Raw genomic sequence first — 57,671 nt, 5'->3', positions numbered from 1 at the left:
CCAACTATCGCTGCGATGAACGGATATGCATTCGGCGGCGGCATGGAACTGGCTCTCTCCTGTGACTTCAGGATCGCAGTCGGGGGTACCACCATGGGGCTTACCGAAACGAGCCTGGCAATTATCCCAGGTGCAGGAGGAACACAGCGCCTCCCGCGTTTGATAGGAGAATCCAAAGCTATGGAACTGATCCTGACAGCCCAAAGGTTAAAATCAGAGGAAGCCTTGGAAATCGGCATGCTGACGAAAGTCGCATCTGCCGATACATTTATGGAAGAAGTCATTGGGTTTGCTGAAAAAATGCTGTCCAATGGGCCAGTCGCCCTCCAGCAGGCCAAATTTGCCATCAAAAACGGTATGAATACTGACCTGCAGACAGGTCTGCAAATAGAAAGAAAAGCCTATGAAATCACAATTCCCACCGAAGACCGTGTCGAAGCTCTGGCTGCCTTCAGTGAAAAGCGGAAGCCGCAGTTCAAGGGGAAATAACAGATAGACAGAAAGAAGCATACCTTTGTGGATATGCTTCTTTTAGTTTGGCTCTATTCGTATACTTTGTTGCTATTTGGAATGCGTAAGATAACACCGTAAATCGCCGGAAGTATGTAAGCAAGAAAGACAAGAACTGTTCCCCGTCAAGAGTGAAAGATCTTAGTATCCGGGGGAAAATTCGTCTCTTGGGATTTTTCCGGAAGCAACAATCTATGCGAGAAAAGCCTTTAGTCTTGAGTATCATAGGTGAAAATATTGGTATATCCACAAAGGTTGCAAAATAACCGGAATTTATAGATGTGCTCATTCACCTTTTCGACAAGGTCGACCTGCTGAGGTCCGGCTGTCAAATTGAAGATAGCAAATGACGGTGAATCAATAAATGGAGAAAGAGGGTACACCCATGGCAGTATACGCTGACAGCCCTCACACTTATATATGTTTTCAATCTCTTCCATAGAAGTTCACCATCCAATTTATGTAAAGATATGTATGCTGGCTTTATTTTACCATTCGCCAAGTGGGGTATCCACACATATTCCTATAGTTATATAATTTCAGAAATTGCAGAAGCAGACCCGATGAAGAAGAAAATGGTAAAATAAAGGTAATCTTTCTTCCTGTGAGGTAATGTATGAAACTTAAAACCTTTATATCTTTAATTGTTTCAGCAGCCATTCTGCTGATTATTTTCATTTTACTATTTGGAGTTACATTCGGAATTTTATTTATCATGGCCAACCTTTTATTTTCCGTTTTTCTATACTACATATCTCAAGGTTATAAAAACAACAGGTGGAGAATCGTCCATAGGGCAGCTCTCATTTTATACGCCTTATTTCTTATTTCCTTTGGGACCTTGCAAATCATGCTGGTAATGGAGGAGAGTAGGCCTTTACCGGATGATATTGATTATGCTGTCATTCTTGGTGCTGGTTTAAAAGGGGAAGAACTTTCACAAACATTGAAGTCAAGACTTGAAGCGGGAACTGAGTATCTCCATGACCATCCGGAGATTCCAGTCATTGTATCCGGCGGACAAGGGGAAGGAGAAGACATACCAGAGTCCACCGCAATGTTCAGGTACCTAGTGGAAAATGGCATTTCAGAAGACAGGATAACAGAGGAGAACCATTCCACCACTACATGGGAAAATCTACAGAACTCCCAATCGATTCTGGAGAGCAAAGGCAAGGCAGATGGACACATATTAATCATCACCAGCGATTACCATGTGTTCCGTGCTAAGCTTACCGGTGAGCAGCTTGGGCTGGACTGCAGCGGACTGGCAGGTGAGTCGGGGTTCTTCATCAAAGTCAATTATATGATCAGGGAATACTTTGCTGTCGTGAAGGCTGTCGTGGTAGGAGGAGAATGAATGGAAACAGCTCTTCGTTCAAAGCAAAGAGCTTACAGGTGCAGCATTGATTAAGATTGTTCCTCACCTGGGAGCGTTTAATATTCATGCACCGTGTTTCTATTTCATTCTAAATGATAATCTGCATAACTTTCACAATTATTCTTGTATACTAAAATCTTCCCCGCTATAATATAATGAAATTATTTATTTCGGCAATTGATATATTTATAAAAGGGGTGAGGACAAGAGTGGAAGCTTTGATCAACACAAGGAAGCCTGGTGAATTCCGACTGGGCCTCCAGGCAGGTATCAGTATTGCAGTCGGGTACTTTCCGGTTGCGCTGACGTTCGGTCTTCTGGCGCGTACAACCGGGTTGTCACTTTATGAAACAGTCCTGATGAGCCTGCTTGTGTTCGCGGGGGCTGCTCAGTACATTTCTTTAAGTTTAATAGCGATTGGCACGGGTGTTTTTGAAATCATTCTAACTACATTTATTGTGAATATCCGTCATTTCTTGATGTCGGCTTCCTTGAATGAAAAGCTCGAAAAAGAAAAGGGCTGGGTAAAGGCCATTTATTCTTTTGGGATCACAGATGAGACTTTTACCGTTATTTCCGTCAAGGATGGAAAGGTGAAAACAGCCTTTGCTTTTGGAGTGATCCTCATTTCTTATGCCAGCTGGGTAGTGAATTCGGGACTGGGATATATCATTGGACAGATACTTCCTCAATTCCTGCAGGTGAGTATGGGTGTGGCACTCTATGCCATGTTCGTGGGCTTGCTCGTCCCTTCCATGAAGAAAAGTGTGAAGGTAGTGTACCTTGCCGCAACGGCAGCTGCTTTGAACACAGTATTTCTGTTTACTACTTCTATATCAGAAGGATGGGCAATCATGATATCGACCATTTTGTCTGCTGTCCTTGTAGAGTTTGTGACAAGCCGGAATCTGAAAGGGGAGCCCTCCAATGAGTGAAACTATTTTAATCATGATCATAGGAATGGCGGCTGTCACGTATATTCCGCGGCTTGTACCACTCATCATGTTTCAAGGAAAAGAGCTTCCTCCATTCCTGCAGGGAGTTTTAAAAAATGTGCCGTTTGCCGTCCTGGGCGCCCTTATTTTCCCGAAGATCCTGTTGATCAGTGAGGGAGATATTTGGTTTGGCGTTGTTGGAGCCGCTGCAGCGTTCATCATTGCTTATCTAGGAGCAAATGTCATTGTGGTGGTGCTTGGAGCGATCGCGGTGCTTTCTGTATATTCGTTGTTATTTATGTAGGGAAGGGTCTTTGGATCCTTCTCTTTTTTTAGATCAGTTTTTGAGGAGGCTGTTCACTCGAGGTACACGGCTCCCGGGTTGTGAGTGCTCTTTTGAGAAACACAAGGCAGGTTATTTAATGGCTTGAAGTGTCTTATATAGCTCTGCAAAGGAAAACTTGGTTGGCTTATTTGGCTTGAAGTGATCATTAGAAGTCTGCTAAGAAACAGTTGGCTGGCTCATTTGGCTTGAAGTGTTCATTAAAAGTCTGCTAAGAGACACTTGGCTGGCTTATTTGGCTTGAAGTGATCATTAGAAGTCTGCTAAGAAACACCTGGCTGGCTTATTTTGCCTGAAGTGATCATTAGAAGTCTTCTAAGAGACACTAGGATGGCTTATTTGACTTGAAGTGATCATTAGAAGTCTTCTAAGAGACACTTGACTGGCTCATTTGACTTGAAGTGATCATTAGAAGTCTTCTAAGAGACACTTGGCTGGCTCATTTGACTTGAAGTGATCATTAGAAGTCTTCTAAGAGACACTTGGCTGGCTTATTTGACTTGAAGTGATCATTAGAAGTCTGCTAAGAGACACTTGACTGGCTCATTTGACTTGAAGTGATCATTAGAAGTCTTCTAAGAGACACTTGGCTGGCTTATTTGGCTTGAAGTGATCATTAGAAGTCTGCTAAGAAACACCTGGCTGGCTTGAAGTGTCAATAGAACCCTGCTAAGGAACACTTAGAGAGTTTTTGACTTAAGGTATCGTTGATAACCTTTAGAGAAACTTTGGGGATTGTGTCACTTGAAATGTGGTATTAGAAGTATGCTGCCAGCGTTTGCTCTCCCGGACATACCGTGAGCCTTCGCACTACACTAATGGCTTGTTAGACTCTAGGTTCCTTTATACCAAGTGTATCCCTGATCAGTCACTTCCATCTTTCGTGACATTAAATATGTTTTTCCATATGTGGCAAACTAAGAAGAGTTTGTTCAAACTGGTTGTTCTATTTAGTAGGACATGTCATTACATATATTATAGAGGAATGAAGGGAGGAACAAATAATGCGTAAATGGGCTTTCAGGGCTGTGTTGTTATATTTGCTGTTAGGGATCTTTTTTACGTTTATCTTTACTTTTTAGCTGATTCATCTTTGCCTGAAGTTTATAAGGGAAGCAGTGCAGATCCGGAAACGTTTATGAACGGCAGGGAACTGATGCTGAGTGAAGAATATTCGAAGATAAAGAACCTGTTGTTCTTTCTTTCCACACCATATGAATGGCTGTTTTATTTCCTGATTTTGATACTGGGGGTTTCCAAGGCATTTGAGCGCTGGTCCGAGTCGACATCGAAGTTCAGGATACTTCAGACGGGGATTTATCTGTTCTGGCTTTCGCTGCTCTCCAATGTTGTCATTTTTCCTTTTCAATATATTTCTTACAGGATTTCGAGAGATTATGATATTTCGACCCAGACCTTCTCTCAGTGGATGAAGGATGAATTGACGGATTTCTGGGTGAATTACCTGACGATGTTCATCATCGTTTCCGTTCTTTACTGGCTGATCAGGAAGTTTCCCAAGAGATGGTGGCTGGCTGCATGGGCTTTGTCGGTGCCATTCAGTATATTCATGATGTTCATCCAGCCTGTCCTGATTGATCCTTTGTATAATGACTTTACCCCTTTGAAGAATAAAGTTCTTGAAGAAAAAATTCTGGACATTGCTGATCGGGCAAATATTCCTGCTGATCATGTGTATGAAGTCGATATGTCCTCTAAGACAAACTCGCTCAATGCCTATGTGACAGGGGTTGGTTCAAATTCAAGAATCGTTCTATGGGATACGACGATTAACAAGCTCACCGAAAGGGAAATCCTTTTTGTCATGGCCCATGAAATGGCTCACTACGTCGAGAAGCATATTTATATCGGCATAGCCTTGTACCTGGCTTTTTCATTCTTTGGTCTGTGGATTGCAGCTAAACTAATGAAGTTCATTGTTAGCAGACATGGAGAAAAGGTGAAGGTGGAAAAGGTCTCCAGTCTGAGTTCACTTCCACTGTTCCTGGTGATCACCTCCATGCTTATGTTCACCATCAGTCCGTTCTCTAATTTTATATCCAGGTATCAGGAGACGCGCGCCGATCTGTATGCCATCGAAATGACAGGAGACAAGGAAGCTGCCATTTCCTCATTCCAGGAACTTTCAAGGGTGGGCTTGAGCCAGGTCAATCCGCCGCTCCTGGTAAAAATCTTCAGATACGGGCATCCAACAATGCTTGAAAGGCTGATCATGCTGCAGGAGTATGAAAAAGAATAGATGAAACTAAAATTCCTCCCATCCGTATGTAATAGTACAGACAATGGGAGGGATTTTTTATATGGAAGAAATTAATTCTCGGCTAGATAAGGTAAAAGAGGATCTAAAATTACATAGAAAATGGTCAGAGCGGCAAAACAGTCTGCAGGAAGAAATCAAAGAGGCAAGAACAAAGCTGACTCATCTTAAAGGTGAACTGCAAAAAGAAAACCAGGATGTGGAAAAGCTGGAAGGGTGGACGATAACAGGTTTGCTGCTGACAATGACAGGAAAGAAAGAAGACCGGCTTCAAAAGGAGAAGGAGGAGGCAGTCAAAGTAAAGCTTCAGGTTGATGAGTGGGAGCTGACCCTGCAGGAGCTCCTCCAGGAAGAGAGGGAAGTGTCCAGTAAACTCACGGAGTTGGGGTCTCCCCATACCCGTTATGAGCTGCTGCTTGAAACAAAAGAAAAAATGATACATGATTCTTCTTCGCCTTTAAGCCAGCTGTTATTCAACCTTGCCGAACAGTCTGCTGAATATAAAGCTCAGCTGAAAGAGGTGAAGGAAGCCGAAGATGCAGCCGCTTTGGCTCTTCTGAAATTAGACTCGGCATCTGATTCGCTGGAAAGTGCCGGAAACTGGGGAATGGTTGACATGGTCGGAGGAGGTCTTATCTCAAGTGCGGCTAAGCGATCAAGGATGGATGAAGCCCAAAGGTCGCTTCATGAAGCACAGAGATATTTAAAAAAGCTGGAAAAAGAACTAGCCGATTTGAACATGGAATCGACTCAAACTCTGCAGGTTTCCGGTTTTCTAAATATGACCGATTTATTTTTCGATAACTTTTTCTCCGATATGATGGTTCAGGATAAAATCAGCCGTACCGCTGCAGGAGTGACCGAAACAAGAAGCAAGCTTCGTGGTCTTTACGAGAAGCTGGGACAAGATGCGAAGAAACTCTCTAAAGAAATAGAAGAGGCGGAAGAGAAGAAGAAACAGCATTTGGAGAAAGCATGAAAATGAAAGGTGGACTGACTTTGGGGGTCAGTCCATATTTTATATACCGTATTCTTCGTTCAGGTTTTTTAACTGCAGCGACAATGCCATGAATTTCTTCTTATCTCGCTGATCAAGTGCGCAGTCCAATTCTTCTTTTAACATTCTTTTTTGATTGACCAAGTGCAATTCATTCAAGACCATATCAACGTAAATTTCATTCAAAGTCATCTCGGTGGCTGTTTTCCGGGACATTGCACAAGCCTTCATCATCTCTGAATAAGTTTTCTTTTTATCCATTTGGGCTCACCTCTAAAGTCTTTTTTAAAAACAGATTGCACAGAACCTGGTTATCACATGACAAATGCATAATAAGTCTTGAAAGGATACTGCTGTTTTAGCTCTCGATAAAGTGATCGGATGATGATTCCGGTGGATTAGGAAACAATAAAATCTACCACTGTGGACAACTTATAGCTATGTTATCCACGTCCAGCTTCAGTGCCCAGCCTGCTCAAGGTCAAACAACCTGAAGAGATTAAAAGGAAAGACCACTTTTTAATCTTTGGAACATTTGCCTGTCGGGACTGATCGAGGCGCTTCCGCTTTTGTTTGTTATATTATATGAGAAAAAAGATGAGAAAACAACGTAAATATTTTAATTTTCTGAAAATTATTTAGGAGGACAAATTATGGAAAACGAGTGTTATTTTTGGAATATTATGCTATTATATTAGAGAAAAATGTAGAGGAGGCGAAGAAATGGTCGAAAAATCTCGTATAATCGAAGAATATGAAATCAACCCTTATACGATGTTGATTATGCCAATAGAATATGGAACCCGTACTTATACGGAAATCCATGAAGGAAATGAAACCTTAATATCTCCATTTAAACCCTTTGAAATCATCAAGAAAAGCTGTGAGTTTTACGGGTCTTCTTATCAAGGAAGAAAGGACGGAACCAAGCGTTTAACAGGCATCACTCATAAAGCCCCCATCATTGTAGATCCTCATTCGTCTATTTATTTGTTCCCAACCACTTCACCAGCCAAATCAGAATGTATTTGGATATCCCATGATCACGTACTTTCCTACACTAAATTAAACAGCAAAGAGATAAGCGTTACATTCCGTAACCGCAGGAGTTTTACCCTGCCCATGTCATTTGCCAGTTTCGAGGCTCAGATGATGAGGACGGCGATGCTTCGGATCAACTTTCAGCATCGGATCTTGAATGCTGACAGAAAGTCTTCATCACAGAATTTTGGAGTCTTTCCCGGAAGGGCTTCCGAGCATGTGCCGGTGTATGCCTGGGGACAGAAAACCTCGGGGGAGGATGTATAACAGTTGGCTGAAGCCGCCTTCCTGTTGTGAAGGCGGAGGTTTGGCCAACAGCTTAAAGCGTGAGGAGCCTCACGCTTTTTTGCTTTCCTGGGAGGTGGTGTTCAGGAACCGCTGATACAAGTAATGCCTCAACAGATCCTCGACCCTGTTGCGCAGCCGGGGATTGAAGTAGTTGTGATGCTCTTCGTATCCTTTGTAGAGAAATAAATACATGGTGAAAGCATCGTCCGATTTGATTCTTTCCACTTTCATTCCGTTGTGTTTCATGTGCTTCTTCACGCTTGCAAGCTCGCTTTGGATGATCTTCATTGTTTCCTCGATCAGTTCCAGGTAGGGCCTTTTCAGTTTGAAGGGACTCTTTTCCACAACCGTGAAATCCCTGTCCAGCACAGTCAAGACCATCGGCAGGTAAATCGCCTGCTCTAAGATGTTTCGATCTTCCTCAGATATCCTGGTCATAATTATGCTCCTTCTTATAAGGAATTAAAGAACGTGTGTTCGTATTTTTATTGTACGTACTTTTTACTGATTTATCAATATCCAAAATTGAAGAATAAGGTCGAAACGGAATCTTTTTTCTAGTATGGATGTTTATCCGGAAATCTAAACACAAGATAAAAGCACAAAAATCGGTTATAGAAAAGTCTCTCCGAACCAAAAAATTTCGCAGACAAAGGATTTGAGCATGGCCTGTCGAACTTTTTAAAATAAGGTATACATTTAGATTGAAAGGGAGTTGGCATTTTGATAAACAGAAGAGGAATCACTGCAGAAGATTTATTTGCTTTGAAGTCGGTTTCCGACCCGAAGCTTTCACCTCAGGGAAATGAAGCCGTATATGTGTTAACCGAAATGGACAAGGAGAAGAACGACTACATATCGAATCTTTACCATCTTTCTATTAATACAGGAATTAGCAGCCAATGGACGTTTGGGGAAAATCGCAATACTTCTCCAAGATGGTCACCGGATGGGAAAGAGGTTGTTTTTGTATCAGACCGTTCTGGCAAAAATCAGTTGTATTTACTGTCAGTGAACGGAGGAGAAGCGCAGCAGCTTACCCGCTGCCCTAATGGCGCATCACAGCCGCTGTGGTCTCCCTGCGGTACGAAAATTGCATTCTCGACAGCTTTAAAAGAAGGAGAGACCCTGACAGAAGGGGAGGCAGAAGAAAAGCTGCCCCAGCCTCTTGAAGTGAAGAAGATGAAGTACAAATCGGATGACAGCGGTTTTTTCAGTGGAAAAAGAAGCCATGTAGCAGTCATCGAGTTGGAAACATTGGAGATGAAGGAAATCACTGAAGGGGAAGTCGATTACTCCCTGCAATCCTGGTCGCCTGATGGCAGGTATATAGCCTATGGCGCTGACAAAAGCGCCGACCTCGATACCTCTTTTCAGACCGATTTATTTTTATATGATGTAGAGGAAGGTACCGAGAAAAAGGTAACGGGCGGAACGGGGTATTTCGGGAATGCCGCCTGGTCGCCCGACAGCCGCTCCATCGCTCTTCTTGGTCACGAGAAAGAGTATCAAAACGCTACGCTTACGAAGGTATGGCTGTATGAAATGGAAGCAGAATCGTTAAGCTGCCTGACAAGTGAACTGGACAGCCCAGTCGGCGACTTCATGGTCATTGATTTTCAGCAAGGCGTGTCAAACCCGGGAATCCAGTGGGCGTCGGATAATCAAAGCTTTTATTTTCTGACCTCAGACAATGGAAATACTGTGTTGTATTACGGAAATCGTGATGGGTCCCTGTATCCGGCACTATTGGATGATCAGCATATTTACGGATTTGATTTGGATGCGGACAATCAAAAAGCCATTGCTGCCATCAGTAACCCGGAACTCCCAGGCGACCTGTTCATGCTTGATATTCCTTCAGGGAGTTTGAATCAGCTCACATCCGTCAATGAAGAATTTCTCTCAGGAGTGGAGCTTTCGAAAACAGAAGCTCTTACTTTTAAAAGCAGCGATGATTTGGAAGTGAACGGCTGGCTGATGAAGCCTGCAAGCCTTAAAGAAGGAGCGAAATGCGGCTTGATCGTTGAAATCCATGGCGGTCCTCATATGATGTATGGGAATACCTATTATCAAGAGTTCCAGATGCTTGCAGCTGAAGGATACGCTGTTCTCTTCATCAATCCGCGCGGCAGCCATGGATATGGACAGACCTTTGTAGATGCGGTCCGTGGCGACTACGGCGGCGGAGACTACGAGGATGTAATGGCAGCCGTGAATCATGCTGTCGAAAAATATGACTTTATTGATAAGGAGAGACTGGGTGTCACAGGAGGAAGCTACGGCGGCTTTATGACCAACTGGATTGTCGGCCATACCGATTTATTCAAGGCAGCTGTCACGCAGCGATCGATTTCAAACTGGGTGAGTTTCTACGGAGTCAGTGACATCGGGTACTATTTTTCCGAGTGGCAGATTGACGCAGATTTGAATGATATTGAAAAGTTGTGGAAGCACTCGCCTCTTGCTTATGCAGAAAATATTGATACACCGCTTCTGATCCTTCACAGCGAGAAAGATTACCGCTGCCCGATAGAACAGGCGGAGCAGTTGTACATCGCTGTCAAAAGGCAGGGGAAGGAAACGGAGATGGTGCGGTTCCCTGAATCGAATCACAACCTGTCCAGGAACGGCAAGCCTAATCTAAGGGTGGCCAGACTGAATTATATTAAGAATTGGTTCAGAAAGTATATTTGATGTCCTGACGAGATACCCGGTAAAAGTGGTAAGTGCTTTTGCCGGGTATTTTTGTGAGGAAGTACCGTGTAAATGATATTTCATTTTGGTGACAATATTAAGAAATGGAAGACCTTGTGATATACTTTTTAAAGGGCTTTTTTCTGAAAAATTGGCTCTTTTCTAAAACCTTGTTGCTTTTGAATGTTATTTTATTCTCCTTTTAGTTAGAAGGATTGGAGCGGAAGGCGTGCGACCTCCTGAGGGAATAGCGGGACAGGTGAGGAGCCGCAGGCGAAGCCGAGGAGGCTCAACGCCTGCCCCGCGGAGTCGTGCGCCTGGAGCGGAAATCCATTAAAAGCATGCACCTATATATATAGCAAGGCTGACAAGATAAGAGCTGCTCTCTTTGGAAAGAGGAGCCTTTGATTTAAGGGAATAATACGGATATGGGGATTTTTCCAAAACAGCTTTTTATAATACTTGGAATATACGTGATTCAGGTATTTTATTGAATATAAACCAGGCTATTGTATTCTCTAATAATGAGTAATGAGAGAGTCAGGACGAAGAAAAATTTAAAAACTGGTTTTGTTCTATGAATGTTTAGGGGAAAGATATAGTATGGATATTGAGATGATAAAAGCATGGTTCACACTTGAAAATATAATGAATTTAATAGAGGAATATCGTTCTTTTGGTCCATTGGCCGGCATTCTGCTGCCGATGGTGGAAGCATTCCTGCCCTTTCTGCCGCTGGTTGTTTTTGTTCTGGCTAATGTGAATGCATTCGGTTTATGGTTTGGATTTTTATTTTCGTGGATTGGTGCCTCCCTGGGAGCTTTGATTGTGTTTTTGCTGATAAGAAAATATGGCCAAGCCCGTATCTTCCGTTTCTTGAAAAAAACAAGCAGGTGCATCGATTGACAGTATGGGTGGACCGCCATGGATTTGGGCCGCTTTTCCTGCTGCTGTGCTTTCCTTTTACACCATCAGCACTGGTCAATATCGTGGCGGGCCTGTCGGGAATCAGTATTTTGCAATACATGCTCGCTGTTGCAGCCGGAAAATTTGTAATGATTTTCACCATTAGCTTTATTGGGCACGATATTGTATCATTATTTCAACAACCATTGCGTACTGCATTGGTACTGGCTGGCATCTTTGTTCTTTGGATAGCAGGTAAACGGGTGGAAGCCCGTATCAATAAAAAAGTAGAAAAAGATCACTCCCGCGGGTAATCTGGGTAGGAGGAATTAGATTGAGAGACAGCATTAAAAGAGAGAGCCTTGAATGGGTGAAAGCTTTAGGAATCGGTTTGATTATCTTCGTCGTCATCAGGACTTTCCTGTTTTCAAATTATGTTGTGGAAGGCGAATCCATGATGCCCACCCTTGAGGACGGCAATAAGCTTGTCGTCAATAAGATAGGCTATCAGGTAGGGGAACTCCACCGTAATGATGTAGTTGTATTTCACGCAAGCGAAAATGAAGATTATGTTAAACGAATCATAGGGCTGCCAGGGGATACCGTGGAATATAAAGATGATAAATTGTATGTGAACGGTGAAGCACAGCCGGAGCCTTACTTGGAAAAATTCAAGGAGGAAATGGTCGGAACCAAACTGACAGGTGACTTCACCCTGGAGGAAATCACAGGTGAACAAACTGTTCCAGAGGGGAAAGTATTCGTGCTGGGCGATAACAGGCGCAGCAGTATGGACAGCCGATACTTTGGATTTGTCGATCAGGAGCAGATTGTCGGAAAAGTGAACATGCGCTATTGGCCGTTGAATGAATTCGATGTCCAGTTTGGTGATTGAAGGATAGACGCTTGATTCTTATGAATCAGGCGTTTTTTAGTTGTCCAGGAAATATAAAATCAATCTCTGTTGATGACTGTGAATGATGTTGTTCCCGTTATCTACGCCCAGCACAGCACCGGAGAGTCTGTATTCACTGAAACGGCCCCGGGGTCAAATAACCTGAATGGCAGGTTGTCGGGGAAGAAGCAATATCTGTCTAAAATAGATAGATATTAGCTGGATGAATGCGAAACGTACCAATACAAAGAGATTGGTAGAAGATAACGGTACGATTAGAAGGAAAACGTACCATCAACGAGGGACCTGAAGGAGATAATGGCACGATTAGCGGGGAAACGTACCAACAAAGAGAGAGCCCGAAGGAGATAATGGCACGATTAGCAGGGAAACGTACCATCAACGAGGGACCTGAAGGAGATAATGGCACGATTAGCAGGGAAACGTACCATCAACGAGGGACCTGAAGGAGATAACGGCACGATTAGCAGGGAAACGTACCATCAACGAGGGACCTGAAGGAGATAACGGCACGATTAGCAGGAAAACATACCAACAAAAAGAGTTTAAAAGAAGATAATGGTACGATTCACGAGAAAGCATACCATCACAGAGAAGCACAGTAAAAGATAACGGTAAGTTTATGCCAAGGCATCCAATTACAAAAGGATATTAAGTCCAGTCCAGGAGGTCCGCCAATATGCAGCAGTTAAAGACAAACCTGATTCCAAAAATAAACACATCATTCAACTTGCGGAAGGCAAGTTGATTGGTGTGTTTATTAAAGAACCAGCAGGCACGGAGTATTCTCAATGGAACGCCGCACTGAAACTGGTTTTACTCCTCATCGTTCACTTCGCCATCGCCCACTTCGTCTTCTCCCGGAGCATCACCGCATGCAGTCATCGTTGTGGCAAGCATGGCAGCAAGAAGCATATAAAGCAGCTTCCTCTTCATATTATCCCTCCATTCATTAAGGTCTAATTTTCAAAATCTACTCATAGAGTGCACTAAAACAGCAGGAATATCCCCTTAGGTGTTATCCTGAAATATTTCACAGCCATTTTAAAAGGAAAAATGGGAGTTATTGTCGAAATATTCAACTATAAAGAAGTTGTGGGGAGGATACATAAATGAGGTTGAAGGATAAAACGGCAGTTATCACCGGCAGTGCGAATGGAATTGGACTCGCGGCTGCTAAAAAGTTTGCTGAGGAAGGCTGCACAGTTCTCATGGCGGACTTTGATGAAAGCAAGGGAGCATGGGAGGCTGAAGCAATAAGGGAAGCAGGAGGAAATGCGTTTTACTACCAGGTTGATATCGCCAATCGCGAAAGCGTTAACAGTTTTGCCGGGAAGGTGATCGAGCAATATGGCAGTATCGATATTTTAGTTAATAATGCAGGGATCACGAGGGATGGAATGATGTCGAAGTTGACAGAGGAAGATTTTCAAAAGGTTCTCGATGTCAATCTTACCGGTGTTTTTCATTGTACTCAGGCGTTTCTGCCGGCACTGATGAAAAGCGGCAAGGGAAAAATTATCAATACAGCGTCTGCCAGCGGACTTTTCGGCAACGTGGGCCAGACCAATTATGCAGCATCCAAGGCAGCTGTAATCGGGATGACCAAGACATGGGCGAAGGAATTTGGACCGAAGGGGATCAATGTCAATGCTGTCGCACCCGGAGTGATTGAAACGGAAATGACCGCAAAGATTCCGGAAAAGGTAAAAGCACAAATGAATGCTTTGATCCCATTGGGAAGATTCGGGAAGGCGGAAGATGCGGCAAACGCCTATCTATTCTTAGCTTCTGATGAATCCGACTATGTGAATGGAATTGTTCTTCAGGTTGATGGCGGAATAATGATGTAGTGAGGAGATGGAAAAGATGAAAAATGTAGTGATAACGTCTGCGCTCAGAACTCCTGTAGGAGCTTTTGGCGGGGCATTCAAAGACTTGCTGCCGACCGATTTAATCGTGCCGGTAATGAAAAGGGCTGCGGAGGAAAGCAAACTGGGAGCGGGAGATATCGATGAAGTCATACTGGGACATTGCATCCAGCGGACTGACCAGCCGAATACAGCAAGAACGGCAGCGCTTTTGGCCGGATTCGATGATACTACAACCGGTTATACCATTCAGAGACAATGTGCCAGCGGGATGCAGGCAATCATTTCTGCAGTCATGCAAATCCAAACAGGCATGTCCGATATAGTGCTTGCCGGCGGAGTGGAGGCCATGAGCTCCAGTCCTTACATAATGAAGGGCCATCGGTGGGGGCAGAGGCTTCAGCATGGGGAGATCCGCGATTCTGTATGGGAAGCTTTGGAGGATCCGATTCATGGAATCATGATGGGGGAGACAGCAGAGAACCTTGCAGAAATCCACAATATAACTAAAGAGGAACAGGATGAACTCGCGCAGTTGAGTCATCAAAGAGCTGTCAAAGCTGCTGAAGAGGGATACTTTGATGCTCAGATTGTTCCTATCACAGTCAAGTCCAGAAAGGAAACCAAAACGGTCACAAAGGATGAAGGTCCGCGGGCTGGCCTGACGATGGAGAAGCTTTCTTCTCTCAAGCCTGCTTTCCGCCAGGGAGGAACCGTGACGGCGGGCAATTCTTCAAGTCTCAACGACGGTGGTGCAGCCTTGATCCTGATGTCGGAGGAAGAAGCAGAAAAGCGCGGTCTCAAACCACTTGCGAGAATCGCAGGATGCTCAGTGGCTGGAGTCGATCCGAAGCTGATGGGCAGGGGACCGGTACCCGCAGTGGAGAAAGGTCTCTCCAATACGGGCTGGTCTCTTGAAGAAGCAGATCTTATCGAAGTGAATGAGGCTTTTGCTGCACAATATATTGCTGTAGAAAAAGAACTCGGCCTTGACCGGAATAAGACTAATGTAAATGGAAGCGGGATAAGCATCGGCCATCCTGTAGGCTGTACAGGTGCCAGGATTGTGGTTTCCCTTGTCCATGAATTGAACAGACGGGAACTGAAAAAAGGGATTGCGTCTCTATGTGTAGGCGGAGGCATGGGAGCAACTGTTTTTGTAGAAACATTATAAAACAGAAATAGAGAGCCTGGGAACGTCCTGGCTCTCTATTTTGATTATTTACTTTACCGAATGCGATCTGCGCATTTTATTTTTCGTGCTGCTCCAGCATATTGTTATTCACCCTCATAAAAACTCCGAGAAGCGCCTGAATGCCAAAAGCGCCTATCAGCAAGAGCAGTGCCTGCTTATAAGAGAGCACCATGATGGCTAAAGGAGCAAAACTGGCACCGGTCAGAAGAAAAAAAGAGTATAAGCTCAAAGCCTTTCCTCTATGGCCGCCTGCCCAATTGCCAATGAAAGTGATAATGGTGGGGATCAGCAAGGAAATTGCAGATACAAACGTTATGGATGATAGAAGGTTGATGATGAGACCCGAGAAGAAGAAGAGCGGAAGAACGCTCATGCTTCCCAGCAGAAGTCCCAGGAACAAGGTTTTCATTTCGCCCAGCTGTTTTATCAAATGGCTGGTAAGTAAAGATAATCCTGCACCCAGCAAACCGGCTGAACGGATGGCGAGCAATTCACTGGAACTTCCCGGATAGTAGCGGGATAAGGTGTCATAGTATCCGACAAAGGTGAAAAGGAGAAGAAGGACAATTCCATAGCATATGAAAAGAGAAGGGTTCTTTAAAATAGAAAAGTACGCAGCAAGGGAAAAATCTTTCTTATCCGTATTGACAGTAACCGGAAGTTCACTGTGGCCGAAAAGGAATAAGAAGCCATACACGGCCGCAAAAAAATAAAAACGGTCTGCCAGCCAAACCAGCCTGACAGGGAGCTGCTGATGATCTGTCCGAGGATGCCGGCAGCCAGAAACCCGGAGTTGATTAACGCGAGAAGAAGAGTGCGCTTCTTCGATTCAAACAGTTCATAACAATAGGCAAAAGCAACAGGTGCAAAGCTTCCCAGGAAAAAGCCCTGCAGCCCCCGGGTTAAGTACAAGCTCCATTCGTCTCCTGAAAGTGCCACAGCTCCTGTAGCGAGAGCTGAAATCCCTATGCCGAATACAATCACCGTTTTTCGGCCGACTACATCGGAAATCCCTCCAAAAAGAAACAGGCCTCCAGCATAGCAAAATGTGAAAATACTTCCCGCAAGGACAACTTGTTCAGCCCTGATGGAAATCGAGACCGCCACAGCTTCGTACATCGGAATCAAGGTGTATATGTTACAGGCCACAAAAATACCCATGGTGACCAAAAGAGTCTCTACACGCAAAGAAGAGTATTTCATATTTCATCACTCCCTTCACACTAAAATATGTAAGGAAGCCTGTCGGATTTACACTCAATACTACTCTCCAAAAAATTCCCATGAATAACGGAACTGCAATCCCCGACAGAATCAACTCAGTGTATTATAATAAACTTAGACAATTTTTTGCGCAGCTATGGATGAAATGGCTGGAGCGATGGAATTCTTTATAAACAGCCGGATGCCGGGGTGGAGTTAAAAAATGAAAAACGAGACAGTGACTGATTGGTTGAAGAAAAACGAGATCAATAATGAAGATATCAACTTTATTGAAACAGTATTGACCTTTTCCTCTTCGTTAAAAACACTTCCCAATAAACATGATGTTATAAATAGAAGTCTACAATCATCGTTTCCTAGTAAAAAGGTTATGATGATATCTTATTTAACCTACCAACAGTTCACACAGATTTTAGAGGATAACGACATTGAAATTGATCCAGTGCAATTACTCAACCATTATCGTTCACAAGGTGTTTGTGTAGAGATTTGTGATGAACTGTTAATACAAGTAAAATAGTACCGTTTTTTATAGATTGCAATTCCTATGCAGCATCTCAAGTCGCAAAGACTGTGGCTGTTGAAAAATAAGACTTGAGAATAGAGCGATTCAAAATAAACTTAAAGTCATTATAAATAATAGAAAAAATAATGAACACAGGGAGTGGGAACATGTCGGTCAGATTTATTTTGGGACGTGCCGGAACGGGCAAAACCAATATGATTCTAAATGAAATCAAAGAAAAACTGAGACAGGAACCAAACGGCAGTCCTGTCATTTACCTTGTTCCGGACCAGATGACTTTCCTTTCTGAATATAATCTGGTCAATGAAGAAGGAATTAACGGAATGATTCGTGCGCAGGTATACAGTTTTACGCGCCTTGCCTGGAGAATCCTCCAGGAGACCGGGGGATTAAACAGATACCATCTCTCCAGTGTCGGTCTGAATATGCTGATCCGGAAGATCATTGATGATAAAAAGGACCAGCTGAAATTATTTTCACGCGCATCGGATAAGGCCGGTTTTATTGAACATGTGGAAATGATGCTGACTGAATTCAAGCGGTATTGCGTTTCTCCTGAAGAATTATCAGACAACCGGGAGAGCTACGCGGAAGGCGGGCAGCAGTCAAAAGCATTAGCAGACAAGCTTCATGACCTGCAATTAATTTATAATAGCTTTGACGAAAATTTATCGGGTAAGTATATCGATTCAGAAGATTATTTTACTTTACTGGAAGAGTCGGTAGAGAATTCAGCCTTTCTTAAGGAAGCAGAGATTTTTATAGACGGATTCCATAGCTTCACACCCCAGGAATATTCGGTGATTGGGAAGTTGATGGACTATTGTCCAAGGGTCACGGTTTCGCTGACTGCGGAACCTCATTCACACCAGAATGAACAGAACGATTTATTCAGGATGACTTCTGAAACCTACGATGCACTATCCGAGCTGGCACAAGTATCCAGAGGCGGGATGGAAGAGGAAATAGTTCTGGAAAAAACAAGCCGATTTCAAGACAGAGGGCTTCAGCATATAGAGCAGAATTTTGAGAAGCGGCCGGTAGTGCCCTTTGAGGAAGGGGCAGGATTGAACATACTTGAAGCCTCTAACCGCAGAGCGGAAATTGAAGGTGTGGCCCGGGAAATCAGAAGGCTCGCCAGAAGCGAAAATTACCGCTATAAAGATATGGCAGTCCTTGTACGTAACGGCCAGGAGTATCAGGATGTCATTGAGACGGTGTTTTATGATCATGAAATTCCCTACTTTATTGACCAGAAACGGAAGATGCTGAATCATCCGCTGATCGAGCTGATACGCTCCACATTGGAAATCATGAACAGCAACTGGCGGTACGAGCCTGTATTCAGGGCAGTCAAAACGGACTTGCTGTTCCCTTATGACCGGGATCCCAAGCTTCTCAGGGAGCAGATGGACAGGCTGGAGAATTATGTTCTCGCTTATGGAATCCAGGGAGATAAATGGACGAGAAAGGACAGATGGATCTATCGCAGGTTCCGCGGACTTGAACAGGCTGATATGCCTCAAACAGATAAGGAACGTGAAAGGGAGCAGGAAATCAATGAACTCCGTTTGTTTATTTCTGCACCGATTCTGCGGCTCGGACGCCGCCTGAAAAAGGGCAGGACTGGCCAGGATTTATGCGAGATCTTATACCTCTACCTGGAAGAGCTTGATATCCCTGCCAAGCTGGAACGGCTTCGACTGGAGGCGGAAAACAGAGGAGATATCATCTCAGCCAGGGAGCATGACCAGGCTTGGAATGCTGTCATGGATCTGCTTGATCAATTTGTGGAAATTCTGGGAGATGAAGAAGTAACCGTCAAAAAGTTTGCTTCCATCATGGATGCCGGAATCGACTCTATGAGATTTTCGCTGGTGCCCCCTGCAGTTGACCAAGTCATGATCGCCAATCTTGAGCAATCGCGGCTTGCTGATTTGCGGGCGGCATTTGTCATAGGGGTGAATGACGGTGTCCTTCCTGCCAAAATCACAGAAGACGGGATTTTTTCTGATGAAGACAGGGAGAAATTGACCTCTTCAGGGCTGAACATTGCTCCGGGAAGCAAGACCAGGCTGCTCGATGAGGAGTTCATTGCTTACAAAGCCTTCACAACCCCATCGGAAAGGCTTTATGTGTCATATCCGATTGCGAATGAAGAGGGAAAGGCGCTGCTGCCGTCAGCCTATATTAAAAGACTGTCAGAACTGTGCCCTCATACCCAGATAAGCCTGCTGATCAATGACCCGTCCGAGCTGCCAAGAAATGAACAGCTCTCTTATGTCAGTCATCCGAATGTGACCATTGCGCATCTTACAGCCGGCCTTCAAGCAAAGAAGAGAGGCTATCACCTTCAGGATTTCTGGTGGGATGTTTATAACTACTATCTTGCCGATCCTGTTTGGAAAGGACGGGCCAGTCATATTCTTTCCAGCTTGTTTTATCAAAATAAAGGGAAGAGGCTGGGAGATGATACGAGCCAGGCGCTTTATGGTGATGAAATATTGGCGAGTGTTTCAAGGATGGAGATGTTCCACGGATGTCCATTCTCCCATTTCGCCAATCATGGCTTAAAGCTCAGGGAGCGGGATATCTATCGTCTGGAAGCACCGGACATTGGGGATATGTTCCATGCAGCGCTCAAATGGATTTCGGAGGAAATCGACCGGCATGGACTAACATGGAAACAGCTTACGAAAACGCAGTGTCTTGAATTGGCCAGAGAAGCGGTTCTGTCACTTGCCCCCAAGCTGCAGCATCAGATCCTGCTCAGTTCCAATCGGCACCACTATATCAAGAAGAAGCTTCAGGATGTAATCGGCCGGGCGTCCTTGATTTTGAGCGAGCATGCAAAAGCGAGCGGGTTCTCACCCGTTGGCCTTGAATTAGGATTCGGTCCGAAAGCGGAACTTCCGCCATTCTCTTTCACTTTGAAAAACGGGACCAAGATGGCCCTGCAAGGCAGGATCGACAGGGTTGATAAAGCGGAAAGTGACGAAGGAGTCTATTTGCGGATCATCGATTATAAATCGAGTGCCAGGGACCTGGACCTTACGGAAGTATACTATGGTCTATCACTGCAGATGCTGACCTACCTGGATATCGTCCTGACTCATTCGCGGAAATTGATTGGGGCAGATGCAAATCCGGCGGGAGTATTCTATTTCCATGTTCATAACCCAATGGTGAACAGCAAAAAAATCCTTACCCTTGAAGAGATTGAAGAAGAAATCTTCAAAAGCTTCAAGATGAAGGGGCTGGTACTTGGAGAAACCGATGTTGTCCGCATGATGGACCAATCATTGGAATCGGGAACGTCCAATATCATCTCGGCAGGATTGAAAAAAGACGGAACCTTATCATCGCGTACGAAAGCGGCAGACAGGGAAGAGTTTGATGTGATGAGAGCACATGTGAGGAGCCTGTACAAAAAATCAGGTGACGATATCATGTCTGGAAGAACGGATATCACTCCATACAAATTAAGGGACCGGACGCCATGCCAATTCTGTTCATTCAAACCCGTCTGCCAGTTCGATTCATCTCTTGAAGAAAATGAGTATCGCATTTTTACCGAAGGAAAACCGGCAGATCTGCTGCAAAAGATGAAAGGAGAAGAAGGTGCCCATGAATAATATTCCAATGAAACCCGAAGATGCCACATGGACAGATGATCAATGGAAAGCAATCTGGGCAAAAGGCAGGGATATCCTTGTTGCAGCTGCAGCCGGTTCTGGTAAAACGGCTGTCCTGGTTGAGAGGATCATTCAAAAGATGCTGGATAAAGAAGATGGAATCAACGTGGACGAGCTGCTTGTTGTGACGTTCACCAATGCTTCTGCGGCAGAAATGAGACATAGAATAGGAACGGCATTGGAGAAGGCGATTACGGCCGACCCCGGTTCCTACCATCTTAGAAGACAGCTGAGCTTGCTGAACCGCGCATCCATTTCCACTCTCCACTCATTCTGTCTGGAGGTCATACGTAAATACTATTACCTTATTGATATTGATCCTGGTTTCAGAATCCTGGATGATACAGAAGGGGAATTATTAAGGGATGAGGTCCTTGATGAGTTGTTTGAGGAGGAATATGGCAAAGAGGATAACGACTCATTTTACAAACTGGTGGACACCTTTACAAATGACCGAAGTGATGCCGCTCTCCAGGATATGATCCGCAAGCTGTATGATTTTTCAAGGTCGCATCCTGATCCCGATGCGTGGCTGGGGAATCTTGTGGATATGTATGATGTGGAAGAAGAGGGAAGCATTGATGACCTTCCTTTTATAGAAGCCCTGACATTTGATGTTCTGCTGAGCTTGAAGGGCGCACAAGCCTTGTTCCAACAGGCGTATGATTTAACAAAAGAGCCCGGCGGCCCTGCGCCAAGAGCCGAGAATTTTTTGGATGACCTGGCCCTGACTGAACGAATCAGTTCTTCTTTTCAACAGTCATGGAGCGAGGGGTATGCGGTGTTTCAATCTATTAAATTCTCAAGATTGAAACCATGTAAAGGGGATGAGTATGATCCCTCCCTCGTGGAAGAAGCAAAGGCAATGAGAGATAAAGGCAAGAAAATGGTTGAGAAGATAACGGAAGATTTCTTTTCCCGAAAACCTGAAACCTACCTGAGGGATATGAAGAAAATGAGGGAGGTCGTTCAATCCCTTGTCGAAGCTGTAAGAGGCTTCAGTCAAAAGTTCAATTCATTGAAAAATGAAAAAGGAGTCGTGGATTTCGCGGACCTTGAACACTTCTGTTTGGAAATCCTGACGGAAAAAGAGGGAACTGAAGAACTTAAGCCATCCTTTGCAGCTGCGCAATACAGGAAACAGTTTAAAGAAGTGCTCGTGGATGAGTATCAGGATACCAACCTGGTTCAGGAGTCCATCCTGGGTCTCGTAACGGCAGACGAGGAATCAAAAGGAAACCTATTTATGGTAGGGGATGTTAAACAATCAATCTACCGATTCCGCCTGGCAGAGCCGAACCTGTTTTTAGGAAAGTATAACCGCTTTACCTCTGAAGGTGCCGAAACGGGAATGAAGATAGACTTATCAAGGAATTTCCGAAGCAGGATGGAAGTTCTTGATGGAACCAATTTTTTGTTCAAACAGATTATGGGTGTGAATGTCGGGGATATTGAGTATGATCATGAGGCACTGCTTGTCAAAGGAGCGGCCTATCCGGAAGATGAGAAATATCCGATTGAAGTGGCTGTCATAGACCAGTCTGATGGAGGGGCTGCCCAGACAGTTGACACTCCTGACATGGAAGGCTTGGTTTATGACGAAGCGGACTTGGAAAAGTCAGTGGTTGAGGCAAGGTATATGGCTTTGAAGATCAAAGAAATGATAAGCGAAGGAAAAGAGGTATACGATCCAAAGGCAGGCCGTCACCGGAAGCTGCAGTACAGGGATATTGTCATCCTTCTCCGTTCGATGCCATGGGCTCCTGAAATCATGGAAGAGTTCAAGAAACATGGTATTCCGATCTATGCTAATCTTTCTTCAGGCTACTTCGAAGCAACAGAGGTTGCCATTATGCTGTCGCTGCTGAAAGTGATCGATAACCCTTACCAGGATATCCCGCTTGTATCAGTGTTGAGGTCCCCGATTGTCGGAATCGATGAAGAGGGACTTGCCGAGGTGAGGATTCATTCAAAGTCAGGAACTTTTTATGATGCGCTCCAGAAATATATCAGTAAAAAACCAGGTCATTTCAATGAGGAATTACATGAAAAGTTAACCGTGTTTCTCTCCAATTTGACTGTGTGGAGAACCAAAGCGCGTCAGGGAGCTCTTGCAGAATTAGTCTGGCAGCTGTACAGGGATACAAGATTTTATGATTTTGCCGGCGGGATGCCTGGCGGAAAACAGAGACAGGCCAATTTAAGAGCCCTTTATGACCGGGCACGCCAATACGAAGAAACTTCTTTTCGCGGTTTATTCCGCTTTCTGAGATTCATTGACAGGATGAGGGAGCGCGGAGATGACTTAGGAGCGGCAAGAGCCCTGAGCGAACAGGAAGATGTCGTGAGAATGATGACCATCCACTCCAGCAAAGGGCTTGAATTCCCAATCGTTTTTGTGGCCGGACTTTCAAGGCAGTTCAACTTGATGGATCTGAATCAGTCTTATTTACTCGATAAGGAATATGGTTTTGCGTCAAAGTACCTTGATCCGGAAAAGAGGATCAGTTATCCTTCATTGCCTCAGCTGGCTTTTAAAAGAAAGAAGAGGCTTGAGACAATAGCAGAAGAAATGAGGGTCCTCTATGTCGCCCTTACCCGCGCGAAAGAAAAACTATATCTCGTAGGTACTGTAAAAGATGCGGAGAAGTCCATCAAACAATGGAACGCGGCTGCCCGCCATCAGGAATGGCTGCTTCCGGATTTTGAAAGAGCCAAAGCCTTGAGTTTCATGGATTGGGTAGGACCTGCTCTGATCAGACACAGAGATTGTTCTGTTTTAAATGAAGGGGACTCTGCATCTCGTCCGCTGCATCCTGAACTTGGTGAACACCCGTCTTGCTGGAAGCTGGACGTCATCCCAAAATCTCATTTTCTCATACTCGAAGGAGAAGAAGGTGATGGGGAAACGGAGTGGCTGGAAAGGATCAAAGCCGGACTTCCAATTGAAACGGAATCCTCTGATAAAAAGGAAATCGCTGATACATTATCGTGGCGTTATCCATTTCCAGAAGCGGCTGTACTGCCTTCAAAGCAATCCGTTTCGGAAATCAAAAGGATGTTTGAGATATCTGACGAAGCGAGCAGTGACAGGCTCGTGAGGAAGATTCAGAAGCCGGTCTTCAGGCGCCCTAAATTCCTTCAAGAAAAAGAGCTGACTCCCGCTGAAATCGGAACTGCCATGCATATGGTGATGCAGCACATTTCTTTCTCTGAAATGCCCGGCGAGCAGTCGCTGAGGTTGCTTCTCGAGAACCTGAAGAGGAAAGAGCTGCTGACAGAGGAGCAGGCAGCAGCTATCGATCAACAGAACATCCTAGGATTCTTCAAAAGTGAAATAGGGCAGAGAGTACTGAGAGCCAAGGAAGTTCACCGTGAGGTACCTTTCAGTATGGCTGTGCCTGTACAGGAAATTGATGCCCGGGCTTCTGCCAAGGATTCAGAAACCGTCCTGGTCCAGGGGATCATCGACCTTATCTTCAGGGACGAAAATGGTCTTGTGCTCATGGATTACAAAACTGACGGCATAGAAGACCGTTACAAAGGCGGCTTTGAGGAAGCAAGACCGATTCTGCTTGACCGTTATCGTGTTCAAGTAGGATTGTACACTAAAGCCGTTGAAAGGATCTGGAAGGAACATATAAATGAACGATACCTTTATTTCTTTGACGGCAGCCATGTGTTGAACGTGGAAAATGAATAGTATTGAAAGCTCCGGGGGGTCCGGAGCTTTTTTTCATGGTCCTATAGAAAATCTCCCTTCATGAGGGGATAAGCAGATTTCTCTGACACTTCTTACCATTCAAGCAGGCGGTTTAACTGTGAAGGACATGAATAATCTAAAATAAGCGGAATTTTTCCGGCTAAGCTGCAAAATTGCATTCGATAAGGGGTATATAAGCGGAATTTCTCCGCTTAATCTAGCTATTTCTGTTTCTCTTTTTAAAATAAGCGGAATTTTTCCCCTTATTTCTTAAATTTTTTCATTGAGGATAAATTGCTATTTTGAAATCAATCAGTGATCCTTTCATGCAGAGGACGGTAAGAGAGGCTTCAAGCCGCAGAGCAAACCACCAGTACTCACTGGGTGCTTTGATTTGTTTGGAAACGCCATGTTGTGGAGACAGGGGAACTCAATGTATTTTTAAACCTTTGGAAGGGTAAATATAAGTTGATTACTTGAAAAGGCACCGTATTGCTTTAGAGCAAGGCGCAACAGAGGAGGAATCCTTTGTAAAAAGCAAGGGTTACCGGCACTCAAAGCCTGCCATGCCAATCAAAAATAAAAACGATCATTTCCTGCACCTGTCAGTCTCCGGCCGGCTGCCCAGGCTGCTATCCGCCGGTTTCTGCATTGTGCCTCCAGAAGCTCCCTTGAAACACCTTCATGTCTATTCTAATTAGCATGACAGGTCACATTAATAAAAGGCCCAAGATAATTGATGGTGCCGGTCTGGCATAATACTCTGCGGAAAATCATCCGCAAATAGGCAGCAGGAGGCGGAAAGCGTGGCCAGGAATTCAATTGGCACTTGTGATTTATGTATGAGAGAAGAAGTTGAGACAACCAGGCATCACCTTACCCCTAAGGAAGAGGGTGGGACTTTCCTGCCGACTGCTCAACTCTGCAGGGCCTGCCATAAACAGATTCATTCGCTTTATACGAATGAAGAACTGGCTGCAAGGCTTACGACTATTGAAAGTCTCAGGAAAGATGAAAAAATCAGCAGGTTTTTGAAATGGATCAGAAAACAGCCAGCCACCAAACTGGTTAAAGCGAGGAAATCGAATGAAAGAAGACGAAAGGGAAGGCGATGATTAAACCATCGGCCTTCCCTTAATTATTTCCGGTAATCGGCTGGTCGATTACATTGCAATCGAATGTCGTATTGGCGCTGAAGACATTATAGGTAAGCTGGAAAGGACCAGTGTTGAAACCGCCGGAGCCCCCTGTTGTTTTTTGGCTGGATTTTGGAGAAATAATTCCGGCATCCCCGAATTGGACATTTCCTCCGCCTACACTCAGAATCTGGACAGGTCCTATAATAGCCGGCATATGAATACATCCTTTATCGTCAAATTGGCTTATAATTTTACTTTATGAAAAAAACAGGATAAATGTTCATTTCAACTCACGCGCTTTGAGCTGCCTGATGTTCTTAACTCTGGATTCCATAAACACATTTCCTGTTTGGCCGATATGGAGAACAGATGAAAAGGAGGAACCCACGATGTCGATTTTGTTTACTGTTATAGGGCACTCGTCTATTTTTGTGAAAGCAACTGGAGAAGGGGGTGGAGTGAAAGGAATAGGTTCGCTGTAAATGGGATATAGGCTGAAATCACCTTCGCTGGAAAAGAATAACTGCCTTTCCCTCTGAACCGCGAATGCTTTTTGCTGCGACATAATTTCCTTGGAATCTCCAATCTGAAGGACCGAGCTGAAGGAGAGAGTCCTGATTTTAAATTCTTTTACAATGGAATATCTATTGCTCAACAACATTCACCCTTTCGGAGTCAGCGGCACAAACGGTCCAATAATGAGTGACTCTGCTGGCGTGTCGAAGGTGGAGGCGAGCTGGATGGTACTCGCGTCTCCAATCAGAAGCAGGGACGAACTCGATACTGCCTCCACATTGAGTGTGTTGACACATAACTCACGGTTGATCACTTGAAGATTCATGGTTTGCTCCTCCTTTTAAATTATCCGGAAGATTCGACATAAAGGAATGAATGGCATTCGTGATATCACTTTTCAACTTGACGAAAATTTTATCCTCCCAGGCTGTCTCTCCAGGTTGTCTTACTTGATGCACCGGCATGGATTGGAGGTAGAATTGGATTCTCTGAGGCATTTGCTTCTTTATATCTTCTTTGATCAAATCATAATAGGATTCATCCAATGAGGTACCCAGCTGAAGTTCGGTATCACTGATGATTCCCGGTACCTCTTTTACAATATAATCATTTACCCTTGGCATGAGGGATTTCTGCATGTCTTCCATGTCAACCTGCTTGACGGGGGGAACGGGAGAAGAGGTCTGTCCTTCGACGGCAAAATCTTCAATTTTCTCCAGGTCGCTTGGATTCAGGCCGATATTGAGTGTACCTTCAAGGGTTTCCACCTTAAGCTGATCAAACCGGTACTCAATACTTTCGACATTGATTGATGGCTTTTCTTTGAGAGCAGAGACTTCTTGCTGCAGTTCCTGAATGAGTGTCTCTAGGTTGTTTATACGTTTGGCTTGCTCAGCGATATATTGATAGAGCTGCTGGTAAGTATAATACTGCTGCAATGTCAGTCACCACTTTCTTTGGCTTTATTTTAAGGTCCCGGTGCAGCAAGAGGAACCAATAAATCGTCTCCCACAGGAGGAGTCGGGCCGTCTTTCTCGGGTTCCGGAGCTGGTTCGGCAAAGCCTCCTGTATTATACAAATAAGATGTCGGGAGGATCTGACCGGATGTGCCTATTTGAAATACGGAGGAGTTGGTCATTCCTCCGATTTTAATCATGTGTATATGAATGGACTGTTGGACATAGAGCTTCATCTTAATCACACTCACAATGTAAAATTAATTCCCTGGTCAAGCGTATCATCATCAATCGTGTAGGTGACAGAGTTTTCGTTATATACAGAAATTCCGTCCCCGGTAATAAATGAACCCGCACCGGCAAAAGTTTTTGCGGAGGAAACCGGACTGATCTGAAACACGTCACCGATATGAAAGACTCCGGACGATCCCACACTGATAACTTGAACAGCTCCTACAAAAGCCGGCATACTGTTCACACCTTTTCTGCTGAATTAGTTAGTTTATCTTATGACAGCGGGCAGGGGATGTGATAATCGCCTAAAAGTCCGAAACAAGTTACAATAGGGGATATAATAATTTAAGAAGGAGACAGAAATATGCAGGTACTTCAACCGGTCAATAAAAAGGAAAGGCTGCTTTCACTTGATGTGATCAGAGGTTTTTCATTATTGGGTATATTTATCATTAATATGATTTCATTTCATTCACCGTTTTTATATGTTGATCACTATTCCTGGTGGAGTTCTCCGGCTGACCAGCAGCTGTTCCCATGGATAGATATCCTCGTTCAATCCAGCTTTTATCCGCTGTTTGCTATGCTGTTTGGTTATGGATTGGCGATTCAGCAGGAAAGATCTTTGGAAAAAGGGATAAACTTTTACCCGCTTGCTGTAAGACGCCTTCTCGTGCTCTTGCTTATAGGGTGTGTCCATGCCTTTATAATATGGTCCGGGGATATCCTAATCAACTATGCTTTATTCGGTCTGATATTGCTGGGATTTATGAAGCTGTCAGGAAAAGCATTGCTTTGGACTGGAGCTTTATTATTTTTGCTTCCTCAGCTGTTTTTCAGTATCCTGATGCTGCTCATCAGTTTTACAGATCCGGCAGGTACGGCATTTTACTCTGATTTAACTAATATCACAAATTCCCTGGAAGTCTATAGCAGTGGAAGCATCAAGGAAATTTTTCTTCAGAGATTTGAAGATTGGTATAATGTCAATGGACCTGGGAATATTGTATTCTTAATGCTTTCAATTCTTCCAATGCTGATGATTGGAGCGGGTGCAGGGAAACTGAAGATACTTGAACGGATTCCCCAAAATAAAAAGTTCTGGACTGTGATGCTGGCCATTTTCTCTTCAATTGGATTGGTCCTGAAATCATTGCCATTCACAGTGGATGCCAACATAGCTTCCGCCTATATTCAAGATATGCTTGGTGCTCCATTCTTATCAGTATCATATGCGATACTATTGGCTTTATTATTGATTAACCGAAAATTTTCAACTGTTCTTAAGCCTTTGGCCGCAGCAGGAAGAATGTCCTTGACTAACTATCTGGCCCAGTCAATCATAGGAACACTGATATTCTATAATTATGGCTTAGGGTTATACGGGGAAGTTACACTGGTAACAGGCACATGGCTGGCAGCAGCAATATTCCTGATCGGTGTAATTGGTTCCGAGTTGTGGCTGTCAAAGTTTTCTCAAGGACCAATGGAAAAGGTGTGGAGAGTCCTTACTTATAAAAAAGCCCGAACTCAATCTTCTGAATAACAGGCTGTTTTCGCATACATTGTTGCTCTCGGAAAAATCCCAAGAGCCGGATTTTTCCCCGGGTACCAAAGGTTTTCACTATCGGAGGGATCAGCTCTTTTGTTTTCAAGTCAGCTAGGCTATTCCGGTGAATTAAAGGTAGTTTTTCTAGGGAATTAGTATTAAATAGCCGCAAAGTTTATAAAAAGAGCCATATAAAAGAGAAAGGGCAGGGTGAATCATGAAACTGGTCTCATTTAACGCAAAAATGGAAGAGAGTTACGGTGTTGTAAAAGAGGCTGGAGAATCGATTTGGAATCTGGCTGGATTGGAAAGGAGTTTTGATGGGGAGGAAGTGCTGCCTACCTCGCTGCTGCACCTCATTCAAGAGGAACAGAAGTATTCGAAACGCTTGAAGGAGTTAGTAAGATTCGGGGAGTCACTTGAGGATCAGACTTCTTGTATTTATTTATGGAAAGATGTCACCTTGCTTCCTCCGATACCGAAACCGGCCAAAAATATCATGTGTGTGGGCAAGAATTATCGTGAACACGCTATTGAAATGGGCAGCGAGGCAGATATTCCGGAGCATATCATGATATTTACAAAGGCTCCAACATCCGTGACTGGCAGTATGACTGCAATTCAATCTCATGAATCTCTTACATCGCAGCTTGATTATGAAGGGGAACTAGCCGTCATTATCGGCAAAAAAGGGATAAATATTTCGGAAGAAGAAGCCCCTGAACATATTTTTGGTTATACGATACTCAATGACATCACGGCCAGGGACCTTCAGAAAAAGCATAAGCAGTTTTTCCTTGGAAAGAGCCTGGATACGACTTGCCCGATTGGTCCTTTTATCGTAACGGCAGATGAAATTAAAGATCCTGAAACTCTTACAATTAAAACAGTAGTGAACGGGGAAGTGCGTCAAGAGGCACCCATCAGCGATATGATTTTTCCAATAGCGAAGATCATATCAGAGTTATCAGCCGGCATGACCCTCGAACCGGGAGATATCATTGCAACAGGCACTCCTTCAGGGGTTGGAAAAGGCTTTAAGCCTCCCAGGTTCTTAAAATCCGGCGACAGAATTGAAATTTCCATAGACAGAATTGGAACGCTCGCAAATACGATTCAATAGAAGTTACAATTTTTTGTCTGAACCAGCTATTATTCGTGCAGATGAAGACAGGTATGGTAAGATAATGGGGATATTAGTAATGTTCAAGGAGGATTTGTACATGTTTGATAATACTCATGCCCATATTGCAACGTGGGTGATAGGGATTATTTTGTTCTTCGCAGCACTGTACCTACATAACAGCGGCAAAAAGAAAGCGATGAAAATTGTTCATATGACATTGAGACTGTTTTATTTATTGATCATCCTGACAGGAGTTCTTCTGTTCTGGAAGCATCAAGGGGTCTTCCCGATGCAGTATGGACTGAAGTTATTGGGAGGACTATGGGTCATTGCCATGTTTGAAATGATTCTGGTCAGGACCAACAAAGGCAAAAAGACAGGAATCTTCTGGGCGCAGCTCATCATCGCCCTGGTGGTTACAATTTATCTTGGTGTTTGGCTGCCATTGGGCCTTTGGTCACTGGCATAAATACGGTAAAGGCTGCTCTGGACAGAGCAGCCTTTTTTCATGGTCTTGAAAACCCCTGGCTATGCCCGGGGTTCCAGCGAGCTTATAGCGAGGAAGGGGAAATTTCCCTTCCATTAGAGGATAAGCAGGTTCCTTAACACTTCTTACCATGCAAGCAGGCGGTTTACCAGTGAAGGACATGAAAAAAATAAGCGGAATTTTTCCGGCTAAGCTGCGAATTGCCTTTGATCTGTGGTATATAAGCGGAATTTTTCCGCTTAAGCACAGCTAAATGGATCATTTTCGCATCTTTTTAGCTAATAAGCGGAATTTCTCCGCTTATTTCTTGAAATTTTTTATTGTAATAGATTACTGATGAAATCATTCAGTGGACCTTTTAGGCAGAGGGCGGTAAGAGAGGCTTCAAGCCGCAGAGCAAACCACCAGTTCTCACGGAGGTTTTGAATCTATTGTTATAAACAACCTCTGTTGATACCTTTTAACTATAATATCCGGTCGATGATGTGACAGGCAGCGACAATAGTGATGTCACCTGGGGAATTCAGCGCAAGCTATCCAGCCCGCTTAATGTTAAAGCAGCAGCCGCAAATAATAACGAAAAAGAGCAAAATTCCTCATCTTTCCACAAAATTAACTAAAATTTATACATTATATCTGAAAATTATGGTATTTTTTATATAAGTGAAATAAGTAGATACGATAACGCACGGTTACTTATCCAAAGACGAATTGTTTACATAGATTGTTACCAAGAGCGGTGGTGTGTCAATGGCTAAATCATTTAATCATATTTATTCTTCTCAGGAAAAACTGGCTGAGTACATCAGCGGCAATAATTTAGATTTTTATCCGACGGTTTTTATACAGATATTCCTGGGACAAGTGCCATTAGATCAGGCGAAACAGATTAGAGCACAAATCATTTCATATCTGCCTAAGGCTGTCATCATTGGGTGCAGCACAGATGGTCAGATTACCGATGGGAAGATTGTAAATGACTCACCTGTCTTGTCTTTTACGGTACTAGAGAAAACAGAAGCCGTTTCGAAGCTGATAAAAATCGATGAACACCATAAAGCCCATGAGACGGGCCGGCACCTGGCTGAAAAGCTTGTCGGTTTGGAAACGAAAGCGGTCATCCTATTTGCAAGCCGTCTTGAGGTGAATCTGCATGAGATACTGCAAGGATTTCATGCGGTATCGCCCAAGGTTCCTGTCAGCGGCGGCGTTTCAATGGATGTGCCAGGAAGGCATCAGTCAATTGTATTGACGGAAAATGAAGAATCTGAAAAGGGCATTGCAGCGGTTGCCCTGAATAGTTCCAGCTTGATTGTACAGTCATTTATCAATGAGCAGTGGAAAGAAGTTGGAAGGCCGTTGACAGTTACGAAGTCAAAAGGATCGGTCATCGAAAAGATCGATCATATGAAGCCACTGAAGGTGTTGGAACACTATCTTGGGGAGCGTTTTGTTTCCCGTCTGCCGGAATCAGGTGTCGAATTCCCTTTCCTTGTGAAACGTAGTGAAGGGGTTTCCACTCTCTTTCCATTAAGAATCAATGGAAATGGTTCAATCGAAATGAGTAAAGAAGTGAAGCAGGGAGACAGCCTGACTTTTGCTTTTGCTGATCTTGAGTCGATTGTCGACTGTTCTTTAAGAGAATTAAACCGATTAAGGAGGAAGCCGGTCGAATCTCTCTTTATCTTTAACTGTGCAGCGCGGAGGCAGTTCATAAAAGACTTTACGAAGGCTGAAATGGAAATGATGGCCGAGATAGCCAGCACAGCCGGTTTTTTCTCGCATGGGGAAATTTTAATGGACGGCAGCAAGGCGCCTGAGTTGTATTCACACTCGCTGACCTTTCTCGCTATCTCTGAAGATGATCAGCTGCTTCCCATAAATAGGGAGAGGTTCCAGTACGCACTTACTCCAGAAGGGAATACAAGGGTTTCTCTCACACAGCTGATCAATGCATCTTCAAGCGACATTCAGAAGTTGAATGAAAATATCCAAATCTCTGAAGAATACTATCGGTCCCTGTTTGAAAACAATACAGATTTCGTCTATTCCACTGACTTAAAAGGAAGGTTTAATTCTGTCAATCCTACCTTCCTTAAGACATTTGGTTACTCTGAATCTGAGTTGATCGGCAAGCTGTCCATATCCTTTATATTTGAAGAGGATGTTCCCAGGATCAAGAGGCACTTCTTCAGGACTCTGTCAGGGAAGGAGCAATTCTATGAACTCTGGATACCATCCAAATCCGGGGAGGTTCAATTATTTCATATAAAAAATATACCGATTACCATAGATGGAAAATGTGTTGGGTTATTCGGAATTGGCAGGAATATTACTGAACAGAAGAAGACAGAAGAAAAATAACGCAATTGGCTTATTTTGATGCGGAAACCGGACTCCCGAACAGAGTGAAATTCCGGGAATTGTCTGAAGAGTTCATAGAACGCGCTTATAAGAAAAAGCGCCGTCTCGGCATCCTTTTTCTTGATATAGACCGGTTTAAACTGGTGAATGATACACTTGGGCATTCTGCAGGTGACCGGATTTTAATCCAGCTGGCTGAGAGGATTAAAAGTGTACTTCCAAAAGGGGCTTATCTTGGGCGGTTTGGCAGCGATAAATTCACGATACTGATCAGCAAAAATGTAACGGACGATAAAATCAGGCAGGTTGCCGCTATGATTGCAGAACATATCCAGAAGCCGATCCTCCAGGGCAACCAAGAATTTTATATAAAAGCAAGTATAGGAATCGCAGTCTATCCCGATCACGGAACCAACCTCTCGGATCTCCTGAGAAATGCTGATACATCCTTGAATTGGGCGAAATCCAATGGCGGCGACCAGATTGTTTTCTTTACAAATGAGATGAATATACATACCCTCGAAAAGGTGAAAATGGAAAGTTATCTGCGAAAAGCGCTCGAAAGAAAAGAATTCAGCATCTATTACCAGCCTATTGTAGAGCTGAGCGGGAGAAAGGTTATTGGAGCCGAAGCCCTTATCCGCTGGAATCATCCCTATTTGGGGCTCGTCTCCCCAATGGATTTCATCCCGCTCGCGGAGGAAACCGGATTGATAGGTTCAATAGGTAACTGGGTGCTTCAAGAGGCTTGTAAACAGGCGAAGGAGTGGCAGGCAAAAGGACTTCCTGATTTTTATATATCTGTGAATGTTTCTGCTAATCAGTTTCAGCAGCCTTCCTTCACCAATGAAATAAACCAGGCACTGCATGTATCGGGTTTGTCTCCAGAGTATCTGTGTCTGGAATTGACCGAGAGTGTGATGATTCAGCATTCCGGACATACAATTGACAGAATGGAAGAGTTGTCGGCACTTGGAGTGAAAATTGCAATCGACGATTTTGGTACTGGATATTCGTCCTTAAGTTATCTTAAACATCTCCCTCTGCATATTTTAAAAATCGATAAATCATTTGTTCAGAATATCGAGGAAAGCAGTTCTGATTACGCAATCGTCCAGGCGGTTTCGATGATGGGAAAAGGGCTTGGGATGCAGGTAATCGTCGAGGGGATTGAAACGAGTGACCAACTGCTCCTTCTTGACGACCTCAATTGTGACCTGGGACAGGGATACTTCATTTCAAGGCCGATTCCCCCAAAGGAAATGGAGAAATGGATTAGGGATTCACGGGTTTACCTTTTAAGTGAAAGGTGACTGAACTTTGAGTTGCGTTCGTGAAAATGAAGGTTATCTTTATATCTTTTGCAGTTTTTAAAGAAGGCCTGCCTGCAGTTCAAACACGTTTTTTTACCATCAGGAACTTGGATACCATTAAACTAATAAGATAAAGAAAAGCTGTGAGTTCCCCCTGGGCTTCAGCTTTTCTTTATTGAAGCTCACAGGGCCCTGAAAAGGAATTTAATAAGGAATAACCTATTAAGTTGTTCTATGGTTTTAAAAACGACCTAGCTATCTTCGAAAAGAGCAAAAAAAGAAACTGTAAGCCAGCAGTTTCTTTTTACATTGTCTTATTCCAGCTTTTCAATAACGATTCTCTTTCCGGTACTCAAGGTGAACTCAAATCGGTCGCGTTGTTTTTTATAATAAGTAAAGTGATGCTGTACCGAACACACTGTATCCCCATTATCAAACGTCAAAAAGTTCACCCCTTCTCTTATTTTCCTGTCTTCGAGAAAACAGAGGTGATTATGGCAGAATATACAATCATACAACGAGAATTCAAGTGAGTTCAAGCTGGTCAGGAACTGGAAAAAAGAATCATCATTTAACTCCTCGATCAGCATTTCGAGTGAATAGATCAGTGCTTTTTTTATCCGGATCGTTTCTGTATCCTGGAGATTCATTTGATCATAGGCGGTTTTTACAATGCCTTGAGACTCTAAAATTCCTCTTTCCCATCCCTGGTCACGAAAAACTTCAACTTCCTGCTGTGTGTAAAATTCCAAGTCCGTCGCTTCATCCAACTCATCATCAAAAAACACCCATTGATTATGAATGAATTCTACAGTTCCTAGTGTGTAGGAGCGGTTTTGCCGCTGAAGGAGCTTCTTTCTGTACAGGTTATTCACCTATTTCCCCCCTTACCTGAAAATGTTATATCAACATTATCTACATTTTGGGCCTATTTTAGCATATTCATTTAAAGTAAAAGTGAAATAAGACAATTAACCATTTTCAGAAGATTGCATATGATAATCCATATTGCATCTAGCCCAATTTTGCCTGAGAAAGAAAGGATGTCTGATATGTGCGGAATAACAGGATGGATCAACTTTAGAAAAGATTTGAGAAACTCCAGGGATATCTTGGAGACTATGACTGAGACACTTTCCAAAAGGGGACCGGATGATTCCAATGTATGGCTGGATACTCATGCTGCTTTTGGCCATAAAAGACTGACAGTTGTGGATCCTGCAGGCGGAAAACAGCCAATGGCAAAAGAGGCGGCTGGGCACAGGTTCGTTATATGTTATAACGGAGAGCTCTATAACACGGAAGATATAAGAAAAGTCCTTCTTTCCAAGGGCTATACATTTAATGGACATTCAGATACTGAGGTGCTCTTGACTTCCTACATCGAGTGGAGGGAAGAATGTGTTCATCATCTGAACGGAATCTTCGCATTTGCTGTATGGGACAGTGAGAAACAGCACGTATTTATCGGAAGAGACCGCCTTGGTGTCAAACCATTCTTCTTTACTGAAAAAGATAATGGTCTTTTGTTCGGATCGGAGTTAAAGGCATTGCTTGCACATCCATCTGTACCAGCAGAAGTAGACAGAGAAGGGTTATCGGAAATACTTGGACTTGGTCCGTCACGTTCTCCGGGGTCGGGAGTTTTCAAGGGTGTAAAAGAGCTGAGACCGGGCCATGCCATGGTATTTTCAAAAAATGGTTTAAAGGTCTGGAGATATTGGAACGTGAAAAGCGGACAGCACACGGACAGCTTTGAGGACACAGTTGATAAAGTGGGTTTTTTGGTGAAAGACAGCATAAACAGACAGTTGGTATCGGACGTTCCTCTGTGTACCTTCTTATCTGGAGGACTGGACTCCAGTGCTATTACAGCCATTGCGGCAGAGGCTTATCAAAAGGAAGGGAAAGGAAGGCTTCACACTTACTCTATCGATTACGAAGGCAACGATCAGCATTTTAAATCGAATAAATTTCAACCCAACTCTGACAGCAAATGGATCAATTTAATGTCTGACACGTTTGATACCGTTCATCACAACTGTATCATTACACAAGAAGAATTAAAGAATCACCTGACTGAGGCTGTGCATGTAAGAGATTTGCCTGGGATGGCAGATGTAGATTCATCGCTGTTGTGGTTCTGCAGAGAAATCAAAAACGAATTCACAGTCGGATTATCAGGAGAGTGTGCGGACGAAATCTTCGGCGGGTATCCATGGTTCCATAATGAAGAAGATTTTAATCGTAAAGGTTTTCCGTGGATGAGATCTGTAGAGGAGAGGCAGTCCCTGTTAAAACCGGATTTACGTAAAAAGCTGAATCTCGAAGAATACGTACTCTCGAAATACAGTGAAACAGTGGCAGAAACCCCTGTCCTGGAAGGTGAAACGCCAATAGAGGCTAAAAGAAGGGAACTTTTCTATCTGAATATCATCTGGTTCATGACGACGCTGCTTGACCGAAAAGACCGGATGAGTATGGGAGCGAGCCTCGAGGTGCGTGTCCCATTTGCCGATCACCGGCTGGTTGAATATGTTTGGAATATCCCTTGGAGATGGAAGATGCACGAGGACAGGGAAAAAGGGATCTTGAGAAAAGCTCTGGAAGGAACATTGCCTGATGAGGTGCTTTATCGAAAGAAAAGTCCTTATCCGAAAACCCACCATCCTGTTTATACTTCCTTGGTTAAAAACTGGCTTGAGGAAATATTGCAAGATAAATCCAGCGCACTGTATGAGTTATTTGATCATAGGCAGCTTAAATCACTTGTAGAAACGAACGGAGAAGCCTTTAAAACACCTTGGTTTGGACAGTTGATGACAGGACCGCAGCTCCTCGCTCATCTTGCGCAGATTCATGTGTGGTTCAAAGATTACAATATTAATATTGTGGATCGATGATTACTCGAAGCTCATGCCGTAAAACGGTGTGAGTTTTTATGAGTTTAGGGGGTTGTTTCATTGTCGCTTCAAGTTTACTATCAGCAATTCTCCATGGAATTCAGAGCCGGGGTAAGAAAACTTTTGATTATTATGCAAGAGGAAGGGCGTTTTTATGGCATGAGACCGTGAAAAATGAAATCAACGTAGTCAGCAGGCGCCGAAGACGGCACCGAATCTCCGAAAAACGAAATCGATGCGGTTAGAAAGCCTCGCAGACAGTATAGAATCTCGTAAAAACGAAATCGGTGTATCCAGGGGGCCCCGCAGACGACATCGATTCTCGCAAAAACGAAATCGATGTATCCAGTAAGCCCCGCAGACGACATCGATTCTCTCAAAAACGAAATTGATGTATCCAGAAAGCCCGACAGACAGCACCGAATCTCAAAAAAGTGAAATCAATGCCGTCAGAAGACCCCCCAGACAGCATCGAATCCCTAAAATTCTGAATTACACAGCCAAAATCCCGCAAAGACATCATCGGCCGCACTTCAATAAAACTCAGCTGCTAGACCACAAGTGAAAACCCCTTCCGCTACATGGAAGGGGTTAAAAATCATTCATTCTCAATGATATTGTTTTTTCGAAGCAGGAACACTCAATCCATCAAGCTTTCTCACTAATTCTTTTCCAAAAGCAGCATTAGGCTGGTTGGAGTGGGATGTCAAAACGGTTTCACTCAATTCATAAGCGGTTGCCCCGTGTTCAGAGAAATCAAGGCCAGCCAATTCATCCTCACTGGATACACGAATTCTGTCTGCCTTGTTCACAAGATAGATGACAGCACCGGAAGAAGCAGCGACCCATAGTATGACGGCTCCCACGCCAATTGCCTGTGTCCCTAAAAGGGAAAGGCCTCCTCCATAGAAAAGTCCATTTGAGACATCAAAGAATCCGATTGCAAGGGTTCCCCAGATTCCGCAAAGGCCGTGAACAGCAATTGCTCCGACAGGATCATCCACCTTTAGTTTCACTTCGATGAAGCGGACGCCTTCGACTAAGAGAATTCCTGCTGCTAATCCAATCACAATCGATCCGCCGATGGAAACATTGGCGCATCCTGCTGTGATTCCGACCAATCCTCCTAACGCACCGTTTAATGTCAGGGATGGATCGATTCGATTAAAGCGGAATGCTGTGTAAAAGGCAGATGATAGAACGGCTGCTGAAGCAGAAAGCAGGGTGGCGGTGATGACACGCGGTACCAAATCAGGATCAGCTGTCAATGTGCTTCCTCCGTTGAAACCAAACCAGCCGAACCACAGGATGAAAACACCAAGGGCGCCTATCGGTATGTTGTGGCCGGGAATGACATTCACTTTAGAGTTGGTATATTTTCCAATCCGCGGTCCAAGGAAGAGTACAGCTATGAAAGCAGCTACCGCACCGCTTAAATGAACGACAGTTGAGCCGGCAAAATCAACAAAGCCCAGTTCTGAGAGCCAGCCTCCGCCCCAAACCCAGTGTCCGACAACAGGGTAAATGAGTCCAGTAATGACGACGGTGATGAGCATATAGCTTCTCAGTTTCATTCGTTCAGCAACGGCCCCTGATATTATTGTTGCACAAGTTGCCGCGAACACCGCTTGGAATACAAAGAATCCAATATCTTCACGTCCAGCCAGCAGGAATCCGTCCGTACCGGTTAGACCGTTGGCCGTGCTGCCAAACATCAATCCAAATCCAACGAGGAAATAGAGGATGGAGGCGATTGAAATAGTAAGGAAGTTTTTCATCAGGATATTCAGCGTGTTCTTAGAACGGGTGAAGCCCGATTCTACCATCGCAAATCCTGCATGCATGAAAAACACCAATAAAGCTGCAGTCATGACCCACATTCCATCAACAGAACCCTGGACACTTTGGGCAGTGGGAGTCTGGGCAAAAGCGGGAGTGGCAGCCAGCAAAAGAAAAGCAGATAAGCACGAAACTTTTTTTAGCATGATATTTGTTCCTCCTGATTATTTAGATTGTGTTGAAGCAAAAGCAAAAGAATAGGAGAGTCCTGCAGTAAGTCTTGATGGAAAATTTGAGTTTAATGATGAGTCAAATTTCTTTTGGCAAAATTAAATAAATGCCTGTTTACCACGTTCTTTCGATCGAATCCGGACAACTTCCTGGATATCAGATATGAAAATTTTTCCGTCCCCGACATTACCGGTTGAGCAGTATTCGCAAATCAAGTCGATAATTTCCTCCGTTTCAGTATCCTCTACAATCATTTCAACCCTGACTCGGGGTGAGAGAGCAACTTCGAAGGTTGTGCCTCGAAACAGTCCTTGTTTACCTTTTTGTTTGCCGCAGCCAGCAGCTTCAGATACAGTCAAACCATTGAAACCACTTGCAGCCAGGCCTTCTCTTAGTGCTTGAAATACTTCAGGGCGGATAACGGCCACGATTTTTTTCAAATCATTCAGCTCCTTTATTAATGTTAGAAAAAATAACATAAGTAAGTTATGTTTTATATCATATTCTGAATACTTGAAAAAATCAACTAATAAAAACTTATGTAAGCGTTTTAATGTAAAAAACTTAACAAACCTTATCTTATTTTTATATGAATCAAGATAAAAACTGAAAAATGGGCTGTCTAATTTGAGGATCAAGTGAATAAATCATCAGTGCAGGGACACAAATAGGGTGGGAGTTCTACCAAAGAAAAAATCCCCCCGCTAAACAAGCAGGAGGATAAAACTATTTTGCTTGGGCTTTGCCTATAAAGCTTTTATTCATCCAAACTCTTGATCTCCAGCGGCGGAGCATGATCACTCCCCGCAGCCATTCATCTGCGATAAAGGAAATCCACACGCCGATCAAGCCAAGCCCAAATACAATTCCTAATAGGTAGGACAGGAACACACTTACTCCCCACATGGAGAGAATGCCGACGTATACAGGGAATTTGACATCCCCTGCTGCTCGGAGTGAGCTGATTACAACGAGATTGAAGCTTCTCCCTGGTTCGAGAATAATGGTCAGCCAAATTAAAATGCTCCCAAGGTAAATGATTTCTTCATTGCTTGTGAAGATTCGTAAAAGTGGTTCTGAAAACAATGCAAAAATGACTGCCATACCCAAGGATATGAAAATTGATACCTTCAAGCTTTTGATGCATCTTTCGTATGCCGACTTGAAATCTTTGCGCCCAACCATATGACCAATCATAATCTGGGTTCCCTGGCTGATTGCGAGTGCGAATAAAAAGATGAACATCATGAGATTCTGGGCATATACCTTTGTGGTCAATGCTTCTGTTCCAAGAATGGCGATAAAATAAGTGATAGCCATCTGGGAACCATTGTATGAAAGGTGTTCTCCAGCTGATGGTATGCCGATTCTCAGCAGGTCTTTAATATGCTGTACCGGAATAAGGCGCTTGATGGAGAATATTCCAGGAATTCGTTTCACCAAAACAAAGGTTATGGCAATAAGGCCGATGGTCCGGCTGACCACAGTTGAAATGGAAACACCTTCAACTCCCAGAACCGGGATACCGAACGGTCCAAAAATGAATAAATAATTTCCGATTACATTGAGGATGTTCATACCGATCGTGATATACATAGCATCTTTAGTAAATTCATAGCTTCGCAGTGTAGCGCCCGCTGTCATGATTAAAGCCTGGATAAAAGAGAATCCGCCAACAATGGTTAAATAGGTGGATGCTTCACTACGTAATTCTTGGGGAATATCCATCACGCTGAGAATCTGTTCGTTGAATATAAATATGAGTAAGCTTAATAAAAATCCAAATATAAGGTTGGCTATTAATGAAACGACGGCCACTTCACGTGCGGTGCCGATTTTATCGGCTCCTAAATTCTGCGAAACAAGTATGGAAGTTCCGGTTGCGACAAATCCAAACATGACAATGATCAAGGACAGCACCTGATTTGAAACCCCGACAGCTGCCACTGATTCATCTGAATACTGGCTAAGCATCAATGTATCGGCATTCCCCATCAGCATATGCAGGAATATTTCTACGAAAATCGGCCAGGTAAGTGCGTATAGACTTAGTTTTTTCTTATCTAGACTCATGATGCAGTCATCTCATTTCTTACAAAATATAATACTCAATTATACTGAAAATATCAGTAAGAGGGGTAATGGAAAAATATCCATTACATAACTCGCTAAAGAAACAAAAGACTCCCGGCAGTTCGGTCTTTTGCCGGGAGGGAGTGAATTAAAATTGCAGTATGCTGAAGCCGAGCGGGTTTAGTTCCACCCCTATATCATCCGAATCGGCAGCGAACTCTTGATCCTGCCAAATATCTGTGATTTTCTTGCCTTTCAGGTTGAATGGAAGAGGGTAAACGACATTCTTATCAGCCGCATTCAAAATGATGACTATTGTTTTCTCACCGTCTGATTTAGTGTAAGCTATGCAATCTTCGTTAATCTCAGCAGGCATGAAGGTGAACGTTCCATCATTTGCGAGAAGCTTATGTTCCTTTCGAAGAGAAATCAATCTTTGGACATGCTCGAAGGTCCCTCTATCCTGCTTTGCATGATCCCACTCCATGCATTTTCTGCAGCCTGGATCTGCTCCTCCCGTCATCCCGATTTCATCTCCATAATAAAGACATGGAGAGCCAATGAAAGTCAGAAGCAAGGTGAAAATTTGTTTTATTTTTCCTTATCCTCCATGCATTCTGTAAGGATTCTTGGAGTGTCATGGCTTCCGACTAGGTTAAAGGCGGTTTCCATTACATTCTTTGGATACATATGCACTACATGTGTCATGCTTTCTATGAATTGCCTCGGATTAATGGTGCCTTTGGCAAACAAATTCAGTATATTGGTGGTGAAAGGGTAATTCATGACCGCGTCAAACTGATCTCCTCTGAGCCAAGGCATTGAATCATGCCAGATTTCGCCAAGGATATATAAATCAGGTTTGATGGCTTTTGTCTCTCTGCGGAAATCCCTCCAGAAAGAGTGATCCACTTCATTCGCAACATCCAATCTCCAGCCGTCGATATCAAATTCTTTAATCCAGTATCGGCCGACTTCCAAGAGATACTCCCTGACTTCCGGGTTTTCAGTGTTAAGCTTTGGCATGGATGGCTCAAAGGCAAAAGTATCATAATTAGGAATAGGATCCTCTTGAAGAGGAAATTCCCTAATATGGAACCAGTCTTTGAAAGATGAACTTTCCCCTTTTTCCAAAACATCCTGGAACTGAGGGAAATACAGCCCGCTGTGATTGAACACTGCATCCAGCATAACTCTGATTCCGTTTTCGTGACATGCTTTGACAAGGGCTTTAAGTAATTCTTTACTGCCGAACTGAGGGTCAAGTTCAAAATAATCAATGGTATCGTACTTGTGATTGGAATGAGCTTTGAATATCGGTGTAAAATATATCCCGTTAATTCCTAATTCTTTTAGATAAGGAATACCATCTATAACCCCTTGCAGATCACCGCCGAAGAAATTATCAGGTTTAGGTTCTGTGCTTCCCCAAGGAAGGGTGCCTGCGGGATCCCAGTCTTTATTCCCATTAGCAAACCTTTCAGGGAATATCTGGTACCAGATGGTGTCTTTGACCCAAGATGGAGCTTTAAAAACGTCGATAGAATTAAGGAATGGAAAACAGAAGTAATCTCCAACATCATTTGACGGCTGGTCAAGAAATCCTCGGTCTCCAAAGAAATTAGATTCCTGGCCATCCTCCAGGAGAAACCCGTACCGGAGTCTTTTGAAAGGTGGTTCGACTGAAGCGAACCAATAATCGAAAAGCTGATCTGATCCAGTATGAATCATTGGCATTGAGGAATAAATCCATTTTCCGTCTTTCCACTCGTAAGGATCTCCATGCAGTAAAGAGACCGATTTCAGATCCTGTTTTTTCGTTCTGATCCGAATATGTATTTCTCTATCAGTGCAAGCGTATGCATAATTATCTTTTGGCCTATGGTAGACAGCTTCTAACTCCATATTTCAGCCTCCTTTATCAATTTCACTTAAAGGTTATTGCATATCAATAGTAAAGTCAATCGGGATGTTATCAGCAGAAAATAAAACGTTTTCAAAAAAATTCAAAAAAAGTATTGTCAAAAAAATTATAAGCATTATAATAAGGGATAGGTTGTGCAATCGGTTTCACAAATATGAAAGCGGTATCTAAATGCCTATATTTTTTGTCGATTTGTGCAAACGGTTGTTCAATTTAATTTTTTTGTACTCAGGAGGGGTCAGAATGAAGAAAGCACTATCATTATTGATGGTCATCATGCTGGTTTTAGGCGCATTGGCTGCCTGCGGACCTAATCGTGAAGAGGGAGCAGGGAACAATAACCAAGGCGGAGACGATAATGAAACACCTGAAACAAGCAAACCAGAGAAGCTTGTCATCTGGGAAGATGAGAAAAAATCAGGATGGTTAGATGAAGTAGGTGCCAAGTTCACAGAAGAACACGGTATTGAAATTGAAGTCAAAGAAGTAGAAATGGCTACGAAGATGAAAGAACAGCTTCGTTTAGATGGTCCGGCTGGGACAGGCCCGGACGTAATTACATTGCCGCATGACCAAATCGGGGAAATGGCTCTAGCGGGTCATATCGCTGAGCTTGATGTAGAACAAGAGATAGTAGATCGTTTCTCTGAATCTTCTATTTTGGCGCAATCTTATGAAGGAGCACTATACGGCCTTCCGAAATCTTCTGAAACGCCGGTATTCATTTACAACAAAGAGTTGATGGAAGAAGCTCCATCCACTATGGATGAAGTTTATGATTTCTCTACTGATTTCACTAAAGACGGAAATTATGGTTTCCTTGCACTGTGGGATAACTACTACTTTGCTCACGCTCCTATTGGAGGAATGGGTGGGTATGTTTTCGCGGAAAATGACGGTGCATTGAATCCAGCAGACCTTGGATTGAACAATGAGGGTGCTGTTGAAGGTGCTGAGTATATCCAAAAATGGTATGAAGAAGGATTATTCCCTAAAGGGATCGTCGGAGAAAACGGCGGAGCTGCAATGGATGGATTGTTCAATGAAGGAAAAGTTGCTTCTGTTATGAACGGACCTTGGTCTTTCCAAAGCTATGAAGAAGCAGGAATTGATATTGGGGTTGCTGCTATGCCAACTCTTCCAAATGGAGAGCCAATGAAAACATTCATGGGTGTTAAAGGATGGCATGTATCCGGATACTCCGAGAACCAGGAGTGGGCACAGACGTTCATCGAATTCATTACACAAGATGAGCACTCAAAACTTCGCTTTGAACAAACAAAAGAAGTTCCTACGAATACAGCCCTTGTAGATGATCCTGCAATTGCTGAAAATGAAGGAGCTAAAGCAGTTGCCGAGCAGTCTCAGCATGCAGTGCCTATGCCGAACATCCCGGAAATGGGAGAAGTTTGGGATCCAATGGCAGATGCTTTGCAAACGGTAGTCACTGGCAAACAAGAGCCGAAAGCAGCCCTTGATTCAGCAGTAGACACAATTGAGCAAAATATCGAAGCGAACCATTCTAACTAAACATAATAAGGGGACTGACTCTTGGTTGAGTCAGTCTTCTATATTAAAGCTTGTTAACCTCAGAACAGTATAGTTACTTCAGGAATTTCATGAAGGAAGATGCTATCTTTCTTGATGAAGCTTCTGAAGCTTATAAAATTACAAAGAGAAGAAGGGGGAATTTAGGATGGCTGAAAATTCCTATCAGACAAAACATCGAAAAACAGCACTTGCCCTTTCCTTAATACCCGGGTTGGGCCAGTTTTACAACAAACAAAATTTAAAAGGCGGATTTTTCTTAATAATGGCTGCGGCCTTTATCTTCGTATTCCGTGATTTGATTGATTATGGACTGTGGGGGATCCTGACCCTTGGCGAAACGACTGCCGCGCCATATAGAGACCACTCCATTTTCTTGATGGTCTATGGGATTCTCGCAATCATCATAATATTATTCGGATTAGGCTTCTATGCCTTCAATCTCTATGATGCTTTTAAAAACGGAGAGAAAAGGGACCGCGGTGAGAAGCTCAGCACGATCAGGGAGCAGTACCGCAATCTTATAGATAATGGATTTCCATATCTTATCATGTCCCCTGGCTTCCTGCTGCTAGTATTTGTGGTCATATTCCCAATTATTTTCGTTGTGCTTCTTGCATTCACGAACTATGATCTTTATCACTCGCCTCCAGCGAAATTAGTGGACTGGATCGGCATCCAGAACTTTATTGATATCTTCCAAATCGATATATGGAGAAGCACATTCTTCTCAGTATTGGCATGGACGTTAGTTTGGACATTCGGGGCAACGACGACACAGGTTGCACTCGGAATCTTCCTGGCAATTCTGGTCAACCAGAAGGACTTAAAAGGAAAAGCCATCATCAGGACTGTTTTCATTCTTCCTTGGGCTATTCCAGCGTTCGTTTCGATTCTGATTTTTGCAGGGATGTTCAATGAATCCTTCGGGACGATTAATAACGATATTCTCGCGTTTCTCGGTATCGGTGAAATACCATGGATGACAGAAGCAATGTACACAAGAATCGCATTGATCTTCATCCAGACATGGCTCGGTTTTCCATTTATCTTTGCCATGACTACAGGTGTCCTTCAATCGATTCCCGATGAGCTTTATGAAGCTGCTACAGTGGACGGAGCTTCAAGCATACAGAAATTCAGAAATATCACTCTGCCGCTTGTTCTTTTTGCAACGGCGCCGATTTTGATTACTCAATATACATTCAACTTCAATAACTTTAATGTCATTTATCTGTTTAACGGCGGAGGCCCTGCTTTGACAGGCCAGAATGCAGGCGGAACGGATATCCTTATCTCATGGATTTACAGCTTGACCATGACATCTGCTCAGTACTCCAAAGCGGCTGCCATCACTTTGCTGCTTTCTATCATTGTAATTACTGTAGCGATCTGGCAGTTCAGAAGAACAAAATCATTCCAAGAAGAGGATATGATGTGATATGAATATAAAAAAACAGAAACTCATCAGATTGACACTGTCCTATATAGCCATTGCGATTATGTTTTCCATCATCTTGTATCCAGTTGCATGGATCATAGGGTCATCATTCAACCCGGGTCAAAGCTTATCTGGTTCTAGTATCATTCCAAAGAATGCAACATTAGCACATTACAAAGAACTATTTGATTTAGAACAAAGCAATTACCTTATCTGGTATTGGAATTCCTTGAAAGTCAGCTTATCCACAATGGCATTGACTGTGCTGATGGTCAGTTTGACAGCATATGCGTTCTCCCGCTATCGTTTTGTGGGCAGAAAAAATGGATTGATGACTTTCTTGATCCTGCAGATGATTCCAAACTTCGCAGCTTTGATTGCCATTTTCGTATTGGCTCTTGTAACAGATTTGCTTGACACACATCTTGGATTGATCCTTGTGTATGTCGGGGGGCAGATCCCGATGAACACTTGGTTGATGAAAGGGTATCTTGACACTATTCCCAAAGAACTCGATGAATCTGCGAAAATGGACGGAGCGGGGCATTTCCGGATTTTCTTCCAGATTGTCATGCCGCTTGCCAAGCCGATCATAGCTGTAGTCGCATTATTTTCTTTTATAGCACCGTTTGCAGATTTCATCATTGCAAGCATCCTGCTGAGATCAGAAGAGAAATATACCTTGCCGGTTGCATTATATGATATGGTCGCTAAACAGTTCGGGGCGGAATTCACTACGTTCGCTGCGGGATCAGTACTTATCGCCATTCCGATTGCCGTCCTGTTCCTGTACTTCCAGAAATACTTTGTTTCCGGATTGACGGCAGGGGGAACAAAAGGATAATCTTAAAGGCGTAACTAATTAAATTTAAGGAGGAGCGGAGATGAAAAGAAGAGTATTTTCTCTTATTCTTATTCCGTTTCTTCTTTTTTACGCCCTCCCTGCAGGAGCTGCTGAAAAAGAAGAACGTACATGGCAAGATGAATCAATTTATTTTTTGATGATTGACAGATTCAATAATGGTGATCAATCCAACGATCATGAAGTAGACAGAGACGATCCTAAAGCCTACCAAGGCGGGGACTTTCAAGGGGTCATCGATCAGCTTGATTATATAAAAGATATGGGGTTTACAAGCATCTGGCTGACTCCGGTATTCGATAACCAGGAAAAAGGTTATCACGGCTACTGGATCAAAGACTTCTATAATACGGATGAACATTTTGGTTCACTTGAGAAATTCAAGGAGCTTGTAGACGAGGCTCACAAACGTGATATGAAGGTTATTCTGGACTTCATTGTCAATCATGTCGGCCCTGACCATGAATGGCTGAATGATCCGGAAAAAGAAGATTGGTTCCATGAGAAACAGCCAATGAACATGAACGATGATGAAAGCCTTCAAAACGCCTGGCTGTATGACCTGCCTGATTTGAATACAGAAAACCCTGAAGTGAGAAAATATTTGTTGGATGCTGCGGCCTGGTGGATCGAAGAAACGGATATTGACGGCTATAGGCTGGATACCGTCAGGCATGTCCCTCAAGATTTTTGGGAAGAGTTTTCCGAAACGGTAAAAGCTGAAAAGGAAGATTTCTATTTATTAGGGGAAGTTTTCGATTATGACCCGCGCAATATTGCCAAATATGAGGGAGTCGGGATTGATGGATTTGCTGATTTCCCGCAAGCCCAGGAGATGCGGGATGTTTTCCAGAAACCCGATACAGATATGGACCGCCTCTTTAATTTCTGGCAGTATAATCAAACCTACTTTGAAAATCCATATTTAATGGGTACATTCATTGATAATCATGATATGGTGCGGTTCACCAATTTAATTACGCAATACAATCAGTTTCCGGGCACGCGGTGGAAGCTGCCCTTGGCCTATATGTTTACCGTGCCGGGACTGCCAATCCTGTACTACGGTTCAGAAATTGCGCTGAGCGGAGGGGAAGACCCTGATAACCGCAGGCTGATGGATTTCAGAACAGATGATGAACTTATCCAATATATCACCAAGCTTGGTGAATTGAGAAATACTCATACTGCTCTAACAAGGGGCAGTATGGAACTGTTGTATGAAGAAGATGGAATGGCCGTCTTTAAAAGGGAAGATGAGAACGAGACGCTAATCGTAGCAATTAATAACACTAGTAAATCTCAGAGTGTTAAGTTGAAATCACCGCAGCTGGCGGAAGGAATGGAACTGAGAGGTCTGATAGAAGGAGACCTTGTCCGGGCAGAAGGGGATAGTTATGATATCATTCTCGACCGTGAAAAGGCTGAAATATATACACTACAACAGAGAAGCGGCTTGAACTATGGATTTATCGGAGCCCTTTCCGCTGTATATATTATTTTCCTTATCTTTATTTATTACGTTTGGAAGAAAGGTAAAAGCAGACGGAAGACCGAAGAATAGTAAATTTCAAGTGTAGTTTCGAGTTATCGGGGAAGGGGAGAAAAATGTGGCTGTAACTATAAAAGATGTAGCAAAGCTGGCTAATGTTGCGCCATCTACGGTTTCAAGAGTGATAGCCAATAATTCCCGAATAAGTGACAGTACAAAACAAAAAGTGAGAGAAGCAATGAAGCAGCTGGGCTATCATCCAAACTTCATTGCCAGAAGTCTTGCGAATCAATCGACCCAGGTGCTGGGTCTTGTGCTGCCTGGGTCGGCTGATAAGTTTTTTCAAAATCCGTTTTTCCCGACAGTGCTCCGAGGTTTGAGTGAAGGCGCGCATGAGAAGCAGTATGCGTTGCAAATGACTACAGGACAAAGTGAGCAGGAAATTTATGATGGTATCGTTCAAATGGTTCAAGGAGGAAGAGTTGACGGAATCATCCTTCTTTATTCAAAAGTGGAAGATAAAGTCATGATGTACCTCAAAGACAGGGAGTTTCCTTTTGTAGTGATTGGCAAACCTTTCAAAAATGCCGATGAAATTACTCATGTCGACAACGACAATTTCCGGGCGACAAAAGAAGTGACAGACTACTTGTTAAAAGCCGGGCATAAATGCATCGCTTTTGTAGGCGGGGATTTGAACCTGGTGGTTACTGTTGAACGTCTGCTCGGCTACGAGAAGTCCCTAAGGAATGCAGGTATTCCACTTGAAGACAGATATATCATACATGAAGAATTTTTAAGAGAAGGCGGCCAGGAAGCCGTAAAGGAATTGATGAGGCTGGAGAAACCGCCGACTGCCATGGTGGTTGCGGATGATTTAATGTCCCTCGGCGTTTTGAATACTTTAAATGAGATGGGAATCTCGGTACCCGAAGATATTTCCATTATCAGTTTCAACAATGTTATGCTGGCAGAAATGTCGCGTCCGCCGCTGACTTCAGTAGATATCAATATTTTTGACCTGGGATATCAGGCAGCCCGGAATCTTATTCAAAAAATTGAAGATCCGCGAGAGCCTGTGAAACGAATCACGATTCCTCACCAAATCGTAGAACGTTCTTCATGCAGTATTATGAAAACGCTGAAAAAATCCTAAATCCTGATACTAAGCCGGCCTTTGATGGCTGGGTTTTTTGATGGATTTTGCCCTGCGATGCAATAAAAATGCCAGCCCGGGAATTCGAGCGCATTGAAAAACTGAGAATTTCTAGCATATATCTTTTATCTTGAATAGTTGCTCTTTAATACTGGAGTAATTTTAGAATCCTTTTAATGTTCACCATGGAATCTTGTATTTACATGTCAATTAGACCAGAGCCAGTTTGAATGGTTTTCAAAGACAAATCTTTGAATATGCGATTCATTATAATTCAATATTAAGACAATAATTATCTTTTACCACCTCGGAAATTAAGGAAAAGTCGATTAAATCATTTATTCTCCGTAACAAATTGGCTTGAGGAATGACGATATCATAAAGCCTCCATACTTACTGAACATTCTTGTTTGTTATTGTTGAATCACTGGAAACCGCCCACTTTTATAGATAGTTCTATAATAATGTTAGGCTTTATTAGCGGATAATGTTCTTTTCTCTAAACGTTGATTGGAGTGGAAGGTGCACGATCTCCTGCGGGACTAGCGGGACAGGTGAGACCCCCAATCCAGTTCCAGCGCCCAGCCCCTCGGGGTCAAATAACCTCAAGAGAATAAAAGGAAAGTGCCCCTTTTTTTCTCTTGAGAACATTTGCCTGTCGGGTCTGACCAGGGCGCTTCCACTTTTTATGCAGGCGAAGCCGAGGAGGCTCAACGCCCGCCCCGCGGAGTCGTGCACCTGGAACGGAAATCAACTCTTTTTCGTAAAACAATAAGTAAAAAAGGCAGAATTGCTCTTTGAAGTGAGCAATTCTGCCTTTTTACTTATTGTTGGAATTTTTTAGTGCCTCAGGAATCCAGGCTGTCATTTTCGTTATCCATTTACGATCTTTCCGCCGTTCACATGCATGACTTGGCCGGTAGTATATTGTGAATCATCACTTGCCAGATAGACATATGCCGGGGCGAGTTCGAATGGCTGTCCTGCTCTGCCAAGCGGCGTATCAGCCCCGAATTGCGCCACTTTATTTTCAGGGAAGGTAGAGGGGATCAATGGTGTCCAGATAGGACCAGGTGCCACTCCGTTTACCCGGATATTTTCAGAGGCCAGTGATTGGGATAGAGAGCGTGTGAAAGCAACAATGGCTCCTTTGGTTGAAGAATAATCGAGCAGCTGTTCATTGCCAGCGTAAGCAGTGACAGAAGTTGTATTTATAATAGAGCTTCCGCTTTTAAGATGCGGCAGTGCGGCCTTTGTCAAATAGAAGAAAGAAAATACGTTTGTTCTGAATGTCTTTTCCAGTTGTTCATCCGAAATGTCCAGCAGGCTCTTTTGCGGATGCTGTTCCGCTGCATTGTTGACAAGTATGTCTAGCTGCCCAAATTGATCAACTGTTTTTTGCACAACTTCCGCACTATAGGAAGAACTTCCAAGGTCACCAGAGAACAGTAAGCAGGTTCTGCCTTCTTTTTCAATAAGGTTCTTTGTGTCCTGGGCATCCTGATCTTCATCAAGGTATGCAATCGCAATATCTGCTCCTTCCTTAGCAAAATACAGCGCTACAGCTTTACCGATTCCGCTGTCTCCGCCAGTGATAAGGGCAACCTTGCCTTCCAGTTTGCCGCTTCCTTTATAATTATCGTCCATATATTTCGGTTGAGGGTGCATCTCCTTTTCTGTACCTGGCTGATGATCCTGGTGCTGAGGCGGAAAATTATTTTCTTGAGACATAGAAAACTTCACTCCTTCATTAATTTGGGATCTTGAATGTTTCAAGTAAAAAAAGTGATTATCGTGCTGACAATTTCAAGTTATCTTTACCCGGTAGACTGTAAATATAATCACGTCACTTATCTTTTATCATGCTTTCAGCTTTATACCCTATTATGTTGATAAGGTCTTTTGGCGATGAATAGGGAGGAGAGTAAGCTGTTTCAATTTCCTGCAACCGATCGGCCGTTACATTCCCATTGATGCAGGCTGCAATAATATCAATTCTCTTATCGACTCCTTCACCCCCTATGATCTGGGCTCCAAGTATCCTGCCCGAGTCCTCGCTGAAATGCATTTTAATATTGACTCTTTCTGCTCCCGGATAATAACCTGCGTGGGATTTTCCTGTGTGTGTAACTGTATGGAAGGGGAGGTTTTCTTCTAAAAGCTGTTTTTCGTTTAAGCCTGTAGAAGCTGCGGTCAGGCTGAAAACTTTTACCACTGATGTACCAAGAAGTCCTTTGAAACGAATGGGATCCCCTGATATATGCTTTGCGGCAATGTAGGATTGCCGGTGTGCCGGCCATGCCAGAGGTATTCTGATGGGTTTGCCAGTAATCGCGCTGGTGCTTTCAACAGCATCACCCACTGCATAGATGGAAGGGTCATCGGTCTGCATATACTCGTTCACTACGATACCCCCAGTCTGGCCAATCGGAAGACCGGCTTCTTCAGCCAGCTTTACCTGCGGTCTGACACCGGCAGCTGCAATAATAAAATCTGAATGTATCGCATTTCCTCTCTGAGTAAAGATAATTCCGTTTTCATCCACCTCCTGGACTCCATCGTTGAGGAGGACATTGATTCCATGTTCTCTCACTTCTTTTTCAATGATTTCACTCATGTCTTCATCCAAGACGCCCATCAGATGGGGCGATGCTTCTATCAGGTTGACATCAATCCCAAGACCCGAAAGGTTTTCCGCCATTTCTATCCCTATAAAACCGCCGCCAATTATTGAACAGGAGGAAGGCTGTCTTGCCTTAATGAATTCGTTGATTCTATCCATATCTTCAATATTCCGCAGTACAAAATGACGGCTCTCCTTCAGGCCTTTAATGGGCGGAAGGAATGGGGCAGCACCCGGTGCGAGAACAAGAAGATCATAGTTTTCCTCGTATTCCTCATTTGATTTCACATCTCTGACCTTAATACTCTTCCGGTTCCGATCAATTGATAAAACCTCATTGAAGATACGGACATCTATATTAAGTTTTTCTTTCATGGATTCGGGATCCGCCGCAAACAGATGATCTCTGTCTTTGATGATGTCACCTATAAAATAGGGCATGCCGCAGTTTCCGAACGAAATGTATTCATCCTTCTCAAACATGATGATTTCACAATCGTCATCCAATCTTCTGAGCTGTGATGCTGTAGTAGCTCCTCCTGCAACACCGCCAACGATCAATATACGTCTTTTCATTGATATTCCTCCTCAGTGCTTGGGTATTATGAAAATCTAGAAAATTATGAAAGGGAGCAGGATTTCGCCAAGCGAATATGTCCCGGCTTCTAATTTATTGCTGTTTAAAAGTGAATGGAAATGCAAGTGGACAGGTATCTGAAAAAAATCTGCGTAAAAACGACTCTCTGATTTCCCTGCAGATACCGATCAGAGCACTAAAAGACTAGGTATTAACGGTTTCGCGCTGCTGAATAGGAAATTGCAGATAACCTCTTATATCCTTCGATAGCAATCAGCCTCCTATTAAAAAGCAAATTTCTTTTCGTAAACTTAGTTGCTATTTTATATGATTTTCGGTGGATTACCCCATTATTCACAGGGGATATCCTGATAAGCAAGAGAAAAGAGCCGCTCCCTTAATAGAGAGAAAAATCTCATATCCTCAGGAATCCTGCTTTAGGGGTTTTCCCTTCATTCCCTTTAAATTGGAGGATTGGAGTGGAAATCCATTACTTCTCCGGAAGTGAAATAGAGCCATTAAAAAAGCCCGCTGGATATATTTTACCCAGCCGGCTCAATTAAAAACGAAGCGGTATCAGCGGAAGTTCACAAACTGCACATCTACAGACAAATCGGCTTCTCGAATGGCTGCCATGATTTGCTGCAGATCATCTCTGCTTTTTCCGGTGACGCGAATTTGATCATCTTGAATTTGACTCTTTACTTTCACACCTGAATTCTTGATGAGTGTATTTATTTTCTTTGCATCTACTTTTCCGATTCCCTGGATTAATTTGGCTCTTTGGCGGACAGTACCGCCTGAAGCGCCTTCCATTTTGCCATAGTCCAGGTTTTTGACAGGAACTCCCCGCTTGATGAGTTTGCTGATCAACACATCCTTTAGTTGATCCATCTTATAATCATCGTCAGAAACCAGCACGATTTCTTCTTTGTCCAAAGAGATATCACTTTTGCTTCCTTTAAAGTCATATCGTGTCTTGATTTCTTTTACTGCAGCACTGATCGCATTTGTCACCTCAGGAAAATCAACCTGAGAAACTACATCAAATGAATTTTCTTTTGCCATGAAAATGACCTCCTTATGTATTGCTTTAAGCCAAGCTTTCCTTATATTGACCTGTTAGTTATATTATAGACAACGAAATAATCCCATACAACTTTTAACAATGGCTCTGATCAGTTTCAGGATTCTAAGAAGAAAAAGAACCGGCTCTGGTCTAAGTCCAAAGCCGGCCCTCTTATTAAATTCCATATCACCCTAAAGGTGGTCTGTCTTCTTGGAGTATTGGCGTTTTCCCGCTTTGCGGTTCTTTTCTCTCATCATATTCTTCTCATGAAGAAGAGCGTTATTGTCTTTTGCTTTCTTATCATTGTCTGAAGTATGCGGCAAGATAGAATTCTCCCTTCTGAATCTAAAATCAGATTTAGTTTTTCCTGAAAGGGAAATCATTATTACTAGGAAGCAGGGGATTGATTGGAAAAGAATATGGCCAGTGTACCCGGTCCTGCATGCGAGCCTACTGCAGCTCCAATGATGTTGATATATATTTCTTTAGGCTGAAACCTTTCCTGTATCAAGGTCTTCATTTCAAAGGCAAGTTCCTCATCATCACCATGGCTGATGGCTACAACCTGCTGCCCCAGATTTTCACCCCGCTCTTCCATAAGGTCCAGAATCCGCTTCAGGACTTTTTTCCGGCCGCGGATTTTTTCGATTGGAACGAGTTTACCGTCTTCAACATGAAGAAGAGGTTTAACATTGAGAAGGCCTCCAAGGAATGCAGAAGCTTTTGACACCCTCCCGCCTTTAGCCAGATAATCAAGGTCTTCAACAGTAAAGAGATGTTCCATATGTTCGCATTTATTCCTTGCGGCAGCGACTATTTCATCAGCGGAAGCTCCACTTTTCAATAACTCAGCCGTTTCCCTGACTGCAAGGCCATAACCGAGGGAAGCACACTTACTGTCGATGATCGTTAAGTCCAGTGCAGGGTATTCATCTTTAATTTGATCTCTGATCATGACGGCCGTCTGATAGGTTCCTGATAATTCGGATGAGAAAGTGACATAAATGCCTTTATCCCCGGTTTTGGCAAGCTCTGTAAAAACGTCTTGGAAAAACGAAGGGGAAGCTTGGGAAGTCTTAGGCATTTTTCCTTCCCTGATTTTTTGAAATACTTCTTCCGGCTGGATAGTGACCATATCCTCAAATTCATTCTCATCAATAAGAACGCGAAGAGGAATCAACGTTACATCGTAATCAGTATAGAAAGCTTTTGGAAGATCAGATGCACTATCAGCAAACAAACGGATACTCATTGGACTATTCACCCTTTAATATGTTTTTATAAAACTGTACAGGCCGATTGATGACGAAATAATGAATGTATGTATATGGAAGCATCAGGTTGCGCCATACAGCCCTTGATTCTTTTTTCGGTTGGTTTCGTAAATATTGCACTCTTCATATCCAGAAATATTTACGAAACCAACATTTAGTTTCAAAAAAGTTATGCTATATATACTAAGTCTAGCTATTTATAGAAAAAATGACAATCATTTGTTGTTTTTTTCATTTTTGGGATAAATAAAGGAAAGAGATATATTTAAAAGGAGGGAATGCAATGTCTCGAGACTTTGTAGTATTAGAAACGAAAAAGCTGGTCATCGTGTTATTTGGTGCCCTTTTGAACGCGCTTGCCCTGAATCTGTTCTTAATCCCCGCCAATGTTTATGCCAGCGGATTCACCGGGATCGCGCAGCTTCTTTCAAGCGTTTTATCAGATTACACACCTTTTGCAGTATCTACAGGTATTCTGCTTCTGCTGCTCAATATTCCTGTTACAATCCTTGGGTGGTTGAAGGTCGGGAAGTCTTTCACCTTTTACAGTTTTGTCTCAGTCCTTTCGACCACCGTATTTCTGGGCTTCATCCCTGTGATACATCTGTCTCCTGATATCCTGCTGAATGCCGTATTTGGCGGTGTCATTGCGGCTGTCGGGGTAGGTATGACATTAAAGTGGGGGGCATCCACTGGGGGAATGGATATTATCGCCATGATTCTATCCCGATTGAAAGATAAGCCTGTCGGTACATATTTCTTCCTGATGAATTCAGTCATCATTATTACTGCCGGCCAGCTTTATGGATGGGAAAAAGCATTGTATACTCTTGTCACACTTTATGTCTCCACCCGGGTGATTGATGCCATCCATACCAGACATGAAAAACTGACGGCTATGATCATCACAAAGAATTCAACTGAACTGAAAGAAGCGATCCACTCTAAATTGGTCAGAGGAATCACCACCCTTCCTGCAAGGGGCGGTTTTACCAACGAGGACAAAGAAATGCTGTTTATCGTCATTACCCGCTACGAGTTGTATGATCTCGAACACATCATCAAGGAAGTCGACCCTACTGCCTTCACAAACATAGTAGAGACAGCGGGCATCTTTGGCTTCTTTCGAAGGGATTAATAAAGGATTAGTTGAGGATAATAAAGGGTGCATCCTTAAAGAAAGGGGTACATCTCTTTGAAAAAAGCACTCGTGATTCTATTTTCCCTCTTCTCAATATCATGTTTTCAGGCAGTAACCATCCAGGCTGGAAATCAACTCCCGGAATGGAAAGTTAAAGTCATGGAAGGGGAGGACAATGCGGAAATAACATTAACTGTATCCAATAATACTTTACACAAAATGTTCTTGGAATTCTCTACGAGCCAATACTACGACTATATAGTAGCTGACCAATCCGGAAAGGAAATATACCGTTATAGAGACAATAAAGCTTTCCTGCAGGCAATCCAGCGAATCACTTTAAACAGCGGCGGGAAAAAGGTTTGGCAGGATAAATGGAACTATACAACTTCCGACGGAAAAAAGTCCCCCCCTGGAGAATATACGGTCAGGGCTCTTCTCCAGGCTGAACAGATTAATGGAAAGCCAGCACAAGAGCCAATTGACGACTCAGTGAAGCTGACGATTGAAGAAGAAAATCCTTCTTTTAGAAAAGTTGAGATGTCTTCTTCCAAAGAGATTTATTGTGTTATGGGGCAGGCGAAAGTTTCGGCCGGCAATTTTTATTACACAGTGGAGGATGGCCATAACATCCTGAAAGAAGAAACAATTGTGAAAGTGAACAAGGAATCTCCAAACTGGAGCAACTTTGAATTTAGCTTTGAGCTTGAAGTGGATGAAATCAATAAAAACCGGCCTGTGCTTATAAATTTATATGAAAGAGACCTTGAAGAAGGAACGATTTATAATAGTTATACCATCAGAATTAATTGAAGATAGCGGCGTTTGCTTTTTTAAATAAGGTGTTAAAGGGAGCTTCTGGAGGCCAGTGGTTACTGGGTTTGCTGAGGAAGGTGCCTTAAGGGAGCTGCTGGAGACCAAAAATCATTATAATATAGCCGTTTGAAAAGGAACTGTACAAATTGTGCAGTTCCTTTTATTTTGTGGGGAGTGATGATTCTTGATGGAGGTAAAATGGTTTTAATGGCGAGATAGGTACATGAGTTATGACTTGTTGAACAGAGATATGTATTCACGTGGGTCGTGCGGGTACATGAGATAAGCTTTTATGGTGGAGATATGTATCCAAGTCGCTGGGGTGGATACACGAGAGGAGCATATTAAGTGGAGATATGTATCCAAGTCGGCCGTGCGGGTACATGAGGTAAGCTTTTATGGCGGAGATATGTATCCAAGTCGGCCGTGTGGGTACATGAGATAAGCTTTTATGGCGGAGATATGTATCCAAGTCGCTGGGGTGGATACACGAGAGGAGCATATTGAGTGGAGATGTGTATCCAAGTCGGCCGTGTGGGTACATGAGGTAAGCTTTTATGGCGGAGATATGT

Annotated in this window: 48 protein-coding genes and 2 pseudogenes (1 of these 50 running past the window's edge); 29 read left to right on the top strand and 21 right to left on the bottom strand. The window is 43.3% G+C overall.

Going from position 1 to position 57,671, the window contains the following annotated elements; genetic code table 11:
• Positions 1-489: the 3' portion of an enoyl-CoA hydratase-related protein gene (locus tag B9Z54_RS00695; protein WP_113926621.1), read on the top strand. 288 nt of this gene lie to the left of the window's left edge; only the last 489 of its 777 coding nucleotides appear in the window; its start codon lies off the left edge, out of view; the stop codon is at positions 487-489.
• A gap of 230 nt (positions 490-719) precedes the next feature.
• On the opposite strand, the gene B9Z54_RS00690 is transcribed toward B9Z54_RS00695, so the two are convergent.
• On the bottom strand, positions 720-950 hold the full coding sequence (locus tag B9Z54_RS00690; protein ID WP_113926620.1) for a hypothetical protein: 231 nt from the start codon (positions 948-950) through the stop codon (positions 720-722).
• 176 nt (positions 951-1,126) lie between these two features.
• On the opposite strand from B9Z54_RS00690, the gene B9Z54_RS00685 reads away from it, so the two are divergent.
• From B9Z54_RS00685 to B9Z54_RS00665, 5 genes are all read left to right on the top strand, one after another.
• A complete protein-coding gene (locus B9Z54_RS00685; protein WP_113926619.1) occupies positions 1,127-1,870 on the top strand; it encodes a YdcF family protein in 744 nt (247 codons plus the stop codon).
• A gap of 230 nt (positions 1,871-2,100) precedes the next feature.
• Positions 2,101-2,826, top strand: a complete 726-nt coding sequence (locus tag B9Z54_RS00680; protein WP_481747766.1) for an AzlC family ABC transporter permease — start codon at positions 2,101-2,103, stop codon at positions 2,824-2,826.
• Positions 2,819-3,130 (top strand): AzlD domain-containing protein, encoded by a 312-nt coding sequence (locus tag B9Z54_RS00675; RefSeq protein WP_113926617.1) that lies wholly within the window; start codon positions 2,819-2,821, stop codon positions 3,128-3,130. Before B9Z54_RS00680 ends, B9Z54_RS00675 begins: the two co-directional genes overlap by 8 nt.
• Before the next feature lie 1,132 nt (positions 3,131-4,262).
• Positions 4,263-5,429: a M48 family metallopeptidase gene (locus tag B9Z54_RS00670; protein WP_345840674.1), complete on the top strand. Its 1,167-nt coding sequence runs from the start codon at positions 4,263-4,265 to the stop codon at positions 5,427-5,429.
• A 61-nt stretch (positions 5,430-5,490) separates the two neighbouring features.
• Positions 5,491-6,426 carry a hypothetical protein gene (locus B9Z54_RS00665; RefSeq protein WP_113926615.1) on the top strand — a complete coding sequence of 312 codons (936 nt, stop codon included), beginning with the start codon at positions 5,491-5,493 and terminating at the stop codon, positions 6,424-6,426.
• 39 nt (positions 6,427-6,465) lie between these two features.
• On the opposite strand, the gene B9Z54_RS00660 is transcribed toward B9Z54_RS00665, so the two are convergent.
• Positions 6,466-6,705 (bottom strand): IDEAL domain-containing protein, encoded by a 240-nt coding sequence (locus B9Z54_RS00660; protein ID WP_113926614.1) that lies wholly within the window; start codon positions 6,703-6,705, stop codon positions 6,466-6,468.
• Positions 6,706-7,167: 462 nt separating this feature from the next.
• Between B9Z54_RS00660 and B9Z54_RS00655 the strand changes: the two genes are divergently transcribed.
• A complete protein-coding gene (locus B9Z54_RS00655) occupies positions 7,168-7,752 on the top strand; it encodes a competence protein ComK (protein ID WP_113926613.1) in 585 nt (194 codons plus the stop codon).
• A gap of 69 nt (positions 7,753-7,821) precedes the next feature.
• Here the strand turns inward: B9Z54_RS00655 and B9Z54_RS00650 are convergent, their stop codons facing one another.
• Positions 7,822-8,211, bottom strand: a complete 390-nt coding sequence (locus B9Z54_RS00650) for a YhjD family protein (RefSeq protein ID WP_113926612.1) — start codon at positions 8,209-8,211, stop codon at positions 7,822-7,824.
• A gap of 285 nt (positions 8,212-8,496) precedes the next feature.
• Between B9Z54_RS00650 and B9Z54_RS00645 the strand changes: the two genes are divergently transcribed.
• From B9Z54_RS00645 to B9Z54_RS00625, 5 genes and pseudogenes are all read left to right on the top strand, one after another.
• A complete protein-coding gene (locus tag B9Z54_RS00645) occupies positions 8,497-10,470 on the top strand; it encodes a S9 family peptidase (RefSeq protein ID WP_113926611.1) in 1,974 nt (657 codons plus the stop codon).
• A gap of 603 nt (positions 10,471-11,073) precedes the next feature.
• Positions 11,074-11,690 (top strand): annotated as a pseudogene (locus B9Z54_RS00640) (TVP38/TMEM64 family protein).
• A gap of 20 nt (positions 11,691-11,710) precedes the next feature.
• Positions 11,711-12,271 carry a signal peptidase I gene (gene lepB / locus B9Z54_RS00635; protein WP_113926610.1) on the top strand — a complete coding sequence of 187 codons (561 nt, stop codon included), beginning with the start codon at positions 11,711-11,713 and terminating at the stop codon, positions 12,269-12,271.
• A gap of 1,133 nt (positions 12,272-13,404) precedes the next feature.
• Entirely contained in the window at positions 13,405-14,145 is a 741-nt protein-coding gene (gene fabG, locus B9Z54_RS00630) for a 3-oxoacyl-ACP reductase FabG (protein ID WP_113926609.1), read from the top strand.
• Between the two features lie 16 nt (positions 14,146-14,161).
• Positions 14,162-15,337, top strand: coding sequence for a thiolase family protein (locus B9Z54_RS00625; RefSeq protein WP_113926608.1), 1,176 nt, complete (start codon positions 14,162-14,164; stop codon positions 15,335-15,337).
• A gap of 76 nt (positions 15,338-15,413) precedes the next feature.
• Here B9Z54_RS00625 and B9Z54_RS00620 read toward each other — a convergent pair whose 3' ends face one another.
• Complete coding sequence (locus B9Z54_RS00620; RefSeq protein ID WP_162785030.1) at positions 15,414-16,055, bottom strand: MFS transporter; 642 nt, start codon at positions 16,053-16,055, stop codon at positions 15,414-15,416.
• The gene (locus B9Z54_RS00615) at positions 15,956-16,561 is read right to left on the bottom strand and encodes an MFS transporter (RefSeq protein ID WP_113926606.1); all 606 of its coding nucleotides are present in this window, start codon (positions 16,559-16,561) and stop codon (positions 15,956-15,958) included. The genes B9Z54_RS00620 and B9Z54_RS00615 overlap by 100 nt, the downstream gene beginning before the upstream one ends.
• 223 nt (positions 16,562-16,784) lie before the next feature.
• Between B9Z54_RS00615 and B9Z54_RS00610 the strand changes: the two genes are divergently transcribed.
• From B9Z54_RS00610 to B9Z54_RS00590, 4 genes are all read left to right on the top strand, one after another.
• Positions 16,785-17,102: a hypothetical protein gene (locus B9Z54_RS00610; protein ID WP_113926605.1), complete on the top strand. Its 318-nt coding sequence runs from the start codon at positions 16,785-16,787 to the stop codon at positions 17,100-17,102.
• Between the two features lie 152 nt (positions 17,103-17,254).
• A complete protein-coding gene (gene addB / locus B9Z54_RS00605; protein ID WP_113926604.1) occupies positions 17,255-20,743 on the top strand; it encodes a helicase-exonuclease AddAB subunit AddB in 3,489 nt (1,162 codons plus the stop codon).
• A 7-nt stretch (positions 20,744-20,750) separates the two neighbouring features.
• A complete protein-coding gene (addA, locus tag B9Z54_RS00600) occupies positions 20,751-24,506 on the top strand; it encodes a helicase-exonuclease AddAB subunit AddA (RefSeq protein ID WP_481747764.1) in 3,756 nt (1,251 codons plus the stop codon).
• Positions 24,507-25,348: 842 nt separating this feature from the next.
• Positions 25,349-25,621: an HNH endonuclease gene (locus B9Z54_RS00590; RefSeq protein ID WP_397541231.1), complete on the top strand. Its 273-nt coding sequence runs from the start codon at positions 25,349-25,351 to the stop codon at positions 25,619-25,621.
• A gap of 19 nt (positions 25,622-25,640) precedes the next feature.
• Here the strand turns inward: B9Z54_RS00590 and B9Z54_RS00585 are convergent, their stop codons facing one another.
• The 6 genes from B9Z54_RS00585 to B9Z54_RS00560 form a co-directional block, all read right to left on the bottom strand.
• The gene (locus B9Z54_RS00585; protein WP_113926600.1) at positions 25,641-25,859 is read right to left on the bottom strand and encodes a spore germination protein; all 219 of its coding nucleotides are present in this window, start codon (positions 25,857-25,859) and stop codon (positions 25,641-25,643) included.
• 66 nt (positions 25,860-25,925) lie between these two features.
• On the bottom strand, positions 25,926-26,300 hold the full coding sequence (locus B9Z54_RS00580) for a spore germination protein GerPE (protein ID WP_240189747.1): 375 nt from the start codon (positions 26,298-26,300) through the stop codon (positions 25,926-25,928).
• Positions 26,301-26,306: 6 nt separating this feature from the next.
• Complete coding sequence (locus B9Z54_RS00575) at positions 26,307-26,486, bottom strand: spore gernimation protein GerPD (protein WP_113926598.1); 180 nt, start codon at positions 26,484-26,486, stop codon at positions 26,307-26,309.
• Positions 26,461-27,099: a spore germination protein GerPC gene (gerPC, locus tag B9Z54_RS00570; RefSeq protein ID WP_162785029.1), complete on the bottom strand. Its 639-nt coding sequence runs from the start codon at positions 27,097-27,099 to the stop codon at positions 26,461-26,463. The genes B9Z54_RS00575 and gerPC overlap by 26 nt, the downstream gene beginning before the upstream one ends.
• A 29-nt stretch (positions 27,100-27,128) precedes the next feature.
• Positions 27,129-27,353 carry a spore germination protein GerPB gene (locus B9Z54_RS00565; RefSeq protein WP_113926639.1) on the bottom strand — a complete coding sequence of 75 codons (225 nt, stop codon included), beginning with the start codon at positions 27,351-27,353 and terminating at the stop codon, positions 27,129-27,131.
• 11 nt (positions 27,354-27,364) lie between these two features.
• The gene (locus B9Z54_RS00560) at positions 27,365-27,586 is read right to left on the bottom strand and encodes a spore germination protein (protein WP_113926596.1); all 222 of its coding nucleotides are present in this window, start codon (positions 27,584-27,586) and stop codon (positions 27,365-27,367) included.
• Between the two features lie 129 nt (positions 27,587-27,715).
• Here B9Z54_RS00560 and B9Z54_RS00555 point away from each other — a divergent pair, with 129 nt between their 5' ends.
• The 5 genes from B9Z54_RS00555 (at position 27,716) to B9Z54_RS25425 (ending at position 34,190) form a co-directional block, all read left to right on the top strand.
• Positions 27,716-28,897 carry a DUF418 domain-containing protein gene (locus B9Z54_RS00555; RefSeq protein ID WP_113926595.1) on the top strand — a complete coding sequence of 394 codons (1,182 nt, stop codon included), beginning with the start codon at positions 27,716-27,718 and terminating at the stop codon, positions 28,895-28,897.
• Positions 28,898-29,144: 247 nt separating this feature from the next.
• Positions 29,145-30,023, top strand: coding sequence for a fumarylacetoacetate hydrolase family protein (locus B9Z54_RS00550; protein WP_481747765.1), 879 nt, complete (start codon positions 29,145-29,147; stop codon positions 30,021-30,023).
• Positions 30,024-30,123: 100 nt separating this feature from the next.
• A complete protein-coding gene (locus B9Z54_RS00545) occupies positions 30,124-30,495 on the top strand; it encodes a YisL family protein (protein WP_113926593.1) in 372 nt (123 codons plus the stop codon).
• 768 nt (positions 30,496-31,263) lie between these two features.
• On the top strand, positions 31,264-32,877 hold the full coding sequence (locus B9Z54_RS25430) for an FIST N-terminal domain-containing protein (protein WP_240189746.1): 1,614 nt from the start codon (positions 31,264-31,266) through the stop codon (positions 32,875-32,877).
• 5 nt (positions 32,878-32,882) lie between these two features.
• Positions 32,883-34,190 carry a putative bifunctional diguanylate cyclase/phosphodiesterase gene (locus B9Z54_RS25425; protein WP_240189745.1) on the top strand — a complete coding sequence of 436 codons (1,308 nt, stop codon included), beginning with the start codon at positions 32,883-32,885 and terminating at the stop codon, positions 34,188-34,190.
• Positions 34,191-34,504: 314 nt separating this feature from the next.
• On the opposite strand, the gene B9Z54_RS00535 is transcribed toward B9Z54_RS25425, so the two are convergent.
• Positions 34,505-35,065 carry a DUF2777 family protein gene (locus tag B9Z54_RS00535; RefSeq protein WP_113926592.1) on the bottom strand — a complete coding sequence of 187 codons (561 nt, stop codon included), beginning with the start codon at positions 35,063-35,065 and terminating at the stop codon, positions 34,505-34,507.
• A gap of 177 nt (positions 35,066-35,242) precedes the next feature.
• Here B9Z54_RS00535 and asnB point away from each other — a divergent pair, with 177 nt between their 5' ends.
• Positions 35,243-37,093: an asparagine synthase (glutamine-hydrolyzing) gene (gene asnB, locus B9Z54_RS00530; RefSeq protein WP_113926638.1), complete on the top strand. Its 1,851-nt coding sequence runs from the start codon at positions 35,243-35,245 to the stop codon at positions 37,091-37,093.
• Positions 37,094-37,701: 608 nt separating this feature from the next.
• On the opposite strand, the gene B9Z54_RS00525 is transcribed toward asnB, so the two are convergent.
• The 4 genes and pseudogenes from B9Z54_RS00525 to B9Z54_RS00510 all read right to left on the bottom strand — a co-directional run bounded on the left by B9Z54_RS00525 (position 37,702) and on the right by B9Z54_RS00510 (position 43,081).
• A complete protein-coding gene (locus tag B9Z54_RS00525; RefSeq protein WP_113926591.1) occupies positions 37,702-39,078 on the bottom strand; it encodes an ammonium transporter in 1,377 nt (458 codons plus the stop codon).
• A gap of 123 nt (positions 39,079-39,201) precedes the next feature.
• On the bottom strand, positions 39,202-39,543 hold the full coding sequence (locus tag B9Z54_RS00520; RefSeq protein ID WP_113926637.1) for a P-II family nitrogen regulator: 342 nt from the start codon (positions 39,541-39,543) through the stop codon (positions 39,202-39,204).
• A 286-nt stretch (positions 39,544-39,829) separates the two neighbouring features.
• Positions 39,830-41,176, bottom strand: a complete 1,347-nt coding sequence (locus B9Z54_RS00515; protein WP_113926590.1) for an MATE family efflux transporter — start codon at positions 41,174-41,176, stop codon at positions 39,830-39,832.
• A 148-nt stretch (positions 41,177-41,324) separates the two neighbouring features.
• Positions 41,325-43,081, bottom strand: a pseudogene (locus B9Z54_RS00510) (glycoside hydrolase family 13 protein).
• 262 nt (positions 43,082-43,343) lie between these two features.
• Between B9Z54_RS00510 and B9Z54_RS00505 the strand changes: the two are divergent.
• The 5 genes from B9Z54_RS00505 (at position 43,344) to B9Z54_RS00485 (ending at position 49,599) form a co-directional block, all read left to right on the top strand.
• Complete coding sequence (locus B9Z54_RS00505) at positions 43,344-44,630, top strand: extracellular solute-binding protein (RefSeq protein ID WP_113926589.1); 1,287 nt, start codon at positions 43,344-43,346, stop codon at positions 44,628-44,630.
• A gap of 166 nt (positions 44,631-44,796) precedes the next feature.
• The gene (locus B9Z54_RS00500; RefSeq protein WP_113926588.1) at positions 44,797-46,089 is read left to right on the top strand and encodes a carbohydrate ABC transporter permease; all 1,293 of its coding nucleotides are present in this window, start codon (positions 44,797-44,799) and stop codon (positions 46,087-46,089) included.
• A gap of 1 nt (position 46,090) precedes the next feature.
• The gene (locus B9Z54_RS00495) at positions 46,091-46,933 is read left to right on the top strand and encodes a sugar ABC transporter permease (protein WP_113926587.1); all 843 of its coding nucleotides are present in this window, start codon (positions 46,091-46,093) and stop codon (positions 46,931-46,933) included.
• A gap of 40 nt (positions 46,934-46,973) precedes the next feature.
• Complete coding sequence (locus B9Z54_RS00490; RefSeq protein ID WP_113926586.1) at positions 46,974-48,515, top strand: alpha-amylase family glycosyl hydrolase; 1,542 nt, start codon at positions 46,974-46,976, stop codon at positions 48,513-48,515.
• Positions 48,516-48,561: 46 nt separating this feature from the next.
• A complete protein-coding gene (locus tag B9Z54_RS00485; protein WP_113926585.1) occupies positions 48,562-49,599 on the top strand; it encodes a LacI family DNA-binding transcriptional regulator in 1,038 nt (345 codons plus the stop codon).
• Between the two features lie 873 nt (positions 49,600-50,472).
• On the opposite strand, the gene B9Z54_RS00475 is transcribed toward B9Z54_RS00485, so the two are convergent.
• The 5 genes from B9Z54_RS00475 to B9Z54_RS00455 form a co-directional block, all read right to left on the bottom strand.
• Positions 50,473-51,330, bottom strand: coding sequence for an SDR family oxidoreductase (locus B9Z54_RS00475; protein ID WP_113926584.1), 858 nt, complete (start codon positions 51,328-51,330; stop codon positions 50,473-50,475).
• 115 nt (positions 51,331-51,445) lie between these two features.
• A complete protein-coding gene (locus B9Z54_RS00470) occupies positions 51,446-52,798 on the bottom strand; it encodes a CoA-disulfide reductase (RefSeq protein ID WP_113926583.1) in 1,353 nt (450 codons plus the stop codon).
• Positions 52,799-53,375: 577 nt separating this feature from the next.
• Positions 53,376-53,867: a YajQ family cyclic di-GMP-binding protein gene (locus B9Z54_RS00465; RefSeq protein WP_113926582.1), complete on the bottom strand. Its 492-nt coding sequence runs from the start codon at positions 53,865-53,867 to the stop codon at positions 53,376-53,378.
• Positions 53,868-54,059: 192 nt separating this feature from the next.
• On the bottom strand, positions 54,060-54,191 hold the full coding sequence (locus tag B9Z54_RS00460; RefSeq protein WP_113926581.1) for a DUF3941 domain-containing protein: 132 nt from the start codon (positions 54,189-54,191) through the stop codon (positions 54,060-54,062).
• A 65-nt stretch (positions 54,192-54,256) separates the two neighbouring features.
• Positions 54,257-55,120, bottom strand: coding sequence for a DegV family protein (locus B9Z54_RS00455; protein WP_113926580.1), 864 nt, complete (start codon positions 55,118-55,120; stop codon positions 54,257-54,259).
• 305 nt (positions 55,121-55,425) lie between these two features.
• Between B9Z54_RS00455 and B9Z54_RS00450 the strand changes: the two genes are divergently transcribed.
• Positions 55,426-56,280: a YitT family protein gene (locus tag B9Z54_RS00450; RefSeq protein ID WP_113926579.1), complete on the top strand. Its 855-nt coding sequence runs from the start codon at positions 55,426-55,428 to the stop codon at positions 56,278-56,280.
• Between the two features lie 57 nt (positions 56,281-56,337).
• Positions 56,338-57,096, top strand: coding sequence for a BsuPI-related putative proteinase inhibitor (locus tag B9Z54_RS00445; protein ID WP_113926578.1), 759 nt, complete (start codon positions 56,338-56,340; stop codon positions 57,094-57,096).
• The last annotated feature ends 575 nt before the right edge of the window (positions 57,097-57,671 follow it).

This window comes from Bacillus sp. P14.5 (assembly GCF_003316765.1).
Taxonomy (GTDB): Bacteria; Bacillota; Bacilli; order Bacillales; family Bacillaceae_B; genus Rossellomorea.
The sequence above is the reverse complement of the archived record's forward strand: the minus strand, read 5'-3'. Positions and strand labels throughout refer to the sequence as shown.

Excerpts from the sequence above, each read along its gene's own strand:
- B9Z54_RS00685 (WP_113926619.1), top strand. The coding sequence starts at position 1,127 with ATGAAACTTAAAACCTTTATATCTTTAATTGTTTCAGCAGCCATTCTG.
- B9Z54_RS00690 (WP_113926620.1), bottom strand. The coding sequence starts at position 950 with ATGGAAGAGATTGAAAACATATATAAGTGTGAGGGCTGTCAGCGTATA.
- B9Z54_RS00550 (WP_481747765.1), top strand. The coding sequence starts at position 29,145 with ATGGAAGAGAGTTACGGTGTTGTAAAAGAGGCTGGAGAATCGATTTGG.
- B9Z54_RS00615 (WP_113926606.1), bottom strand. The coding sequence starts at position 16,561 with ATGAAATACTCTTCTTTGCGTGTAGAGACTCTTTTGGTCACCATGGGT.
- addB (WP_113926604.1), top strand. The coding sequence starts at position 17,255 with ATGTCGGTCAGATTTATTTTGGGACGTGCCGGAACGGGCAAAACCAAT.
- addA (WP_481747764.1), top strand. The coding sequence starts at position 20,751 with ATGAAACCCGAAGATGCCACATGGACAGATGATCAATGGAAAGCAATC.
- B9Z54_RS00515 (WP_113926590.1), bottom strand. The coding sequence starts at position 41,176 with ATGAGTCTAGATAAGAAAAAACTAAGTCTATACGCACTTACCTGGCCG.
- B9Z54_RS25430 (WP_240189746.1), top strand. The coding sequence starts at position 31,264 with ATGGCTAAATCATTTAATCATATTTATTCTTCTCAGGAAAAACTGGCT.
- B9Z54_RS00545 (WP_113926593.1), top strand. The coding sequence starts at position 30,124 with ATGTTTGATAATACTCATGCCCATATTGCAACGTGGGTGATAGGGATT.
- B9Z54_RS00675 (WP_113926617.1), top strand. The coding sequence starts at position 2,819 with ATGAGTGAAACTATTTTAATCATGATCATAGGAATGGCGGCTGTCACG.
- B9Z54_RS00490 (WP_113926586.1), top strand. The coding sequence starts at position 46,974 with ATGAAAAGAAGAGTATTTTCTCTTATTCTTATTCCGTTTCTTCTTTTT.
- asnB (WP_113926638.1), top strand. The coding sequence starts at position 35,243 with ATGTGCGGAATAACAGGATGGATCAACTTTAGAAAAGATTTGAGAAAC.
- B9Z54_RS00585 (WP_113926600.1), bottom strand. The coding sequence starts at position 25,859 with ATGCCGGCTATTATAGGACCTGTCCAGATTCTGAGTGTAGGCGGAGGA.
- B9Z54_RS00565 (WP_113926639.1), bottom strand. The coding sequence starts at position 27,353 with ATGAAGCTCTATGTCCAACAGTCCATTCATATACACATGATTAAAATC.
- B9Z54_RS00590 (WP_397541231.1), top strand. The coding sequence starts at position 25,349 with ATGAGAGAAGAAGTTGAGACAACCAGGCATCACCTTACCCCTAAGGAA.
- B9Z54_RS00610 (WP_113926605.1), top strand. The coding sequence starts at position 16,785 with ATGAAAAACGAGACAGTGACTGATTGGTTGAAGAAAAACGAGATCAAT.
- B9Z54_RS00660 (WP_113926614.1), bottom strand. The coding sequence starts at position 6,705 with ATGGATAAAAAGAAAACTTATTCAGAGATGATGAAGGCTTGTGCAATG.
- B9Z54_RS00470 (WP_113926583.1), bottom strand. The coding sequence starts at position 52,798 with ATGAAAAGACGTATATTGATCGTTGGCGGTGTTGCAGGAGGAGCTACT.
- B9Z54_RS00455 (WP_113926580.1), bottom strand. The coding sequence starts at position 55,120 with ATGAGTATCCGTTTGTTTGCTGATAGTGCATCTGATCTTCCAAAAGCT.
- B9Z54_RS00465 (WP_113926582.1), bottom strand. The coding sequence starts at position 53,867 with ATGGCAAAAGAAAATTCATTTGATGTAGTTTCTCAGGTTGATTTTCCT.
- B9Z54_RS00665 (WP_113926615.1), top strand. The coding sequence starts at position 5,491 with ATGGAAGAAATTAATTCTCGGCTAGATAAGGTAAAAGAGGATCTAAAA.
- B9Z54_RS00475 (WP_113926584.1), bottom strand. The coding sequence starts at position 51,330 with ATGTCTCAAGAAAATAATTTTCCGCCTCAGCACCAGGATCATCAGCCA.
- B9Z54_RS00505 (WP_113926589.1), top strand. The coding sequence starts at position 43,344 with ATGAAGAAAGCACTATCATTATTGATGGTCATCATGCTGGTTTTAGGC.
- B9Z54_RS00525 (WP_113926591.1), bottom strand. The coding sequence starts at position 39,078 with ATGCTAAAAAAAGTTTCGTGCTTATCTGCTTTTCTTTTGCTGGCTGCC.
- B9Z54_RS00560 (WP_113926596.1), bottom strand. The coding sequence starts at position 27,586 with ATGCCGGCTTTTGTAGGAGCTGTTCAAGTTATCAGTGTGGGATCGTCC.
- B9Z54_RS00655 (WP_113926613.1), top strand. The coding sequence starts at position 7,168 with ATGGTCGAAAAATCTCGTATAATCGAAGAATATGAAATCAACCCTTAT.
- fabG (WP_113926609.1), top strand. The coding sequence starts at position 13,405 with ATGAGGTTGAAGGATAAAACGGCAGTTATCACCGGCAGTGCGAATGGA.
- B9Z54_RS00625 (WP_113926608.1), top strand. The coding sequence starts at position 14,162 with ATGAAAAATGTAGTGATAACGTCTGCGCTCAGAACTCCTGTAGGAGCT.
- B9Z54_RS00500 (WP_113926588.1), top strand. The coding sequence starts at position 44,797 with ATGGCTGAAAATTCCTATCAGACAAAACATCGAAAAACAGCACTTGCC.
- B9Z54_RS00650 (WP_113926612.1), bottom strand. The coding sequence starts at position 8,211 with ATGACCAGGATATCTGAGGAAGATCGAAACATCTTAGAGCAGGCGATT.
- B9Z54_RS00555 (WP_113926595.1), top strand. The coding sequence starts at position 27,716 with ATGCAGGTACTTCAACCGGTCAATAAAAAGGAAAGGCTGCTTTCACTT.
- B9Z54_RS00575 (WP_113926598.1), bottom strand. The coding sequence starts at position 26,486 with ATGAATCTTCAAGTGATCAACCGTGAGTTATGTGTCAACACACTCAAT.
- B9Z54_RS00450 (WP_113926579.1), top strand. The coding sequence starts at position 55,426 with ATGTCTCGAGACTTTGTAGTATTAGAAACGAAAAAGCTGGTCATCGTG.
- B9Z54_RS00495 (WP_113926587.1), top strand. The coding sequence starts at position 46,091 with ATGAATATAAAAAAACAGAAACTCATCAGATTGACACTGTCCTATATA.